General features: G+C 64.3%; 54 protein-coding genes, 2 tRNA genes and 1 riboswitch (1 of these 57 running past the window's edge). Of the genes, 33 read left to right on the top strand and 23 right to left on the bottom strand.

Annotated features, from left to right (window positions below; all coding sequences use genetic code 11):
• Positions 1-521, top strand: the 3' portion of a protein-coding gene (locus tag AC1DYO_RS06830) for an endonuclease/exonuclease/phosphatase family protein (protein WP_477261582.1). Its footprint begins 592 nt before the window's first position; only the last 521 of its 1,113 coding nucleotides appear in the window; its start codon lies off the left edge, out of view; the stop codon is at positions 519-521.
• A gap of 2 nt (positions 522-523) precedes the next feature.
• Positions 524-1,249 carry an NUDIX hydrolase gene (locus AC1DYO_RS06825; RefSeq protein WP_477261580.1) on the top strand — a complete coding sequence of 242 codons (726 nt, stop codon included), beginning with the start codon at positions 524-526 and terminating at the stop codon, positions 1,247-1,249.
• Between the two features lie 4 nt (positions 1,250-1,253).
• Here the strand turns inward: AC1DYO_RS06825 and AC1DYO_RS06820 are convergent, their stop codons facing one another.
• Positions 1,254-2,357: a 1-aminocyclopropane-1-carboxylate deaminase gene (locus AC1DYO_RS06820; protein WP_477261578.1), complete on the bottom strand. Its 1,104-nt coding sequence runs from the start codon at positions 2,355-2,357 to the stop codon at positions 1,254-1,256.
• A 145-nt stretch (positions 2,358-2,502) separates the two neighbouring features.
• Between AC1DYO_RS06820 and AC1DYO_RS06815 the strand changes: the two genes are divergently transcribed.
• Positions 2,503-2,979, top strand: coding sequence for an Lrp/AsnC family transcriptional regulator (locus AC1DYO_RS06815; protein ID WP_477261576.1), 477 nt, complete (start codon positions 2,503-2,505; stop codon positions 2,977-2,979).
• Positions 2,980-2,996: 17 nt separating this feature from the next.
• On the opposite strand, the gene AC1DYO_RS06810 is transcribed toward AC1DYO_RS06815, so the two are convergent.
• The 4 genes from AC1DYO_RS06810 to AC1DYO_RS06795 all read right to left on the bottom strand — a co-directional run bounded on the left by AC1DYO_RS06810 (position 2,997) and on the right by AC1DYO_RS06795 (position 6,583).
• A complete protein-coding gene (locus tag AC1DYO_RS06810; protein WP_477261574.1) occupies positions 2,997-3,239 on the bottom strand; it encodes a hypothetical protein in 243 nt (80 codons plus the stop codon).
• A gap of 125 nt (positions 3,240-3,364) precedes the next feature.
• A complete protein-coding gene (locus AC1DYO_RS06805; RefSeq protein WP_477261572.1) occupies positions 3,365-4,582 on the bottom strand; it encodes an ABC transporter permease in 1,218 nt (405 codons plus the stop codon).
• Positions 4,579-5,289 carry an ABC transporter ATP-binding protein gene (locus AC1DYO_RS06800; RefSeq protein WP_477261570.1) on the bottom strand — a complete coding sequence of 237 codons (711 nt, stop codon included), beginning with the start codon at positions 5,287-5,289 and terminating at the stop codon, positions 4,579-4,581. Before AC1DYO_RS06800 ends, AC1DYO_RS06805 begins: the two co-directional genes overlap by 4 nt.
• A gap of 4 nt (positions 5,290-5,293) precedes the next feature.
• On the bottom strand, positions 5,294-6,583 hold the full coding sequence (locus AC1DYO_RS06795; protein ID WP_477261568.1) for an efflux RND transporter periplasmic adaptor subunit: 1,290 nt from the start codon (positions 6,581-6,583) through the stop codon (positions 5,294-5,296).
• A 112-nt stretch (positions 6,584-6,695) separates the two neighbouring features.
• On the opposite strand from AC1DYO_RS06795, the gene AC1DYO_RS06790 reads away from it, so the two are divergent.
• Positions 6,696-7,604, top strand: a complete 909-nt coding sequence (locus AC1DYO_RS06790) for a PhzF family phenazine biosynthesis protein (protein ID WP_477261566.1) — start codon at positions 6,696-6,698, stop codon at positions 7,602-7,604.
• A 106-nt stretch (positions 7,605-7,710) separates the two neighbouring features.
• Positions 7,711-7,783: transfer RNA gene (locus tag AC1DYO_RS06785), tRNA-Lys, on the top strand.
• A gap of 85 nt (positions 7,784-7,868) precedes the next feature.
• On the opposite strand, the gene AC1DYO_RS06780 is transcribed toward AC1DYO_RS06785, so the two are convergent.
• The 8 genes from AC1DYO_RS06780 to cbiE form a co-directional block, all read right to left on the bottom strand.
• Positions 7,869-8,138, bottom strand: a complete 270-nt coding sequence (locus AC1DYO_RS06780; RefSeq protein WP_477261564.1) for a hypothetical protein — start codon at positions 8,136-8,138, stop codon at positions 7,869-7,871.
• Positions 8,139-8,212: 74 nt separating this feature from the next.
• Positions 8,213-9,223 carry a nicotinate-nucleotide--dimethylbenzimidazole phosphoribosyltransferase gene (gene cobT, locus AC1DYO_RS06775; RefSeq protein ID WP_477261562.1) on the bottom strand — a complete coding sequence of 337 codons (1,011 nt, stop codon included), beginning with the start codon at positions 9,221-9,223 and terminating at the stop codon, positions 8,213-8,215.
• 24 nt (positions 9,224-9,247) lie between these two features.
• The gene (cobS, locus tag AC1DYO_RS06770) at positions 9,248-10,015 is read right to left on the bottom strand and encodes an adenosylcobinamide-GDP ribazoletransferase (protein WP_477261561.1); all 768 of its coding nucleotides are present in this window, start codon (positions 10,013-10,015) and stop codon (positions 9,248-9,250) included.
• The gene (locus AC1DYO_RS06765) at positions 10,012-11,325 is read right to left on the bottom strand and encodes a cobyrinate a,c-diamide synthase (RefSeq protein WP_477261559.1); all 1,314 of its coding nucleotides are present in this window, start codon (positions 11,323-11,325) and stop codon (positions 10,012-10,014) included. Before AC1DYO_RS06765 ends, cobS begins: the two co-directional genes overlap by 4 nt.
• Positions 11,322-12,134, bottom strand: a complete 813-nt coding sequence (cobA, locus tag AC1DYO_RS06760; RefSeq protein WP_477261557.1) for a uroporphyrinogen-III C-methyltransferase — start codon at positions 12,132-12,134, stop codon at positions 11,322-11,324. The genes AC1DYO_RS06765 and cobA overlap by 4 nt, the downstream gene beginning before the upstream one ends.
• On the bottom strand, positions 12,131-12,895 hold the full coding sequence (gene cobM / locus AC1DYO_RS06755; RefSeq protein ID WP_477261555.1) for a precorrin-4 C(11)-methyltransferase: 765 nt from the start codon (positions 12,893-12,895) through the stop codon (positions 12,131-12,133). Before cobM ends, cobA begins: the two co-directional genes overlap by 4 nt.
• Positions 12,892-13,278 carry a cobalamin biosynthesis protein gene (locus AC1DYO_RS06750; RefSeq protein ID WP_477261553.1) on the bottom strand — a complete coding sequence of 129 codons (387 nt, stop codon included), beginning with the start codon at positions 13,276-13,278 and terminating at the stop codon, positions 12,892-12,894. The genes cobM and AC1DYO_RS06750 overlap by 4 nt, the downstream gene beginning before the upstream one ends.
• Entirely contained in the window at positions 13,275-14,504 is a 1,230-nt protein-coding gene (gene cbiE / locus AC1DYO_RS06745) for a precorrin-6y C5,15-methyltransferase (decarboxylating) subunit CbiE (RefSeq protein ID WP_477261551.1), read from the bottom strand. The genes AC1DYO_RS06750 and cbiE overlap by 4 nt, the downstream gene beginning before the upstream one ends.
• A gap of 1 nt (position 14,505) precedes the next feature.
• Here cbiE and AC1DYO_RS06740 point away from each other — a divergent pair, with 1 nt between their 5' ends.
• Positions 14,506-15,273 (top strand): cobalt-precorrin-6A reductase, encoded by a 768-nt coding sequence (locus AC1DYO_RS06740; protein WP_477261549.1) that lies wholly within the window; start codon positions 14,506-14,508, stop codon positions 15,271-15,273.
• On the opposite strand, the gene AC1DYO_RS06735 is transcribed toward AC1DYO_RS06740, so the two are convergent.
• The 8 genes from AC1DYO_RS06735 to AC1DYO_RS06700 form a co-directional block, all read right to left on the bottom strand.
• Positions 15,237-16,001 carry a precorrin-3B C(17)-methyltransferase gene (locus AC1DYO_RS06735; protein WP_477261547.1) on the bottom strand — a complete coding sequence of 255 codons (765 nt, stop codon included), beginning with the start codon at positions 15,999-16,001 and terminating at the stop codon, positions 15,237-15,239. The genes AC1DYO_RS06740 and AC1DYO_RS06735 overlap by 37 nt on opposite strands.
• A complete protein-coding gene (locus AC1DYO_RS06730; protein WP_477261545.1) occupies positions 15,998-16,762 on the bottom strand; it encodes a precorrin-2 C(20)-methyltransferase in 765 nt (254 codons plus the stop codon). Before AC1DYO_RS06730 ends, AC1DYO_RS06735 begins: the two co-directional genes overlap by 4 nt.
• Entirely contained in the window at positions 16,759-17,391 is a 633-nt protein-coding gene (locus AC1DYO_RS06725; protein ID WP_477261543.1) for a precorrin-8X methylmutase, read from the bottom strand. Before AC1DYO_RS06725 ends, AC1DYO_RS06730 begins: the two co-directional genes overlap by 4 nt.
• Positions 17,392-17,393: 2 nt before the next feature.
• Positions 17,394-18,857, bottom strand: a complete 1,464-nt coding sequence (cobG, locus tag AC1DYO_RS06720) for a precorrin-3B synthase (protein WP_477261541.1) — start codon at positions 18,855-18,857, stop codon at positions 17,394-17,396.
• Complete coding sequence (locus AC1DYO_RS06715) at positions 18,854-22,519, bottom strand: cobaltochelatase subunit CobN (protein WP_477261539.1); 3,666 nt, start codon at positions 22,517-22,519, stop codon at positions 18,854-18,856. Before AC1DYO_RS06715 ends, cobG begins: the two co-directional genes overlap by 4 nt.
• A gap of 114 nt (positions 22,520-22,633) precedes the next feature.
• On the bottom strand, positions 22,634-23,686 hold the full coding sequence (cobW, locus tag AC1DYO_RS06710; protein WP_477261537.1) for a cobalamin biosynthesis protein CobW: 1,053 nt from the start codon (positions 23,684-23,686) through the stop codon (positions 22,634-22,636).
• Between the two features lie 2 nt (positions 23,687-23,688).
• Positions 23,689-24,117 (bottom strand): DUF1636 family protein, encoded by a 429-nt coding sequence (locus tag AC1DYO_RS06705; protein ID WP_477261535.1) that lies wholly within the window; start codon positions 24,115-24,117, stop codon positions 23,689-23,691.
• 39 nt (positions 24,118-24,156) lie between these two features.
• Positions 24,157-24,361: riboswitch (cobalamin riboswitch) on the bottom strand.
• A 29-nt stretch (positions 24,362-24,390) separates the two neighbouring features.
• Positions 24,391-25,590: a winged helix-turn-helix domain-containing protein gene (locus AC1DYO_RS06700; RefSeq protein ID WP_477261533.1), complete on the bottom strand. Its 1,200-nt coding sequence runs from the start codon at positions 25,588-25,590 to the stop codon at positions 24,391-24,393.
• A gap of 333 nt (positions 25,591-25,923) precedes the next feature.
• Here AC1DYO_RS06700 and AC1DYO_RS06695 point away from each other — a divergent pair, with 333 nt between their 5' ends.
• The 19 genes from AC1DYO_RS06695 to AC1DYO_RS06605 all read left to right on the top strand — a co-directional run bounded on the left by AC1DYO_RS06695 (position 25,924) and on the right by AC1DYO_RS06605 (position 44,887).
• Positions 25,924-26,289, top strand: coding sequence for an NADH-quinone oxidoreductase subunit A (locus AC1DYO_RS06695; RefSeq protein WP_112394699.1), 366 nt, complete (start codon positions 25,924-25,926; stop codon positions 26,287-26,289).
• A complete protein-coding gene (locus AC1DYO_RS06690) occupies positions 26,280-26,861 on the top strand; it encodes a NuoB/complex I 20 kDa subunit family protein (protein WP_095087216.1) in 582 nt (193 codons plus the stop codon). Before AC1DYO_RS06695 ends, AC1DYO_RS06690 begins: the two co-directional genes overlap by 10 nt.
• A 4-nt stretch (positions 26,862-26,865) precedes the next feature.
• Positions 26,866-27,471 (top strand): NADH-quinone oxidoreductase subunit C, encoded by a 606-nt coding sequence (locus AC1DYO_RS06685; protein ID WP_477261531.1) that lies wholly within the window; start codon positions 26,866-26,868, stop codon positions 27,469-27,471.
• Positions 27,472-27,480: 9 nt separating this feature from the next.
• The gene (locus AC1DYO_RS06680) at positions 27,481-28,671 is read left to right on the top strand and encodes an NADH-quinone oxidoreductase subunit D (RefSeq protein ID WP_477261529.1); all 1,191 of its coding nucleotides are present in this window, start codon (positions 27,481-27,483) and stop codon (positions 28,669-28,671) included.
• 2 nt (positions 28,672-28,673) lie between these two features.
• Entirely contained in the window at positions 28,674-29,045 is a 372-nt protein-coding gene (locus tag AC1DYO_RS06675) for a hypothetical protein (RefSeq protein WP_477261527.1), read from the top strand.
• Between the two features lie 22 nt (positions 29,046-29,067).
• Positions 29,068-30,354, top strand: coding sequence for an NADH-quinone oxidoreductase subunit E (locus AC1DYO_RS06670; protein WP_477261525.1), 1,287 nt, complete (start codon positions 29,068-29,070; stop codon positions 30,352-30,354).
• Positions 30,355-30,365: 11 nt separating this feature from the next.
• Positions 30,366-31,670, top strand: a complete 1,305-nt coding sequence (nuoF, locus tag AC1DYO_RS06665; RefSeq protein WP_477261523.1) for an NADH-quinone oxidoreductase subunit NuoF — start codon at positions 30,366-30,368, stop codon at positions 31,668-31,670.
• 82 nt (positions 31,671-31,752) lie between these two features.
• Complete coding sequence (locus AC1DYO_RS06660; RefSeq protein WP_477261521.1) at positions 31,753-32,445, top strand: NADH-ubiquinone dehydrogenase; 693 nt, start codon at positions 31,753-31,755, stop codon at positions 32,443-32,445.
• A 9-nt stretch (positions 32,446-32,454) separates the two neighbouring features.
• A complete protein-coding gene (locus AC1DYO_RS06655) occupies positions 32,455-32,736 on the top strand; it encodes a pentapeptide repeat-containing protein (RefSeq protein ID WP_477261519.1) in 282 nt (93 codons plus the stop codon).
• Positions 32,736-34,817 (top strand): NADH-quinone oxidoreductase subunit NuoG, encoded by a 2,082-nt coding sequence (nuoG, locus tag AC1DYO_RS06650; RefSeq protein ID WP_477261517.1) that lies wholly within the window; start codon positions 32,736-32,738, stop codon positions 34,815-34,817. The genes AC1DYO_RS06655 and nuoG overlap by 1 nt, the downstream gene beginning before the upstream one ends.
• A 2-nt stretch (positions 34,818-34,819) precedes the next feature.
• Positions 34,820-35,863, top strand: a complete 1,044-nt coding sequence (gene nuoH / locus AC1DYO_RS06645; protein WP_477261515.1) for an NADH-quinone oxidoreductase subunit NuoH — start codon at positions 34,820-34,822, stop codon at positions 35,861-35,863.
• Entirely contained in the window at positions 35,863-36,354 is a 492-nt protein-coding gene (nuoI, locus tag AC1DYO_RS06640) for an NADH-quinone oxidoreductase subunit NuoI (RefSeq protein WP_181055889.1), read from the top strand. Before nuoH ends, nuoI begins: the two co-directional genes overlap by 1 nt.
• A gap of 128 nt (positions 36,355-36,482) precedes the next feature.
• Positions 36,483-37,103, top strand: coding sequence for an NADH-quinone oxidoreductase subunit J (locus tag AC1DYO_RS06635; protein ID WP_477261513.1), 621 nt, complete (start codon positions 36,483-36,485; stop codon positions 37,101-37,103).
• 1 nt (position 37,104) lies between these two features.
• Positions 37,105-37,413, top strand: coding sequence for an NADH-quinone oxidoreductase subunit NuoK (gene nuoK, locus AC1DYO_RS06630; RefSeq protein WP_023670810.1), 309 nt, complete (start codon positions 37,105-37,107; stop codon positions 37,411-37,413).
• 10 nt (positions 37,414-37,423) lie between these two features.
• On the top strand, positions 37,424-39,397 hold the full coding sequence (gene nuoL / locus AC1DYO_RS06625; protein WP_477261511.1) for an NADH-quinone oxidoreductase subunit L: 1,974 nt from the start codon (positions 37,424-37,426) through the stop codon (positions 39,395-39,397).
• Positions 39,397-40,902, top strand: coding sequence for an NADH-quinone oxidoreductase subunit M (locus AC1DYO_RS06620; protein ID WP_477261509.1), 1,506 nt, complete (start codon positions 39,397-39,399; stop codon positions 40,900-40,902). Before nuoL ends, AC1DYO_RS06620 begins: the two co-directional genes overlap by 1 nt.
• Before the next feature lie 18 nt (positions 40,903-40,920).
• Positions 40,921-42,357, top strand: coding sequence for an NADH-quinone oxidoreductase subunit NuoN (gene nuoN, locus AC1DYO_RS06615; RefSeq protein WP_477261507.1), 1,437 nt, complete (start codon positions 40,921-40,923; stop codon positions 42,355-42,357).
• 4 nt (positions 42,358-42,361) lie between these two features.
• Positions 42,362-43,183 carry a biotin--[acetyl-CoA-carboxylase] ligase gene (locus AC1DYO_RS06610; RefSeq protein WP_477261505.1) on the top strand — a complete coding sequence of 274 codons (822 nt, stop codon included), beginning with the start codon at positions 42,362-42,364 and terminating at the stop codon, positions 43,181-43,183.
• Positions 43,184-43,216: 33 nt separating this feature from the next.
• Positions 43,217-44,887 (top strand): ribonuclease J, encoded by a 1,671-nt coding sequence (locus AC1DYO_RS06605; RefSeq protein WP_477261503.1) that lies wholly within the window; start codon positions 43,217-43,219, stop codon positions 44,885-44,887.
• 21 nt (positions 44,888-44,908) lie between these two features.
• On the opposite strand, the gene AC1DYO_RS06600 is transcribed toward AC1DYO_RS06605, so the two are convergent.
• Positions 44,909-45,751 carry an MBL fold metallo-hydrolase gene (locus AC1DYO_RS06600; RefSeq protein WP_477261501.1) on the bottom strand — a complete coding sequence of 281 codons (843 nt, stop codon included), beginning with the start codon at positions 45,749-45,751 and terminating at the stop codon, positions 44,909-44,911.
• Positions 45,752-45,885: 134 nt separating this feature from the next.
• Between AC1DYO_RS06600 and mce the strand changes: the two genes are divergently transcribed.
• The 6 genes from mce (at position 45,886) to AC1DYO_RS06570 (ending at position 52,548) form a co-directional block, all read left to right on the top strand.
• Positions 45,886-46,290 (top strand): methylmalonyl-CoA epimerase, encoded by a 405-nt coding sequence (mce, locus tag AC1DYO_RS06595; RefSeq protein ID WP_477261499.1) that lies wholly within the window; start codon positions 45,886-45,888, stop codon positions 46,288-46,290.
• Complete coding sequence (locus tag AC1DYO_RS06590; protein ID WP_477261497.1) at positions 46,287-46,571, top strand: DUF1467 family protein; 285 nt, start codon at positions 46,287-46,289, stop codon at positions 46,569-46,571. The genes mce and AC1DYO_RS06590 overlap by 4 nt, the downstream gene beginning before the upstream one ends.
• Before the next feature lie 741 nt (positions 46,572-47,312).
• Positions 47,313-48,641, top strand: coding sequence for a proline--tRNA ligase (proS, locus tag AC1DYO_RS06585; protein WP_477261495.1), 1,329 nt, complete (start codon positions 47,313-47,315; stop codon positions 48,639-48,641).
• The gene (locus tag AC1DYO_RS06580) at positions 48,638-49,969 is read left to right on the top strand and encodes a lipoprotein-releasing ABC transporter permease subunit (RefSeq protein ID WP_477261493.1); all 1,332 of its coding nucleotides are present in this window, start codon (positions 48,638-48,640) and stop codon (positions 49,967-49,969) included. The genes proS and AC1DYO_RS06580 overlap by 4 nt, the downstream gene beginning before the upstream one ends.
• Positions 49,966-50,649, top strand: a complete 684-nt coding sequence (locus AC1DYO_RS06575; protein ID WP_112394723.1) for an ABC transporter ATP-binding protein — start codon at positions 49,966-49,968, stop codon at positions 50,647-50,649. Before AC1DYO_RS06580 ends, AC1DYO_RS06575 begins: the two co-directional genes overlap by 4 nt.
• A gap of 648 nt (positions 50,650-51,297) precedes the next feature.
• The gene (locus tag AC1DYO_RS06570; protein ID WP_477261491.1) at positions 51,298-52,548 is read left to right on the top strand and encodes a site-2 protease family protein; all 1,251 of its coding nucleotides are present in this window, start codon (positions 51,298-51,300) and stop codon (positions 52,546-52,548) included.
• A 21-nt stretch (positions 52,549-52,569) separates the two neighbouring features.
• Here AC1DYO_RS06570 and lipB read toward each other — a convergent pair whose 3' ends face one another.
• A complete protein-coding gene (lipB, locus tag AC1DYO_RS06565; protein ID WP_477261489.1) occupies positions 52,570-53,313 on the bottom strand; it encodes a lipoyl(octanoyl) transferase LipB in 744 nt (247 codons plus the stop codon).
• Between the two features lie 235 nt (positions 53,314-53,548).
• On the opposite strand from lipB, the gene AC1DYO_RS06560 reads away from it, so the two are divergent.
• Both AC1DYO_RS06560 and AC1DYO_RS06555 read left to right on the top strand, forming a co-directional pair.
• Positions 53,549-53,633 (top strand) — tRNA-Leu (locus tag AC1DYO_RS06560).
• Between the two features lie 210 nt (positions 53,634-53,843).
• Entirely contained in the window at positions 53,844-56,282 is a 2,439-nt protein-coding gene (locus AC1DYO_RS06555) for a GcvT family protein (RefSeq protein ID WP_477261487.1), read from the top strand.
• Positions 56,283-56,480 lie beyond the last annotated feature (198 nt).

Raw genomic sequence — 56,480 nt, 5'->3', positions numbered from 1 at the left:
GGCTCGACGGGCGCGAAGCGACGATGCCGATGCGCATCGCCGAGGCGCAGGCCGTACGACACATCATCGAGGAGCGCTTCGGCAAGGATCACGCCGCCGACAAGCGCTGGGCGATCTGCGGCGACATGAACGACTACCGGCAGCGGGTGAAGATCGAGGGCGACGCCGTCGACGGCTACCGTTTCCAGGTGATCGACGAGAGCCAGTCCTGTCTCAATGTGCTGACATCAGGCGGTTTTTGCGAGAATGTCGTCGAACGCCGGCCGGAGATGGACCGCTGGAGTTTCTACCACACGCGCGGGCCGAAGGAACGGCATCTGTGCCAGCTCGATTACATCCTGTTGTCGAAAGGGCTGGCGGCGAAGAATGCGACCGCCGTTCCCGACATCATCCGCAACGGCCAGCCCTGGCGCACCATCTTTCCGGCCGGCCAGGCGGTGGAACGCTTTCCACGCGCCGGCTGGGACCGGCCGAAGGCGTCGGACCATTGTCCGGTGGCGATCACCCTGGACATGGCCTGAGCGTGAGTTTCGACCTGCCGCGCAACGTCATCCTGCCGGTCGACGAGATCGACGTTCGGCTCGACCCAGGCCCGCATCCGTTCGAGCGCGACAATCGGGTGGCGATCGAGGAGAACTGGCACCGGGAAATCGCTGCCAAGCCGGCTTTGTTCGACGGTACCGTGGTTTTGCTTTCGGCACTCGCCTGGCGCGACAACCGTCTCGTCGGGCGCTGTCACGCTGTGAAGTATTCGACCTTCATGCTGTGGCGCAAGAACCGGCAGGGGACCGGCGCCGAGCATGCCTATGGCCACGCCATGCTGGTCGCCGGCGACAATGCGCTGGTGGCGATCCGCATGGGTCCGCACACGGTCATGGCTGGTCGCGTCTATTTCGCTGCCGGCTCGTTCGAGCCGATCGATTTTCGCGACGGCCGCGTCGATGTCGATTTCAACATGATCCGCGAAGTGCGCGAGGAGACCGGGCTTGACCTGACAGGCGCCGCGCGCGGCAGGCGCTACCATGCGCTGTCGACTTCGACCGGCACGGTTCTCTTCCGCCGCTACCACGTCGATGAGCCGACCAGTGAGATTGCGCGGCGCATCTCGGCCTTCGTCGCCACCGAGGCCGATCCCGAGATCGAAGGACCGGTGATCATCCGCCATGCCGAAGATCTGCCGGAAGGGCTGGCGCCGCATATGAAGCCGCTGATCGAGTGGCATTTTGCCAACGGTGGCGAGGACCCCTGACCTGTCACGGAAACAGCGGCGGCAGCGTCTCCTGTGGCTCGCTTTCCCGAGGTTCAGAGATCGCTGCCGGTTGCGGCCGGGTCGGGGCGCCATCGTCCTTGTAGTAATAGCTGTAGCCGTTGATCGCCGGCGCGCCGCCGAGATGCGCGTAGAGAATTTTTGACCCCACGGGGAAGAAGCCTTTGCGGGTCAGGTCGATCAGGCCCTGCATCGACTTTCCCTCATAGACCGGGTCGGTGATCATCGCCTCGGTGCGGGCCGCCAGCCGGATCGCGTCGTTGGTCTCGTCGGAGGGAACGCCGTAGGCCGGATAGGCATAGTCGGGATTGATGACGATCTCGTCGTCGCGCACAGTGCGGCCGAGCCCGACGAGGGCTGCGGTGTCGTCGACGATGCGGCGGACCTGGGCGCGGGTCTGGTCGAGTGTCCCCGAGGCGTCGATGCCGATCACGCGGTCGGCACGACCTTGAGCGGCGAAGCCGACGATCATGCCGGCCTGCGTCGACCCGGTCACCACGCACACGATGATGTAGTCGAAGGTGAAGCCGAGTTCGGCTTCCTGGCTCGCCACCTCTTCGGCAAAACCGATATAGCCGAGCCCGCCGAATTTGTGCACGGAGGCGCCGGCCGGGATCGGATAGGGTTTGCCGCCGGCGTCCTTCACCGACTGGATGGCGTCTTCCCAGCTCTTGCGGATGCCGATGTCGAAACCGTCATCGACAAGCCGGCTGTCGGCGCCCATTAGCCGCGTCAGCAGGATGTTTCCGACCCGGTCATAAACCGCGTCATAATGGGGCACCCATTTCTCCTGGATCACCACGCACTTCATGCCGATCTTGGCGGCTGTCGCGGCGACCATGCGCGTATGGTTCGACTGGACGCCGCCAATCGACACCAGCGTGTCGGCGCCGGATGCGATGGCATCCGGCACGATGTATTCGAGCTTTCGCAGTTTGTTTCCGCCCATCGCCAGGCCGGAATTGCAATCGTCGCGCTTGGCGTAGACCTCCACCTTTCCGCCCAGCGCCGCGCTCAGCCGCGGCAGATGCTCGATCGGCGTCGTGCCGAAGGTCAGGGGATAGCGTTCGAACTTTGCGAGAAGTGACACAATCTGCCTCCGCCATGGTCGTTTTCGATCGGCTGAAGATAGGCGCAGTTATGCGAAAGGTGCTCTCGAACTTGCGTCAAGGATTTTTACATGCTTCACAAATGAGCGATCTGATTGCCTGGATCATCCATGAAGGATCATTGAAATGGAAGAATCTTCCACACAGGCTCTTGACCGGATCGACATGAAAATCCTGCGCGCCCTTCAGGCCGAGGGACGGCTGACCAATGCGGAGCTGGCGGCGCGCGTCAATGTCAGTGCCGCCACCTGCCACCGGCGCACGCAACGTCTGTTCGAAGAGGGCTACATCACCGGGGTGAGGGCGGAGATCGCGCCGGTCGCGGTCGGCCTTGGCGCGCTGGTCATGGTCGGCGTCGTGCTCGATCGCTCGACACCGGAAAGCTTCGCCGCTTTCGAAAAGGCTGTGCTCGAGCTCAAGGAGGTGCTGGACTGCAATCTCGTGGCCGGCGACTTCGACTATCTCCTGAAGATCAGGGTCCGCGATATGGCGGACTTCAACAAGCTGCATGGGCAAAAGCTGATTGCGCTGCCGGGCGTTCGGCAAACAAGGACCTTCTTCGTCATGAAGGAGGTCAAGGAGAATGCGCGACTGCCGTTCTGACAGGCTTCAAGCGTAGCTCAGCGTTGCGCTTTTTGCTGCGCCGCCTTGCGGTCGCTGCGGGCTGCGGCGACAAACAGGATTAAGCCGAGACCCAGCAGCCCGCCCATCGCGGTCCCCATCGTCTGGCCGACGACCGTCTGGAAATCGCCGGTAACGCGGTCGGGGTTGGCCATGCCGTAGCGGGCGAGATACCACCAGAGGCCGGCAAGGGCGCCTTCGATGATCACCATCGCCAGGATCAACCGCACCTTCTTGCTCATTGCCATTCCTCGACCAGAGAATGCTTTGCCCTAGCATCGCAGACTGGACGACGACAGTGTTGTCGGCGTAGGCAAGCGCATGTGCTTGTGGATAGCGGTTGGTTGCGGTGGAGCTGATCTGACGCTTACTCGTGCCGCAGCGCGTCGATCGGATCGAGCCTGGCGCCGCGCAGCGCCGGGAAGAAGCCGAACACCATGCCGATCAGAGCGGAAAAGCCGACGGCAAGCAGGATGACGGCCGGGCTCGGCGCGAACGGTATGGTCAGCGTCGCCGCAGCGAGGCCGGCCAGCGCCAGACCGATCAGGATGCCGATGATGCCGCCGAGCAGCGACAGCACCGTCGCCTCGACCAGGAACTGGATGAGGATGTGCTTTTCATGCGCGCCGATGGCGAGCCTGATGCCGATCTCGCGGGTGCGCTCGGTGACCGACACCAGCATGATGTTCATGATGCCGATGCCGCCGACCAAAAGGCTGACGCCGGCGACCGCGCCCAGCATGCCGGTCATGGTCGTGGTGGCGCTGGCCATGGCGTCGGCGATCTGGGTCATGTCGCGGATCGAGAAATCGTCTTCGCGGTCGGGCGTGATGCGCCTTGTGTCGCGCAAGATGTCCTCGACGCGCGTCTGCAATTCGGTGGTCGGCGTGCGGTCGTCGGCGGCGACATAGATGTTGTCTATGTCGCGGTTGCCGGCGATGCGGCGCTGGTAGGCGGCGAGCGGGATCAGCACGACATTGTCCTGGTCCTGGCCAAAGCCGGTGTAGCCCTTGGGTTCGAGCAGGCCGATGATCTTGCATGAGGTGCGGTTGACGCGGATAATCTCGCCATCGGGCTCGCCGGCGCCGAAGAACTGCTGGCGCACCGTCTCGCCGATCAGGCATACGCCGGTGCCGGAGCGTGTTTCGGAATCGCTGAACGGGCGACCCGAGACCAGCTTCCAGTCGCGGGCGTCGAGATAGGCGCTGTCGGTGCCGGTGACGCCCGAGGTCAGGCTCTCGGTGCCGAAGATGACGCGGACTTGTTTCTGCGAAGCCGGTGCAATGGCGCGCGCTCCGGTCAGATGCGCGACGAGGGCTGCAACATCCTTGTCGGCCAGCGGCCGCACCGCCTGGTCGAGACCTCCCGGTCCGCCAGTGCTTGCAGGGCGGCCAGGGCGGACGACGAGCAGATTGCTGCCGAGCTTGGCGATGTCCGATTTGACCTTGGCCGTGGTGCCGGAGCCAATGGTCAGCATAGCGATGACGGCGGCGACGCCGATGACGATGCCGAGCAGCGTCAGGAACGAGCGCAGCACGTTGCGGCGGATGGAGCGCAGCGACAGGCGGACGGTTTCCCAGATCATGACGCCACCTCCAGCCTGGCCGTGTCGGAGGCGACGTGGCCGTCGAGGAAGCGGATGGTGCGCTGGGCATATCCGGCGACATCGGCCTCATGGGTGACCATGGCGATGGTCAGGCCAAGCTCGGTGTTCAGCCGCGTCAACAGCTCCATGATCTCATGCGTGCGGGCGGTGTCGAGATTGCCGGTCGGCTCGTCGGCGACAAGCAGCGTCGGCCTGGTGACGATGGCGCGTGCGATCGCCACGCGCTGCTGCTGGCCGCCGGAGAGTTCGGCCGGCGTATGGTGCTCGCGCCCGACAAGACCGACCTCGGCCAGCGCCTGCATGGCGAGATCGCGACGCTCGCGGGCAGGCGCGCCGCGATAGATCAGCGGCAGCTCGACATTTTCCGCCGCCGTGGTGCGCGGCAGCAGATTGTAGCCCTGGAAGACGAAGCCGATATAGAGATTGCGCAGAAGCGCGCGACGGTTGCGGTCGAGCCGGCCCGCATCGATGCCCATAAAGGAATAGGTTCCGGCGGTCGGCGTGTCGAGGCAGCCGATGATGTTCATGGCCGTCGACTTGCCCGAACCCGACGGACCCATGATGGCAACGAATTCGCCCCGCTGAATGGCGAGGTCGACGCCGGCCAGTGCATGCACCTTGGCTTCGCCCTGGCCATAGCTCTTCCAGACCGTGTCGAAACCAATGAGGGTCGCGCCCGCGGCCACGGCGTCAGCTCCGCAGCTGCGAGGCTGTGATCACCTCTGCGCCTTCGTCGAGGCCGGAGGTGATCTCGGTCAGTTCGCCGTCGGTGGAACCGATCTTGACGTTGACCGGATGCGGCCGGCCGTTTTCCAGCACGTAGAGCGTGCGTGAGCCGTCGGTGGGCGCCGCCACCTGCTGGCGGCGGTCGCCGCCGGGACGGCCCATGCGGCCGGTAAACAGGTCACTCAGGCTCCAGGCGCGGGCGGCCTGCTGCGCCGGCCGGTAGCGGAAAGCGGTGGACGGCACGGTGAGCACGCCCTTGGCCTGCCGGGTAACGACCGAAACGGTGGCGGTCATGCCGGGCCGCAGCAGCAGCTCGTTGTTGTTGACTTCCAACCGCGCATTGTAGGTGACGACGCCGTCGGTGGTGACGGAGGCGTAGGAGATGTCGCGAATCTCGGCGTCGAACGGCCGCTCCGGAAAGGCATCGACGGTGAAGCGCGCATGCTGGCCTGATTTGACAGCGCCGATATCGGCCTCGTCGACCGCCGCCACCAGTTCCATGTTTCTGAGATCGGCAGCGATGATGAACAGCACCGGCGCCTGCAGCGAGGAGGCGACAGTCTGGCCGGGGTCGACCGAACGGGTCAGCACGATGCCGTCGATCGGGGCGTAGATCGTGCTCTTGGCGAGATCGGTCTGCTGCGCCTTGAGGTCGGCCTGGGCGATAGCGAGATTGGCCTCTGCACTGTCGAGCGCTGCCTTGGAGCGGTCGCGCGTGGCGGTCGCCGCCTCAAGCGACTGGTCGGTGGCCATGCCGCGCTTGGTTAGTTCGGCGGCGCGCACCAGCGCCCTCTCGTTCTCGGACAGCGTGACCGTGGCGTCCTCGACATTGGCGGCCGCGGCCTTGGCCGAGGCCTCGGCGCGTTCGATCTGGACCTCGAGCTTCACCGTGTCGAGCGTCGCCAGCACGTCCCCCTTCTTGACCTGCTGGTTTTCCTCGGCCGAGACTGAGCGGATGATGCCGGAGAGCTCGCTTGAAATGTCGACCTGGGTGAGCGGCTGCAGCGTGCCGGTCGCCGACACCGCGACGGTGAGGTCGGCAATAGTGGCCGGCGTGGTGGTGTAGTCGATCTTGGCGGGGGAACCGGCATACCATTGGTAGCCGGCGAGGCCAGCGGCAACGGCAATCAGCGCCAGCAGCGCGTAAAGCCAGCCGCGACGGCGCTTCTTGCGCACGCCAGTCTGGTCTAGTCCAAGCGCCGCCTCGATGGCGGAATCCGATTCCGTCTTTGGCAGATTGACAAGCTGGTCCACGCTGGACCCCTATGAGAGCCTAATGTCCCTATATGTGCACAGATCAGGCTTAGTGGCCCGAATATCAAATTAAATTTCGGCCATGTTCGGATTGAGGCGGAAGGTTTCCAAGATGCAGACGCGCAATTACTTGCTTTATGATGTGTTTACGACGGAACTGCTGGCTGGCAATCCGCTGGCTGTCGTGCTGGACAGCAAGGGGCTGGGTACGCCAGCCATGCAGGCCATTGCGCGCGAGTTCAACCTGTCCGAATCCGTCTTCGTGCTGCCGCCGGACAATCCCAAGCATCGCAACCGCATCCGCATCTTCACGCCCGACTATGAAATGCCGTTTGCCGGCCACCCGACCGTCGGCGCCGCGATTGCGCTGGCCGAACTGGCAGGCGAGGGCGAAGCCGGCATCTTCGTGCTGGAGGAGAATATCGGCCCGGTGCGCTGCGCCGTCAGCCGGCACGATGGCGCCACCTTTGCCGAGTTCGACCTGGCGAAGCTGCCGGAACCGCTAGAGCTCGATGCCGATCCGCAAGCGATTGGCGCAGCCCTTGGCCTGGCGCCGCATGAAATCGGCTTCGAGAATCATCTGGTGTCGTTCTGGTCGGCAGGGGTGCCTTACGTAACCATCCCTGTGGCCAATCTAGAGGCCGCGGGCCGGATCAAGCTCGACAACCAGGCGTGGTCGGAACTGGCGCCGCGCAAGAGCGAATGGGCCTTCGCCAGCCCATATGTCTATTGCCGCCAGACGGTGAACCACGACAGCGCCTTCCACGTCCGCATGATCGTGCCGGGCACGCCGTCCTATGAAGACCCGGCGACCGGTTCGGCGGCGGCGGCCTTTGCCGGCGCCATCATGCATTTCGACCGCCCGACCGACGGCATTTCGCAGCTGTGGATCGAGCAGGGGCTGGAGATGGGCCGCCCCTCGCGCATCCGCCTCGAACTCACTGTCGAGGCCGGAAAACTGGCCTCCGCGCGCATCGGCGGCCATGCCATCAAGGTGGCGGAAGGCAAGCTGTTCGTCTGACCGCCTGCGGCAGTTCAGCTATTTGTCGGGAAATGATTCCGGCAGGGCTGGACAGGACCGGTATCGGCGGCTATATGCCCGCCGACGCCGGTTTTACCGGTCGAGTGGGTGCGTAGCTCAGTTGGTAGAGCAGCTGACTCTTAATCAGCGGGTCCACAGTTCAATCCTGTGCGCACCCACMAAATTTTCAAGAAAATTGGTGGAAAGACCCTGGAACGAGGGAAATGAAACGACTCACCTCAAGGTGAGCCGTTCGCGTCTGGTTCAAAGACCGCGATTGCCGCGCCGAAAAACGCGGCGCAGAAATCTGCCGAACCGAAAAGCAATCCCGCCATCCGCGCTCTGACGTCCGTCGGCTTCGACGCTGGCCTTTCTTCCGGAGAAATCGCTGACCAGCCACCAGAAAAATACCAGAAAGACAACAAGGATAGCGGTGTCGAGCGGTCCGTAGGTTGTGTATCCGCTACGCCGATACACACCAGCAAGAACGGCGGCGATAGCTATAGCAGCAGCAAGCGGACGGAGCTTCATCATCCTGCAACTCTACTGAAGAGTTTTCAGGAATAAAAGATACTTCCTACCAACGCGGTCCCACAAGCCGCTCTGGTCTACTTCTCCGACACACCAGCCTCAGCGAAACTCGCCATGCTGGTGTGGCATTCCAGCGCCGAACGAACGATGTTGACGGCGAGGCAGGCGCCGGAGCCTTCGCCGAGCCGCATGCCGAGGTCGAGCAGCGGCGGCAGGCCGAGTGCTTCTAACAGGCGGCGGTGGCCGGATTCGGCCGAGACATGGGCGGCGATGGTGTGGGCGAGGCCGCTCGGGTGCAGCCTTGCCAGGGGCGCCGCCGCAGCAGTGCAGACGAAACCGTCGAGCAGCACCGGGACGTTGTTGCGCCTTGCGGCAAGCGTGGCGCCAAAAATGGCGGCGAGTTCGCGCCCGCCAAGGGCGGCGGCGATCTTCAGCGGATCGGACAGCGCATCGGCATGGCGCTTGAGGCCGGCTTCGATGGCCGTGACCTTGCGCTTCAGGCCGGCATCGTCGACGCCGGTGCCGCGCCCGGTCCATTTTTCAGCACCGCCGCCGAACAGGGCAGTCGAAATGGCGGCCGCCGGCGTGGTGTTGCCGATGCCCATTTCGCCGAAGCAGACGAGGTCTAGGTCTTTCGTCACCGCGTCATAGCCGGCCGAGACAGCGGCGAGGAAGGCCTTTTCGTCCATTGCTGCTGTCTGCGTGAAGTCGCCAGTCGGATGGTCGAGATCGAGCGGGATGACGTCGAGTTCCGCGCCGGCGATGCGGGCAAGCTGGTTGATGGCGGCGCCGCCGCCGGCGAAATTCGCCACCATCTGCACGGTCACTTCCGAGGGGAAGGCCGATACGCCTTGTGCTGTCACGCCATGGTTGCCGGCGAAGACGAAGACTTTTACGCGATCGAGCTTCGGCATGTCGCGGCCCTGCCAGCGCGCCAGCCAGGCGGCAATGGTTTCGAGCCGGCCAAGGCTGCCTTGCGGCTTGGTCAGTGTGTCCTGGCGGCGGGCGACGGCATTGGCCGCGCTATCGCTGCCGGTGGGCAGGTCGAGACAGGCGGCGCGCAATTCATCAAGCGATTTGAAGGGCATGGGGGAACGATCTCCGGAAGTGATTCAGGTGAGGGAAACGGATGCGACGAGGAGGACGGTGATCTCGCCGAACTGCTGCAAGGCGCCGATGGTGTCACCGGTCTGGCCGCCAATCTGGTTGAGGCAGAGCGCGCGCAAGGCGCTGAACACCAGCGCCAGCAGGATCAGTGCGACAAACGCGCCGCCCACGCCCAGCGCCAGCAAGGCGACGGCGCCGAGCACGGCGCCGACAACACCGGTTTGCGCCGAGACGGTGCCTGCGCCGGCCGACAGGCCGTCGCTGCGCGCCGGCGGCGCCAGATGCATGAAGGCGCCGAGCAGGCCGCGCGAAGCGGCATGGGCGGCTATCAGCGCCAAGAGGACGCTTGTCGGATTGGCCAGCTGCGACAGCGCGCTCCAGCGGATGAGCAGTGACAGGCCGAGTGCCGAGGCGCCATAGGCGCCTATGCGGCTGTCGCGCATGATCTCCAGCTTTCGCTCGCGCGTCTTGCCGCCGCCAAAACCGTCGGCGACATCGGACAGCCCATCTTCATGCAGGCAGCCGGTGGCGAGCAGCATTGCGGCAAGCGTGAGCGCCGCCGCCGGACCGGCGGCAAGGCCGAGCTTTACCCCGATGGCGTAGACGACGGCGCCAACCACTGCCACCGCGAGGCCGGCGATGGGGGCCGCCCAGATCGCATCGGCAAGGCTGCGGCTGCGAAAGTCGAACACCGGCAGCGGCAACCTTGTGAAGAAGACGAGGCAGAGCGCGATGTCGTCGAGGGCCTGCCGGGGCGAGGGGACTGTGCTCATCCACCCCTCGCAATGGCGTGGAAGAAGGTGCCGCTGACATGGCCGCGCCGATAGCCGGACGCGCCCAGCGGATTGCCCTGGCCGTCGGCGAGGTCGGCCAGCGGCTCGTCATTGCCGGTCGCAATCATTTGCGCATAGTGGAATTCGTGGCCGCGGATCAGCGCGCCTTGCGCACCCAGGGGACAGGCGGCGCGCAGCCGCGCCTCGCGGTAGCCGAGGTTCATCTTGCGTTTGGCAAAGCTGGTGGAATGGCCGAGCATGCCGAGCATTACGTGTGTCTCCCCGGCCGCATCCTCCAGCGCTTCGCCCAGCACCATGAAGCCACCGCACTCGCCATGGACGGGCTTGCTCGCGGCAAAGCGCGCCATGCCGGCGTGGAAATTCGTTGCCGCCGCCAGGCGGCCGGCGTAAAGCTCGGGATAGCCGCCGGGCAGCCAGCAGACGTCGCAATCCTGCTCCGGCGCTTCGTCGGCGAGCGGCGAGAACGGCACGATTTCAGCACCCGCCTTGCGCCAGTGAGCGGCGACATGCGGATAGAGGAAGGTGAAGGCTGCGTCTTCCGCCAGCGCGATGCGCTGGCCGGGCGGCGGCAAGGCGTTTTCGAAACTGCCCGATGCCGGTGAGAATGGAGCGGCCAGCGCCATGATGGCATCGAGGTCGAGGGATTTCTCGACCATGTCGGCGAGACGATCGAGATGCGCCATCAGATCATCGTACTCGCCGGCCTGGACGAGGCCGAGATGGCGCTCCGGCAGGTTGAGCGAGGGATCGCGAAGGATGGCGCCGACGACCGGCAGGCCAAGCGCTTCGATCGCCTCGCCGCACAGCTTGCGGTGGCGTTCGCTGCCCAGGCGGTTGAGCACCACGCCGGCCATGCGCACATCCGGGTCGTAAGTGGCAAAACCCTTGGCGACGGCGGCCGCCGTCGTCGACTGGCCGGAGACGTCGAGCACCAAAAGCACCGGCAGATGGTAGAGCCGCGCCAGATCGGCGGCCGAGCCGGTTCGGCCTTCGGCAGCTGGGATTCCGTCGAACAGGCCCATGGCGCTTTCGAGGAAAATGAAATCGGCATCCTCGGTGGCGTTGCCGGCCAGCGCATTGAGCAGGTCGGGCGACATCGCCCAGCTGTCGAGATTGACGCCGGAGAGGCCGGTCGCCGCGGTGTGGAAGCCGGGATCGATATAGTCGGGGCCGGATTTGGCGCCGCGCACCTTGATGCCGCGCCGCGCGAGCGCGCGCAAAATGCCGATGGTGACGCTGGTCTTGCCGGAGCCCGAGCGCGGCGCGCCGATGATGATGGCGCGGGTCATTGATCGCCCGCCAGTGCCGCGCGCATGGCGACGATGCCGCCGACGACAATGAGCGCCGGCGAGGCGAGCCCCGCTGCGGCGGCCGCTTCGGAAATGGTGGCGAGCGTGGCGACGACGGTGCGCTCCTGCGGCGTCGTCGCCGAAACGATGACCGCCGCCGGCGTCGATGGCGCCAGCCCGCCTTCGAGCAGCGACGCGGCGATGGCAGGCAGATTGGCCATGCCCATGTAGATGACGACCGGCTGGCCGGTGCGGGCGATTGCTGCCCAGTCGAGATCGTCATCGGTGCCGGCGGCGTGTCCGGTCGCCAGGATCACCGCCTTGTTGATGCCGCGCATGGTGGCAGGGATGCTGGTGGCGGCGAGCGCGCTCAGCCCCGATGTCAGGCCGGGCAGGACGCGGAACGGGATGTTTTCGCGCGCCAGCGCCAGCGCCTCTTCGCCGCCACGGCCGAAAATATAGGGATCGCCGCCTTTCAGCCTGACGACACGGCGGCCGTCGCGCGCCAGCCGCACCAGCAGAGCGGTGATGTCATCCTGCTTCATCGACGGTTTGCCGCCGCGTTTTCCCGCAAAGAACAGTTCGGCATTTTGCGCAACAGCGACAACGTCGGGCGAGACCAGCGCGTCGTAGACCAGCGCATCGGCTTCGGCCAAAGCCGCCAGCACTTCCAGCGTCAGGCAGCCGGGATCGCCGGGACCGGCGCCGGCCAGCCAGACATGGCCAGGCTCCAGCGCACGCGGCTTGAAGTTCAGCCGCGCAAGCGCCTGTTCGAGCGTGGCGTTTTCGCTTTTGGTCTTGCCGCTCACAATCCGTCCCGTCCGCGAAAACGCCGCTGATAGTTGGCGTCGTACAATGAACTCTCGCCAAAACCTTCCGCCGCCAGCGACGAACCGACGAAGATGATCGCCGTGCGCTCCATCGGGTCGGCGGCGAGCAGCGCTTCGATGGTCGCCAGCGTGCCGGTCAGCACGCGCTCGTCGGGCCAGGAGGCGCGAAAGACAATCGCCACCGGGCAATCGCCGCCATAATGCGGCATCAATTCGGCGACGACGCGGTCGATGGCGTGGATGGCGAGATGAATGGCCAGCGTAGCGCCGGTGCGGCCGAAGCCGGCCAGCGTTTCGCCCGGCGGCATTTTGGAGGCGCGGCCGGAGACGCGAGTCAGCACCAGGCTTTGCGCGACTTCAGGAATGGTCAGTTCGCGGCGAAGAGCGGCGGCAGCGGCGGCGAAGGAGGGAACGCCGGGCGTCAGCGTGTAAGGGATACCGTGCTTTTCCAGCCGGCGGATCTGCTCGGCCACGGCGCTCCACACCGACAGGTCGCCGGAATGCAGGCGGGCGACATCGTGACCGGCCTGGTGAGCGGCGACATATTCAGCCTCGATCTCGTCGAGCGACATCGGTGCCGTGTCGATCAGTTTCGTTCCCGGCGCGCAGTGCTGCAGCAGTTCAGGGGCGACGATCGAGCCGGCATGCAGGCAAACCGGGCAGCTTGCCAGGAGTTTCGCGCCGCGCAGGGTGATGAGGTCGGCGGCCCCGGGACCGGCGCCGATGAAATGAACGGTCATGGCGCATCTCCGCTGATGGCGATGGCGCAGGTGACCGGGCCGAGCACGGTGCGCGGCCCGAGCAGTTTTGCACCGACGCCGGCGACGGCAAGGGCCGAGGCTTCGGAGACGGAGCGTGTGCCGGCGAGTTCCTGCGAGAGATCGGATTTGCTGAGCATCCCCGACGGGACGGCCTGAAGCGCTGCGTCATCGACGATGATGACCGGAAGGTTTAGCGCGCGGCCAGCGGCAGCGATCGCTTCTTCGTCCTTCTTCAGCGCCGCCGTGGCCAGCGCGGACAACGCCGTCATCGTCAGGCCGTGCGTTTCAACAGCGGTTTCGATCGCTGCCAGCACGTCTTCGACGCTCACGCCCTTCCGGCTGCCGATGCCCGCGACCATCATGGTTTCACCCAGCTCCATTGCGTGACCGGCATGGCCGGCCGCCAGGCCTGCATCGAGCCGACCGGGGAAGCGCGGGAAATGGCGATGCGGGTGAGATCGCCGCCGCGTTTTGTGTGCTGGGCGAGGAGCAAGGTTTCCATCTCCAGAGTGACGGCATTGGCGACGAGACGGCCGCCGGCGCGCAGGGCCTTGATGGCGGCGTTCAACACGCCTGAAACACTGCCGCCGCCGCCGATAAAGATCGCATCCGGCGTGGCCAGCCCGGCAAGCGCCTTGGGCGCAGGCCCTTCCACCACGACGAGGCCGGGAACGCCGCAATGCGCGGCGTTGCGGGCGATACGGGCTGCGCGATCGCTGTTGGCCTCGATGGCGATGGCGCGCATCGAGGGGTGAGCGAGCATCCATTCGATGCCGATGGAGCCGGAGCCGGCGCCGATGTCCCACAGCAACTCGCCACGCCTCGGCGCCAGCGCCGACAGGGTAATGGCGCGGATATCGTGCTTTGTGATTTGGCCGTCATGCTCAAACAGATGATCGGCGCGGCCAACGGTCAGCGGCAGGATGCGCGCTTCCGGTGTCGATTCAAGTTCGAGGGCCAAAATGTTGAGTGGATTGATATCTCTAAGATCGAAGGCGTCGGCGCGGGCCGAACGCTGCTTCTCGTTTGGCCCGCCCAGCGCCTCCAGAACGGTCAGCCGCGAGGCGCCGAAATCGAGCTCCGTGAGCAGGCGCGCGATTGCCGCTGGTGCTTCACCGTCCGATGTCAGCGCCAGGATGCGGGTCTTGGGCTGCAGCAGCGGCCGGATCAGGTCGAGCGGTCTTCCATGCAGCGAGATGGTCTCGATGTCCTGCAGTGCCCAGCCGAGGCGGGCGGCGGCCAGCGAAATCGCCGATGGTGCGGGGATGACATGCATCTCCTGAGACTTGAGCTTGCGGGCAAGGGTGACGCCGACACCGTGGAAGAACGGATCGCCGGAGGCGAGCACGCAGACGCGCCGGCCGGCAAGCGCCAGCACATCAGCCGTGCCGGCATCGAAGGGCACCGGCCAGGGGCGCGGCTCGCCCTTGGTCAGCGAAGCGACCAGCGCCAGATGCCGCTTGCCGCCGACGACGAATTCGGCCCCGGCGATCAGCCGCTTGGCGTCGTCGCCGAGACCCGCTAAACCGTCCTCGCCGATGCCGACGATGGAGAGCCATCTGGTGCCGCGCGGACCCTTAGCAGGCATGATGACCCACCGCATTCTGATCCTTGGCGGCACCAGCGAAGCCCGGCAACTGGCGGGAAAGCTGGCCGCGCGGAGCGATCTGTCTATTATCCTGTCGCTGGCTGGCCGCACCGAAAGCCCGGTCGCGCAAGGCGTGCCGGWGCGCAGCGGAGGATTTGGTGGCGCCGATGGGCTGGCCGCCTATCTCAGGGAGACGCGCACCGATCTCCTGATCGACGCCACGCATCCCTATGCCGCGCAAATCTCCGCCAATGCAGCGCGAGCCGCGCACCTGACCGGAGTACCGATCCTGGCGCTGCGCCGTTCCGGCTGGGAGCCTGTCGACGGCGACCACTGGATGATGGTGGATACGGTTGGCGATGCCGTGCAAGCGCTTGGACAGGCGCCGCGCCGCGTTTTCCTGGCGCTCGGTCGGCAAGAGGTTGCGGCTTTCGAGGCGGCGCCCCAGCACCACTATCTCATCCGTAGCGTCGATCCAGTCGAGCCGAAACTGGCGGTGCCGGATGCGACTTACCTGCTGGCGCGTGGGCCATTCCGCGAGGCGGATGAACGCGCGCTGCTCGAAAGCCATCGCATCGATGTTGTCGTCTCCAAGAACAGCGGCGGCGAGGCCACGTACGGCAAGATCGCGGCGGCGCGGGCGCTTGGCATCGAGGTGGTCATGGTGCGCAGGCCCGTCCTGCCGGGCGTGCCTTCGGCTGAAACCGTCGATGAGCTCGCCGCGCTGGTCAATCATTTGCTCGACCCCGTCGCGGAGCGCGGCGTGTAGACCAGCGCCGGCTTGTCGCCGCGCTTGATGATCCTTGTTTCCGGCGAGCCGATGATGATGCAGGTCGCCATATCGGCCTTTTCCGCCTCGACATCGGCCAGCAGAAAAACCTCGATGCGCTCGTCCGGGCGGCCGGCGGCGCGGCCGAAGATCACCGGCGTGGTGCCGGGCAGGATGGCGGTCAGGCACTCGAAGGCGCGGCCAAGCTGCCAGGGGCGTGCCTTGCTGATCGGGTTGTAGAGCGCGATGACGAAGCCGGCGCCGGCGGCCGCGAGCAGGCGCAGTTCGATCAGGTCCCACGGCTTCAGATTGTCGGACAGCGAGATGGCGCAGAAATCATGGCCGAGCGGCGCGCCGATGCGAGCGGCGACCGCCAGCATGGCGGTAATCCCCGGAACGACGGCGACGTCGACCGAGCGCCATTCGGCCGGGCCGGCCTCGATCGCTTCGCAGACGGCGGCGGCCATGGCGAAGACACCGGGATCGCCGCCGGAGACGACGGCGACGTCATGGCCCTCGGCGGCCTTAGTGAGCGCGTCCTTGGAGCGGGCGAGTTCCTCGCGATTGTCGGAGGCGACGCGGGTCTGATCCGCACGCAGTTCCAGCCGGTCGAGATAGGGCTTGTAGCCATAGAAGAATTTTGCTTCGGCCACGGCCCGGCTGGCTTCCGGCGTCACCTGATCGGTATTGCCGGGCCCGAGGCCGATAACGGTGAGCCGGCCGCTCATGGCTTGGCCCCCATTCCCACAACGCCAGGTCGGCCGGACCAGCCGGCGACCAGCACGATGGCGAAATACGGCGCCTTGTCGTCGGGCTTGTCGGCCAGTTTCATCGAGACGCTGCCGGCCATGGTGCCGCGCTCGACATAGACGGCGCGGGTGAGCTTGCCGGTTGCTTCCAGCGCCCGCCTGATCTTGGGCAGGTTGCGGCCGACCTTCATGATGACGGCAGCGTCGGTATCGGCCAGCCGGCGGGTCAGTTCGAACTCGCTCATCGTGCCGGGCAAAACCGTCAGCACATCGTCGCCCTGGACGATCGGCACGCCGGTCTGCGACCAGCAGCCGGACATGGCGGTGACGCCGGGGATGACTTCGGTCGGGAAGCGATGGGCGAGGCGCACATGCAAGTGCATGTAGGAGCCGTAAAACAGCGGATCGCCTTCCGACAGCACGGCAACCATGCGGCCGGCTTCGAGGTGTTCGGCGACCTTCTCGGCCGACTGTTCGTAGAAGTCCGTGATCTGCGCGCGGTAGTCGTCGTGATCCTTGTCGATTTCGGTGGTGACGGGATAGAGCAGCGACAGTTCCAGCATGTCCGGCCGGAAGCGCGCCTCGACAATGGCGCGCGCGTTGCTGTTGTTGCCGCGCTTGGCGAAATAGGCGACGACGTCGGCCTCGGCCAGGACGCGGGCGGCCTTCAGCGTCAGCAGTTCGGGATCGCCGGGACCGGTGCCGACGCCGACGAGACGGCCTTTTGGAAGCGCGTTCACAGGCCGGGCCTCGCCAGCGAGTTGAGCGCGGCGGCGGTCATGGCGCTGCCGCCGAGCCGACCCCGCACGATGGCGTAAGGCACGCCATAGGAATTCTCGGCCAGCGCATCCTTGGATTCGGCGGCACCGACGAAGCCGACCGGCATGCCGATGATCGCCGCCGGCTTCGGCGCGCCATCGCGCAGCTTTTCCAGCAGGTAGAAGAGCGCTGTCGGCGCATTGCCGATGGCGACGATCGAACCGGCTATGCGCTCGCCCCAAAGGTCTATTGCCGCGGCCGAGCGGGTGTTGCCGATCTCCCTGGCGATGTCGTGCGTGCGCGGGTCGCGCAACGTGCAGATCACTTCGTTGCCGGCCGGCAGGCGAGCGCGGGTGACGCCGTGCGAGACCATTTCGGCGTCGCAGAAGATCGGCGCACCGGCCGCCAAAGCGGTGCGGGCGGCGGCGACGAAATCGCTGGAGAAGACAAAATGGCTGGCGGCTTCGACCTGGCCGCAGGCATGGATCATGCGGATGGCGACATCGGCTTCCGCCTCGGAAAAGCGCGACAGGTCGGCCTCGGCGCGGATGATGGCGAAGGAGCGCTCGTAGATCGCGTTGCCGTCATGGATATAGTCGTAGGCGGCCATGCTCATTTCCGTTTTTTAGTTTGTCGGTAAGCCTCGGCGATAGCCGCCGGCCCAAGCCTTGTCAGGCAAGCGGTGGCGGTTTCGCCTTGATTTCGTGCGCTGCGGACCATCGCGGCGACGCGACTGACGCCGCGCGCGGCGTCATAGCCCGGCCTGTAACCCGCAGGAAGGGCCTTTGCCGTCGCGTTCACGACAAGTCCGGCTCCGTTTTCGCCGCCGACCAGAGTTAGCGCCGCCGAACCGGGATGCGCACAGCCCTTGGCGCAGCCGGAAATGTGCAGCGTGAAGTCGAGAATGTCGGCGTTTTGCGCGGCGATGGTCTCGGCGATGTCGCGGGTGGCGATGCGGCCGGAGGCGCAGGCCGGGGTGCCGGGGCACGCGGCGATGCGGGTGCGCGGATCGGAGGGGGAGGTGACGAAGCCGAGTGCGGCGGCGGTGGCTTGGAGGGGGTGGTTTGCGGTAGGTGGTTGGCCGAGGAAGAGCAAAGCGCGGCCTGGGGCGAGGCGGATTTCGGTGGTGCCGAGGGTGAGGGCACTTTGGATGAGGGCGATGAGTTTTTCGGCCGGCATGCTGCCGAAGGGGAGGGCGATGCCGAGGACGATGGTGGTTGCGTTCAACTCGAAAGTTCCGATAGGCCTGCGATCCTTCGCGCCCCCCTCTGTCCTGCCGGACATCTCCCCCGCAAGGGGGAAGATTGAGCTCTCATCTCGGATTTCGCCAATCATCAACGCTGCAGTTGGAGTGCCGGCAGAGGAGCTGCTGATCTCCCCCCTTGTGGGGGAGATGTCCGGCAGGACAGAGGGGGGCGCGACAGAGTGCCAACCTGCGAGAGAAGCCAATTGCCTCTCCGACAAATCCCTCGCGTGGGCCTCACGGCCTTTCTCGGCAACCATCCTGAGCACGGCAACGGCGATGTCACGGGCCGCATCTTGTTCGACCAGGACGAGTGGTTTCGCGCCGGCAACAGATACAGTCCACAGGGTGCCAGCGCCGGCCCGCATCGCATTCAACCTGACATCGGCCGTGACCGCATCCATGGCCAGTTGCCCGCCGCCGTCGACGACAACCGAAACCTTCGGGCCGAGGCGTTGTGACAGCCCTGCCTCCTCGGTGGCGGTCCGAATGCGTTCGGCCAGCGGGCGCGGGTCTGCGACCTCTTGCGGGTCGAGCCCGGCCAGCGGGCCGGTCTCCACCGGCACGCCGGTACGTACCGCAATGCCCAGCGCATCGACCTCCGCTGCTAGCAGCCGCGCGCTTGCTTCCGTCAGGCCGCGGATCTGCAAGCTGCCGCGCGCGGTGACTTCCATGATGCCGTTGCCGTGCTTTAAGGCGGATTCAGCGAGTCCGATCAGAAGCTTCGGCGACAATCCTCCAGCGACCGGGTTGAGCCGCACCAACAGCCCGTCGCCGGTCTGCATCGGCGCCGACAGGGCCGGGCATGCGCCGCGGCGCGAAAAGGCGTTCATGCCGCGACCCCGAGCGCCTCGGCTTCGGTGATCAAGGCCGCGAGATCGTCGTCGACGGAATTGCGCAGGGGATGCCAGAGCCCGCGCCGACGCGCCGACAGGAAGCGTTCGGCGATCACTTTGGCGGCGGCCGGGTTTTCGCGCAGGATGAAGGCACGGACATCGGGATCGCCGACATAGGCGTCGTGCACGGCCTCGATCAGCGCACCTGAAATAGCGTGGGTGGTCTCGGCGAAGCCGATGAGACGGTCGACCGTCTCGGCGAATTCGGAGGCGCCGCGCGGGCCGTGCCGCATCTGGCCAGATATGAAGCGAGGATTGACGGCGCGTGCCCGCACCACCCGCGATACTGCCTCGCTGACCGAGCGCGGTTTTGGCTTTTGCGCGTCCGTGGTGTCGAGGACGATGACGTCGGCGTTCCGGCCGAGTGCTGCAAGCGCCGCCGAAAAGCCACCGATGAAGGCGACGTCGGCGGAACCTTCGAGAATGTCGCGGCCGGGGTCGTCGCCGGTGTGGACCAGCAGATCGGCCTCGGCGATGCGGGTTTCGAACGCGCCGGGCGAGGCGATGCCTTCGCCCTCGGCGCCGCCATAGGCATGCGATGTCGCGTCGAGATAGGCGCGGCCGATCTCTTCGCGCGCGCCCCAGTCGCCGCTCGACAAAAGATCCTCGACGCCGGCACCATAGGTGCCGGGCGAGGTACCGAAGATGCGCGGGCTGATCTTGCCGTCGGCGCGGGTCTTTGCGGCGAGCGGGTTTTGCGAATCGTCCTCGTCGCGGGCGGCGACCGCGTTGGCGGCGGCGTCGATCAGCGCGATCTGGGTCGGGAACATGTCGCGGAACAGGCCTGAAATGCGCCAGGTGACATCGACGCGCGGCCGGCTGAGGGTGGCCGGCGGCAGCACCTCGATGCCGGTGATGCGGCCGGTGGCAGAATCCCATTGCGGCCGGCAGCCCATCAGCGCCAGGCCTTGCGCGATCTCCTCGCCGCCGGTGCGCAGCGAGGCCGAGCCCCAGAGATCGATAACCAGCGAGCGCGGCCAGTCGCCATGCGACTGCATGTAGCCGCGCACGACTTCTTCCGCCGCCGCCTTGCCCAGATCATAGGCGGTCGGCGTCGGCATGGTGCGCGGGTCTGAGGTGAAGAGGTTGCGGCCGGTGGGCAGCACGTCGGAACGGCCGCGCGCCGGTGCGCCGGCCGGACCTGCCTTGACATGGCGGCCGTCCAGCGCGGCAAGCAGCGCCGTCTTCTCGGCTTCGGCGCTTTGCCGGCGCATGGCGTCGGGCTCGTCGTTTGGTGTGCGGCCATAGATGTGCAGGCCGTCCTTGATGGCGAAATCCTTGAGGTCGCAGAGCCAGGCATCGATGCGGCGCAGCGCCTCGTCGGGCGCGTCGGTCCTGGCGACACCGGCTTCGGAGGCAAGCCCGGTTTTTTGCGCGGTGTCGACGATCAGTTTCGCCAGCCGATCACGGCGGCGGCGGTCGAGGCCGTCGGCCTGGGCGTATTCGTCGACCAGCCGTTCGAGCTTGTGCTGCTCCTCGTCAAGGCCAGCACCAGTCAGCGGCGGCGGCAGATGGCCGAGGGTGACGGCGGCGATGCGCCGCTTGGCTTGTGCCGCCTCGCCGGGGTTGGAGACGATGAAGGGGTAGATGACGGGCAGCGGGCCGGTGACGATCTCGGGAAAGCAGGCTTGCGACAGCGCGACCGTCTTGCCGGGCAGCCATTCCAGCGTGCCGTGGGCGCCGACATGGATGAGGGCGTGGATGCCTAGGGATTTGCGCAGCCACAGGCCGAAGGCGATCAGGTCGTGGCGCGGCGGGAGTGTCGGGTCGTGGTAGTCGGCGCGGCGATCGGCCGAGCGGCCACGGTCGGGGGCAAGGGCGACGGTGACGTTGCCGAAGATGGCGGCGCGGAAGGGGAAGTGTTTTTCGCGAGTGCTCCGCGAATGTCGGCGTTCTGTCGCGCCCCCCTCTGTCCTGCCGGACATCTCCCCCACTTGGGGGGAGATTGGCAGTTCCGTTGCCGGCTCTCTTCCTGCAACGGTTGAGATTAGCGAAAGCGGAGATGACGGCACAATCTCCCCCCTTGTGGGGGAGATGTCCGGCAGGACAGAGGGGGGCGCCTCGCGCAAACCCGTCTCGTCTTCAGCCTTTCCCCAAGCGGCCGCTACTTTGGCAATTGCCTCAACCGGCAACTCCTTCGATAAGTCGAGATACTCCTCCAACCACAACCCATCACCGCTGCGCTCCAACGCATCCAGCAACCCACGCGGGGTTTGCGGAATCCCTTCAACCACATAACCCTGCTCCTTCAGGTCATGCAGCATGGCCAGCACGCTCGACGGCACATCCAGGCCCACGGCATAGCCGGTGCGGCCGGGGGCGCTCGGATAGTCCGGGATCACGATCGCCAGCTTGCGCTTGGCGCGGGGCGCCTCCTGCAACCGGATGAAAGCCGCTACCCTATCCGCCACCTGCGCCACGCGATCCGGCTCCGGCCGGTTGGCGAAGGCGCGGTGGCCGAGTGCGGGGTCGGTCTCGCTTTCGCCCTTGAAGGAAATCGCGCCGGCGAGGATGCGGCCGTCCAGTTCGGGCAGCACGACATGCATGGCAAGGTCGGCCGGTGCCAGGCCGCGCTGGTTGTTGTCCCAGACGTCGCGGCGGGTGGTGGCGACGATGACTTGGAAGACCGGCACGCCGGCGCGGTCGAACAGGGTTTCGACGCCCGGTTCGGCGCCGGAGGCAAAGGCGGTCGCGGTGATGATGGCGGCGGGTTTTAGCGAGGCAAGTGCTGTTTCGACGAAGGCGAGCGAGGTTGGGTCTTTGAGGCTGGAGACGAAGATTGGAACAGGGGTGATGCCGCGCTGGCGGAGTGCTGCAAAAAGCGCGTCGATGGGCGCGACATCGGCGGCCAGCAGCATTGAGCGGTAGAAGAGGATGGGGATGATGGGAGCGGCGTCTCCCTCCCCCTCGAGGGGAGGGTGGCCCGCAGGGCCGGGTGGGGTCGGTACGACTGGATGTGGCGCTTCTTTAGGTCGGCGCGCTTCGGAGAGGACCCCACCCCCGGCCTGCGGCCGGACCCTCCCCTCGAGGGGGAGGGGAACGACGCCGCTGCCCGGCTCGTAGTAGCCAGCCTTCGGCACCGCCACCGGCTCAGCCGCCGCGACATCCGACCCGGCCAATCCAGCCAGCCGCTGCATCAGTGCCGTCATATTCTCTGGCCCGCCCTCGCGGAAATACCCCAGCAGCGCGTCCAGTTCCGCGCGCGGCAGGGTCGAGGCTTCGATCAGCCTGAGATCCTCGTCGTGGCTTTCGCCGGGCAGCAGCGCCAGCTTGATGCCCCGCGCGCGGGCAGTCGCGGCAAGCTGGTCGCAGCCGTAGCGCCACCAGTCATAGCCGCCGAGGATGCGCACCAAAATCACCTTGGCGTGGCGGGCGACGCTGTCGACCCAGAGGTCGACGGACATGGGATGGCGCAGGTCGCGCAGCGCCGCCAGCCGCATCGAGGGCAGGCGGCCGGCGTCGGCCTTCCACGCCGCCGCCAGGCCGGCGAGATCGCTGTCGGTGAAGGACAAGGCCACGATATCCGCCGGCGTCTGCCTGAGATCAACTGGCTCGGCGAGATCGTCGAGCGAGGCGGAGGTCGTGGTGAGTATATGCATTGCGGCCTAGCGCGTTTCACCGTTTCACGGAAACGGCGAACCGCTCTATCTCCTTGTTTTTACGCAATTCCTGTGGGAAAACCGTTCCACACTTTTCCTGGAATTGCTCCTGGGTCAGCCGGCGAGTATACGCTCGATCGCCGGACGGTTCAGCCCCTTCAGGCCAATGACGACGAGGCGCGAGCGGCGGTCGTCCTCGGCCGTCCAGGCGCGGTCATAGTAATGGTTGACGCGCGGGCCGACGGCCTGCAGCAGAAGCCGCATTGGCTTGCCGCCGACATCGACGAAGCCTTTTACGCGCAACACATTCTCTTCTTCGGCAATTGTGGCGACGCGTTTGGCCAGCTCGTCGGGATTGGCGATCGAGGGAATGTCGACGATGAAGGTGTCGAAGTCGTCATGCTCGTGGTCGAAAGCGCCGTCATGGTGCGACTTGCGGTTCTCGATGTCGTCCTCGACGGCGAGGCCGAGGCCGAGCAATACGGATGGATCGACCTTGCCGTGCGCCGTCGGCACGATCTTCACGGCGCGGGCGGAGTGTTCATTGATGATGGCGTTGGCGCGGGCCGAACCGGCTGAATCCATCAGATCGCTCTTCGACAGGATGATCAAGTCGGCGCAGGCGATCTGGTCCTCGAAGACTTCTTCGACCGGGTCGTCATGGTCGAGCGTCTCGTCCTGGACGCGCTGTGCCTGCAAGGCGTCCATGTCGTTGGCGACGCGGCCCTCGGCCAGTGCCGGGCCGTCTACCACGGCGATGACGCCATCGACCGTGACCCGGCTCTTCACGCTTGGCCACTGGAACGCCTGGACCAGCGGCTTGGGCAGAGCGAGGCCTGAGGTTTCGATCAGGATGTGGTCGACCTTCGGTGTCAGCGCCAGGATCTTGTCGAGGGCGGGCACGAAGTCGTCGGCGACGGTGCAGCAGATGCAGCCATTGGCCAGTTCGACGATGTTTTCCTCGGGGCAGGTGTCGATGCCGCAGCCTTTCAGGATTTCGCCGTCGATGCCGATGTCGCCGAACTCGTTGACGATGATGGCAATGCGCTTGCCGCCGGCGTTTTCCAGGAGATGGCGGACCAGCGTCGTCTTGCCGGCGCCGAGAAAGCCGGTGACGACGGTGCAGGGAACACGGGAGAGATTGCCGGCCGGATTTGGAGCGTTCATGGTCAGTCCTTCAGCATGTCGAGGGGTGGAAGGCGGGCAACGAGGCCGCGCTTGAGGCTATCGGGCCGTCCGCGCCAGGGGATGAGGCCGTCGGTCGAGGTGGCGAAGAGTTTTGCGCCGGTGACGAGATCGGCGCCGCTGGTCGGGGTCAAATCGCCGAAGACATAGCTCCAGCAGCCGTCGCGCAGGATCGCGGCGCTCAGCCTTCGCTTGCAATTGCCGAGGCATTCGACGGTGCGGACGCGGATGTTGTCTTCGGCTGCGACGCGACGCGTGTCGTCGGCCAGCAATTCGCCGGCGCGGGGGTGGGCGTCGGAGCCGCTCTCGTCGCGGCAGGAGGCGCAGACGATGACGGTCACGCCAGTCAATGCGTCGCTATCGGCGGACGAAACATCCGCTGTGCCAGCCGAAAAACTGCTGTTCTGGTCCAAAAACCGGGCTCCTTGCCCGGAAACCCGCCGGGCGATCGGATTCTATAGTCGCAGACGGCAGGTCTCCTGGCTCGCGAGTCGTCGCCTTGGTTAGCCGCCTTCCCGGTGTTATCCAGTGGCTTTCGGCCTTGGCTCTTCGCTTACAGTTGCGGGGACAGCCGCGGATTTGAGACCGAAGTCCCGCACCGCATTCCCTCTTGGCCCCAGCCGTTGCGGGCAGGGGACCGTCTGGACCGGATTTAGGCTTTTGCGGGCGGCGATGTCAACGCACGGCTACGACACCGCGATGTCGGCCAAAGGCTGTCCAAGGTCGCCGGCAGGCGTCACCTCGATCCGCTCAAGCCCAAGCCAGCCCTGCATCTGCTTCAATTCCTCGAAGAGTTGCGCGGCGGTCTCCGGCGGCGCGCCGGGCTCGGCATAGGCGGCATGGATGCGGAGCACACTGGCCGGGCGATCGGCCTTGAGGTCGACGCGCCCCACGATCCGGTCGCCGAGCAGGAAGGGCAGGACGTAGTAGCCATACTGGCGCTTGTCGGCAGGGGTGTAGATCTCGATACGGTAGTGGAAATCGAACAGACGCTCGCTGCGCGAGCGCTCGAAGACGACCGGGTCAAACGGCGCCAGCAGGGCGCGAGCCTCTATCCTGCGTGGCAGACGGGCATCCTTATAGAGGTAAGCCGGCTTGTCCCAGCCTTCGACGCGCACCGGCAGCAGCTCACCCATCTCGACCAGTTCCTCCAGCCGGCCCTTCATGTCGGCCGGCGACAGGCGGAAATAGTCGCGCAAATCGCCTGACGTCGCGATGCCATGGGCACGAGCGGAAATGCGTAGCAATTCGCGGTGCGCGTCCTCGGCCGCCGGCACCGGCAGATCGAGGATCGCCTGCGGCAGCACGCGCTCGGGCAGATCGTAGAAGCGCTCAAAGCCGCGGCGGTGCGCCGTGGTGATGCGTCCGGCCCAGAACAGCCATTCAAAGGCGTGCTTGGCGTGGCTCCAGCCCCACCAGCCGCCCGAACCCTTCTGGCCTTCCAGCGCGGAAGCCGCGATAGGACCGCGCTCGGCGACCGCTCGGTAGATCTCCTCGATATAGGCGGCGTGCTCGCGGCCCCATTTGGCGAGGCCCAGATACATTTCGTCGCCGCTCTCGGCGCGCTGCATGCGCCAGCGCATCAGCGGCCAGGTCTCGACGGGCAGGAAGGAGGCCTCATGCGCCCAGTATTCGAACACGGTGCGCTTGCGGGTGACGGCGGCATTGTCCAGCAGAGCGAGCGGGTAGGGACCAAGGCGGGAGTAGAGCGGCATATAGTGAGCGCGCACCACGGCGCTGACGGAATCGATCTGCAGCAGGCCGGTGCGCGAAAGCACCCGAGCAAAGTGGCGGCGGTCCGGTGTGCCGCCCGGCCGCGGGTCGATAAAACCCTGCGCGCCAAGCGCGATCCGCCTGGCCATGGCGAGCGATATTTTGTCCTTCATCAAGATGCCTTTGCCCTGGTCCTGTTGCCGTATTTTTAGCCGGTGATTCCGGCGATGCTAGCAGGCTTGTGGCGGGAGACATGTCAGGAGACAAAAGTGGAGTAAAAAGCGAAGGAAATCAAACAGGAGCGGATCGGACCAGTTTTTCCCGACCTGCCGTCCAGCACTGCGTTTTGAACAAGGTTTGACTTGCTTCGCCGAAAGCCCTGCGCTAACCCTCGCCGCGTTGCAGCATAGGCACCTAAAACGGTTCAGCGGTTAAACTGTCACGCTTCCGCATTAGGATTGGTTGCTGTAATCAAAGTGGATTGGCCGCCAACGGAAAGCCGCAGCATGAACGCATTGCTCAGTTCGTACCTGCCCATCGTCCTCTTCATCGCCGTGGCGGCGGTCGTCGGCCTGGCGCTTATCATCGCGCCGTTCCTGGTGGCCTACCGCAATCCCGACCCGGAAAAGCTTTCCGCCTATGAGTGCGGCTTTAACTCGTTCGACGATGCCCGCATGAAGTTCGACATCCGCTTCTACCTGGTGTCGATCCTGTTCATCATCTTCGATCTGGAAGTGGCCTTCTTGTTCCCGTGGGCGGTGTCGTTCTCGAAGATCGGCATGCTCGGTTTCTGGTCGATGATGGTGTTTTTGGCGGTGCTGACCATCGGCTTTGCCTATGAATGGAAAAAAGGAGCGCTGGAATGGGATTGAACGACAGTTCCGGTACGCTCGTCGCGCCCAAGCCCAAGGGCCTGATCGACCCCAATACCGGTCGCCCGGTCGGTTCTGACGATCCGTTCTTCCTCGAGATCAACAATGAACTCGCCGACAAGGGCTTTCTGGTCACCTCGACCGAGGCGCTGATCACTTGGGCACGCAGCGGCTCGCTGATGTTCATGACCTTCGGTCTCGCCTGCTGCGCCGTCGAAATGATCCACACCTCGATGCCGCGCTATGATTCGGAGCGGTTCGGTGTTGCGCCGCGCGCGTCTCCGCGCCAGTCCGACATCATGATCGTCGCCGGCACGCTGACCAACAAGATGGCGCCGGCGCTGCGCAAGGTCTACGACCAGATGCCGGAGCCGCGCTACGTCATCTCGATGGGCTCCTGCGCCAATGGCGGCGGCTATTATCACTATTCATACTCGGTGGTGCGCGGCTGCGACCGCGTCGTGCCGGTCGACATTTATGTGCCCGGCTGCCCGCCGAGCGCCGAAGCGCTCCTCTACGGCATTCTTCTCCTGCAGAAGAAAATCCGCCGCACCGGCACCATCGAACGGTAGACCCATGGCTGCATCCCTTAGCGAACTGTCGACCTATCTCGGCGAAAAGCTCCCAGGCCGCGTCCACGACGCGGTGCTGGCCTATGGCGAGCTCAGCATTTCCGTTGAAACCGGCGATCTGATCGACGTGGTGACCTTCCTGCGCGACGATCCGAGCTGTCAGTTCATCTCGATCATCGATGTCTGCGGCGCCGACTATCCGTCGCGGGCCAAGCGTTTCGACGTCGTCTATCATCTGCTGTCGCCGAAGCAGAATTTGCGCATCCGCATCAAGGTCCAGGCCGACGAAGAGACGCTGGTGCCGTCGCTGACATCAGTCTATCCCGGCGCCGACTGGTTTGAGCGCGAGACCTACGATCTCTATGGCGTCCTGTTCTCGGGCCATCCGGACCTGCGCCGCATCCTCACCGATTACGGCTTCGAGGGCCATCCGCTACGCAAGGATTTCCCGCTGACCGGTTTCGTCGAAGTGCGCTACGACGACGAAGCCAAGCGCGTCATCTACGAGCCGGTGGAATTGAAGCAGGAATTCAGGAACTTCGACTTTTTGAGCCCATGGGAAGGGACGGATTACGTTCTTCCCGGGGATGAAAAAGCCAAGACGAATTGAGGCGCCAGAATGGCCGAAACCTCCGTCCGCAATTTTAACATCAACTTTGGACCTCAACACCCTGCAGCGCATGGTGTTTTGAGGTTGGTGCTTGAGTTGGACGGCGAAGTGGTCGATCGCGTCGATCCGCATATCGGCTTGCTCCACCGCGGCACCGAAAAGTTGATCGAGCACAAGACCTATCTGCAGGCGATACCTTATCTCGACCGGCTCGACTATTGCGCGCCGATGAACCAGGAGCATGCCTTCGCGCTCGCTGCCGAGCGACTGCTCGGCATCGAAGTGCCGAAGCGCGGCCAGCTGATCCGCGTGCTCTATTGCGAGATCGGCCGCATCATGTCGCACATCCTCAATGTGACGACGCAGGCGCTCGACATCGGCGCGCTGACGCCGCCGCTGTGGGGCTTCGTCGAACGCGAAAAGCTGATGGTGTTTTATGAGCGGGCTTCCGGCTCGCGCATGCATGCCGCCTATTTCCGCCCCGGCGGCGTGCACCAGGACCTGCCGGCGAAGCTGGTCGAGGACATCGGCAAGTGGATCGACCCGTTCCTGAAGTCGCTCGACGATCTCGACAGACTGCTCACGGGAAACCGCATCTTCAAGCAGCGCAATGTCGATATCGGCACGGTGTCGCTGGCCGACGCCTGGGCTTGGGGGTTTTCCGGCGTCATGGTGCGTGGCTCGGGTGCGGCCTGGGATCTGCGCAAGTCGCAGCCCTATGAATGCTATTCCGAGATGGATTTCGACATCCCGATCGGCAAGAACGGCGACTGCTACGACCGTTATCTCGTACGCATGGAAGAGATGCGCCAGTCGGCCAAGATCATGCGCCAGTGCGTCGACCTTCTGCTCGGCAAGGAAAGCACCGGCCCGGTATCGAACCTCGACGGCAAGGTGGTGCCGCCGAAGCGCCAGGCGATGAAGCGCTCGATGGAAGCGCTGATCCATCACTTCAAGCTCTACACCGAAGGCTATCGCGTGCCGGCCGGCGAGGTCTATGCCGCCGTCGAGGCGCCGAAGGGCGAGTTCGGCGTCTATCTCGTCTCCGACGGCTCCAATAAGCCCTACCGCTGCAAGCTGCGCGCGCCCGGCTTCGCGCATCTGCAGGCCATGGACTTCCTCTGCCGCGGCCACATGCTGGCCGACGTCACCGCCGTGTTGGGTTCCCTCGATATCGTCTTCGGGGAGGTCGATCGGTAGCAATGAATGCTCTTGTCACCGCAGCGGTTCTGGCAATGGCGGCCCAGGTTCCCGCATGGGGTCCGGATGGTCGACTGCTGTCGAGAGACTTGGTCAAGATCGGGTTTGAGCTGGTCGCTGAAGGTGACTTGTTGATGGGGCGCACCTACGAGAGGCACGCGCCGATGGATCAGGATTTTGTTATTCATTCCCGTCCGGCGTGCCCGATCGAGACGTTCGTAGCCCAAGTGCCTGGTCGGCCGAGGCCTTACTGTGTCTCTTGGGTTGATGACCGGTATGATGAATATGTCCGCCTGAAACGCGGTAAAGAAGAGTTTGTGTGCGTGTTAGGGCAATCTGAGAACTGCTATCGCGTCTCCAGTTCGGTTCAATAAGAAAACATAAAAGCGAAAATCCATGTCAGTCCGCCGTCTCGCAGAAGCCAGCGTCCAGCCAGCCTCCTTCGCCTTCAACCGGGCGAATGCGGCGGTGGCCAAGCAATGGATCAAGAAATATCCGAAGGGCCGCGAGCAATCGGCGATCATTCCTCTGCTGATGATCGCGCAGGAGCAGGAAGGCTGGGTCACCAAGGCGGCGATCGAGACCATCTCGGACATGCTCGGCATGCCTCGCATTCGCGGGCTCGAAGTCGCGACCTTCTACACGCAGTACCAGCTCAATCCGGTCGGCACCCGTGCCCACATCCAGGTTTGCGGCACCACGCCCTGCATGCTGCGCGGCTCGGAAGCGCTGATGGATGTGTGCCGTTCCAAAATCCATCACGACCAGTTCCACACCAACGACAAGGGCACGCTGTCGTGGGAAGAGGTCGAATGCCTCGGCGCTTGCGTCAACGCGCCAATGGTCATGGTGTTCAAGGACACGTTCGAGGATCTGACACCGGAACGGCTGGCCGAAATCATCGATCTCTACGATGCGGGCAAGGGTGCCACGGTTCCGACGGGGCCGCAGAACGGTAGGACCGGCTCGGAGCCGGCCCCCGGCCTGACGACGCTGAAGAGCGAAAAGGCGATTCTGAAGTCGACCCGCGACAAGGAAGCCAAAGCGGCGACCAAGGCTGCCAAAGCGGCGCCAGCCGCAGTTGCGCCGGCCGCTACGGTTTCGCAGGCGCCGGCCGAAGCGCCGGTTGCGCCGTCCAAGGCCGGCAAGCCAAAGACCGATGCTCCAGAGACCAGTCCGGCTCTGAAGTCGCCATCGCCGGTCAAGGTCGCGCCCGAGGTGGAAAAAGCAGCGAGCGTTGCCGCACCGCTGCATTCGGCTGCCAATGCCAATCTGGCTGCGCCGGAAGTCGAGGAGGTCTCGAAACAGCGTAGCGGCCCCAGGAACAAAGCCGAGCCGGCGGCTGCCTTCAAGGCGCCGGAAGTCAAGATTCCAGCAGCCAAGCCGGCAAAGCCGTCGCTTGAGGACAAGAACCGTCCAGCCGGCATCGACAGGCCGGCTGCGGTCGACGATCTCAAGCTGATCTCCGGCGTCGGTCCGAAGATCGAGGGCATCCTGCATACGCTGGGCATCTTCACCTTCGCGCAGGTCGCTTCGTGGAAGAAGGCAGAGCGCGACTGGGTGGACGGCTATCTCGCCTTCCACGACCGCATCGACCGCGACGACTGGGTCGGCCAAGCCAAGGCGCTCGCCAAGGGCGGCGTCGCCGAATACATCCGCGTCTTCGGCAAGAAGCCGGTCTGAGGGTAAGAAAAATGCTTCAGGACAAAGACCGCATCTTCAACAACATCTACGGCCTCTTCGACAAGTCGCTGGCCGGCGCCATGGCGCGCGGCGCCTGGGACAACACGCCTGGCATCATCGCCAAGGGGCGCGAGTGGATCGTCAACGAGATGAAGGCCTCGGGCCTGCGCGGCCGCGGCGGCGCCGGCTTCCCGACCGGGCTGAAATGGTCGTTCATGCCCAAGCAGAGCGACGGCCGGCCGAGCTATCTCGTTGTCAACGCTGACGAATCCGAGCCCGGCACGTGCAAGGATCGCGACATATTGCGCAACGATCCGCACACGCTGGTCGAGGGCTCGTTCATCGCCGGCTTCGCCATGGGCGCGGTCGCCGCCTACATCTATGTGCGCGGCGAGTTCATCCGCGAGCGCGAAGCGCTGCAGCGCGCCATCGACGAGGCCTATGAGGCCAAGCTGATCGGCAAGAACAACACGTCCGGCTATGATTTCGACATCTACATGCATCACGGCGCCGGCGCCTATATTTGCGGCGAGGAGACGGCGCTTCTCGAAAGCCTCGAAGGCAAGAAGGGCCAGCCCAGGCTGAAGCCGCCATTCCCGGCCAATGTCGGCTTGTATGGTTGTCCGACAACGGTGAACAACGTCGAGTCGATCGCGGTGGCGCCGACCATCTTGCGCCGAGGTGCTGCCTGGTTCTCGTCCTTCGGCCGGCCCAACAATGTCGGCACCAAGCTGTTTTGCATCTCCGGCCACGTCAACAATCCGTGCACCGTCGAAGAGGCGATGTCGATCCCGTTCCGCGAGCTGATCGAGACGCATTGCGGCGGCATTCGCGGCGGCTGGGACAATCTGCTTGCGGTCATTCCGGGCGGCGCTTCGGTGCCATTGGTGCCGGCCGAGCAGATCATCGATGCGCCGATGGATTTCGACGCACTGCGCGATCTCAAATCCGGTCTCGGCACGGCGGCTGTCATCGTCATGGACAAGTCGACCGATATTGTGAAGGCGATTGCCAGGCTTTCCTACTTCTACAAGCACGAAAGCTGCGGCCAGTGCACGCCATGCCGCGAAGGCACCGGCTGGATGTGGCGGGTGATGGAGCGGCTGGTGCGCGGCGAGGCGCAGAAGCGCGAGATCGACATGCTGCTCGACGTCACCAAGCAGGTGGAAGGCCATACGATCTGCGCGCTGGGCGATGCCGCGGCGTGGCCGATCCAGGGGCTGATGCGGCATTTCCGCGGCGAGGTGGAGCGGCGCATCGACGAGTTTTCGCGCAACGCGCACCGGGCCGAGCCGGTGATGGTGGCGGCGGAATAGACGACGAGTTTTGAAATACGGGCGCAAGCCCGGGACTGACATATCGGGGCGGGGCAGACGAAGAAACGACCAGGAGATATCTATGGCGCCGTATTCGAACCCTTTGATGCCCAAATTGGATGAACTTGAGAAGATGAACCGGGACCTGACCAGGATGATGCCGAAGGAGATGGCCAGCGCCGTCAACCTTTTCGCGCATCCAGTCGCCGGTGCCGCCGCCATGTCAGCGCTTGGCCTCGGCCTTGCCAACCATGCCTTTGGCGTGTGGCTCGGCGCATGGTCCGGTGCTGCCGAGGCATCGCAGCGGATTTTCCAGCCGATCATCGACGATTTCGACCAGCGCACCTTGGGGTTCTCCGAGACAGCCCCCGCCACCAAGGCGCGCGCGGCGACCAAAACCCTGATCGCCGAGGCGCAGACCTTTGCGCAGGACGTGACCGATATTGCCGCCCGCACCGTCGATGCCGAGCCAGAGAAGGCGGATCCGGTCGCCGAAGACGCGACGACCGGGTTGATGCCGGAGGATTTCAGGCAGCCCAAGACCATTGCGCGTCCGTCCAAGCCGTCGGATCTCAAGGCGATAACGGGCATCGGGCCGAAGCTTGAAAAAGTGCTGAACGGCCTCGGCATCTGGACCTTTGCCCAGATCGCCGCATGGACGCCGGAGGAGATCGCCTGGGTCGAGGATTACCTGTCGCTCAAGGGCCGCATCGGCCGCGACGAGTGGACCCGCAAGGCGGCGGCGCTGACGCTGGCCGCCAAGGCGAAGAGGTAGGGGGCAGGCATGGATGTCCACGACAGGAGCGAAGTTCTCGATGTGCGCAATGCCATCGTCAGCAACTCCAGATTTGACGATGTGAACCTGTCGAACACGCAGTTTCACAACGTCAACCTGTCGGCGGCCCTGGTGGACGACGCGAACCTCTCGAACGCGTTTTTCAGCAATGTGAATATGAGCAATTTGAAGATAGAAAACGCTGAAGTCGCCGGCATGATGATCAATGGCATCAGGTTGAGCGATCTGTTTCAGGCATATGAGACGGCGAAGACCGCCGGGGGCAATTGATGGCAAAGCTCAAGGTCGACGGGAAAGAGATCACTGTACCCGACCACTACACGCTGCTGCAGGCGGCCGAGGACGCTGGCGCGGAAGTGCCGCGCTTCTGCTTCCATGAGCGGCTGTCGATCGCCGGCAATTGCCGCATGTGCCTGATCGAGGTGAAGGGCGGACCGCCCAAGCCGCAGGCCTCCTGCGCCATGGGTGTGCGCGACCTGCGCCCGGGGCCGAATGGCGAGACGCCGGAAATCTTCACCAACACACCGATGGTCAAGAAGGCCCGGGAAGGCGTGATGGAGTTCCTGCTGATCAACCATCCGCTGGATTGCCCGATCTGCGACCAGGGCGGCGAATGCGATCTGCAAGACCAGGCGATGGCCTTCGGCGTCGATTCCTCGCGCTATCACGAGAACAAGCGCGCCGTCGAAGACAAGTATATCGGCCCGCTGGTGAAGACGGTGATGAACCGCTGCATCCACTGCACGCGCTGCGTCCGCTTCACCACGGAAGTTGCCGGCATTTCCGAGCTCGGCCTGATCGGCCGTGGCGAGGATGCCGAGATCACCACATATCTCGAAAGCGCCATGACCTCGGAACTGCAGGGCAATGTCATTGACCTCTGCCCGGTCGGTGCGCTGACCTCGAAACCTTTCGCCTTCCAGGCGCGGCCGTGGGAACTGACCAAGACCGAATCCATCGACGTGATGGACGCCGTCGGCTCGGCGATCCGCGTCGACAGCCGTGGCCGCGAGGTGATGCGTATCCTGCCGCGCGTCAACGAGGCGGTGAACGAGGAGTGGATTTCCGACAAGACCCGCTTCATCTGGGACGGCCTGCGCACGCAGCGCCTTGACCGCCCCTATGTGCGCAAGGACGGCAAGCTGGCTCCGGCCAGCTGGGCCGAAGCGTTCGCGGCGATCAAGGATGCCGTGTCGAAAGCTTCGCCCGAGAAGATCGGCGCCATTGCCGGCGATCTTGCCGCCGTCGAGGAAATCTACGCGCTGAAGCAGTTGATGGCTGCGCTAGGCTCGAAGAACACCGATTGCCGCCAGGATGGCGCCGCACTCGATCCGGCGCTCGGCCGCGCCAGCTACATCTTCAACCCGACCATCGAAGGCATCGAACAGGCCGACGCGGTGCTGATTATCGGCGCCAATCCGCGCTTCGAGGCATCGGTGCTCAACGCCCGCATCCGCAAGCGCTGGCGCATCGGCAATCTGCCGGTCGGCGTTATCGGCGAGGTCGGCGACACGCGCTATGAATACGAGCAGCTCGGCGCCGGTCCGGAATCGCTGAAGGATCTGGCCGACGGCAACGGCAAGTTCTTCCAGGTGCTGAAGAAGGCGACGCATCCGCTGATCATCGTCGGCCAGGGCGCGCTGGCGCGCGCCGACGGCGCGGCGGTCCTCGGCCAGGCGGCGAAACTCGCCACGGCCGTCAACGCTGCCCGCATCGACTGGAACGGCTTTGCCGTGCTGCACAACGCGGCTGCCCGTGTCGGCGGTCTCGATGTGGGCTTCGTGCCGGGCGAGGGCGGCAAGAATGTCGCCGGCATGCTGGGCGAGAGCGACGTGCTGTTCCTGCTCGGCGCCGACGAGATCGACATGTCGAAGACCGGCGGCGCCTTCGTCGTCTATGTCGGCACCCATGGCGACGCCGGCGCGCACCGCGCCAATGTCATCCTGCCGGGTGCTGCCTACACCGAGAAGTCGGGCACCTATGTCAACACCGAGGGCCGCGTGCAGCAGACCAACCGCGCCGGTTTCGCGCCGGGCGATGCGCGCGAGGACTGGGCGATCCTGAGGGCGCTGTCGGATGTGCTCGGCAAGAAGCTGCCCTTCGATTCGCTGCAGCAGCTGCGCGCCAAACTCTATGGCGAATACCCGCATCTCGCCCGCATCGATCATGTCGAGGCCGGCAATGCCGACGACATCGCCAAGGTGGCGAAGCTCGGCGGGCGGCTGAACAAGGGCACCTTCACCTCGCCGGTCACGGATTTCTATCTGACCAACCCGATCGCGCGGGCGTCGGCCGTGATGGCTGAGTGCTCGGCGCTGGCGAAGAGCGGCTTCAAGCAGGCGGCGGAATAAGCATGGACACTTTCTTCTCCTTCTATGTGGTGCCGGCGCTCTGGATTGTGGCCGAGTCGCTGTTCCTCATCGTTGTCCTGCTGATCGGCGTCGCCTATCTGCTTTATGCCGACCGCAAGATCTGGGCGGCGGTGCAGCTGCGCCGCGGCCCGAACGTCGTCGGCCCCTGGGGCACGCTGCAGGCCTTCGCCGACCTGTTGAAGTTCGTCTTCAAGGAGCCGGTCATTCCGTCCGGCGCCAACAAAGGCGTTTTCCTGCTGGCGCCGCTGGTGTCGGCGGTGCTCGCGATCTCGGCCTGGGCGGTCATTCCGGTCAATGCCGGCTGGGCGATCGCCAACGTCAATGTCGGCATCCTCTACGTCTTCGCCATCTCCTCGCTCGAGGTCTATGGCGTGATCATGGGCGGCTGGGCGTCCAACTCGAAATACCCGTTCCTCGGCGCGCTGCGCTCGGCGGCTCAAATGGTGTCCTACGAAGTTTCCATCGGCTTTGTCATCGTCACCGTGCTGCTTTGCGTCGGCTCGCTCAACCTGTCGGACATCGTCATGTCGCAGCAGGACGGGCTGGGCACCAAGCTTGGCCTGCCCAACAGCTTCCTCGACTGGCACTGGCTGGCGCTGTTCCCGATGTTCGTCATCTTTTTCATCTCGGCGCTGGCCGAGACCAATCGCCCGCCCTTCGACCTGGTGGAAGCCGAGTCCGAACTCGTCGCCGGCCACATGGTCGAATATTCGTCGACGCCGTTCCTGCTGTTCTTCCTCGGCGAATATGTCGCCGTGGTGCTGATGTGCGCGCTGGCCACCATCCTGTTCCTCGGCGGATGGCTGCCGCCCTTCGACTTCGCGCCCTTCACCTGGGTGCCCGGCGTGATCTGGTTCGTGCTCAAGATCTGCCTGATGTTCTTCATGTTCTCCATGGTGAAGGCTTTCGTGCCGCGCTATCGCTACGACCAGCTGATGCGCCTTGGCTGGAAAGTCTTCCTGCCGATCTCGCTGGCGATGGTGGTAATCGTCGCTGCCTTCCTCAAGATCACGGGGTTTGCGTGATGTCCGCTCTCGGCCAAGCCGCCAAATCGCTGCTGCTGCAGGATTTCGTCAGCGCCTTCTTCCTGTCGATGCGCCAATTCTTCGCGCCGAAGGAGACGATCAACTATCCGCACGAGAAGGGGCCGGTGAGCCCGCGCTTCCGTGGCGAGCATGCGTTGCGCCGTTATCCCAATGGCGAGGAACGCTGCATTGCCTGCAAGCTGTGCGAAGCGATCTGCCCGGCGCAGGCGATCACCATCGAGGCCGGTCCGCGCCGCAATGACGGCACGCGCCGCACGGTGCGCTACGACATCGACATGGTGAAGTGCATCTATTGCGGCTTCTGCCAGGAAGCCTGCCCGGTCGACGCCATCGTCGAGGGGCCGAATTTCGAATTCGCGACGGAGACGCGCGAGGAACTTTACTACGACAAGGACAGGCTGCTGGCGAATGGCGACCGGTGGGAGCGCGAATTGGCGCGCAACATCTCGTTGGACTCGCCCTACCGCTGATATTGACGCATGGACGGGGCGAGGGGCCTCGTCTAAGGACAACGCGGCTTTGGCACCGGAGGCGGACCGAAGCAACACAAACGAACAGGACGAGCGTCCTGTTTCGGACAGGAACCCCGGGGGAACCCATGCTGAGTGGACTAGAGGCGGCCTTTTTCTACCTCTTCGCCTTTGTCGCGGTGGCGTCGGCGTTCATGGTCATTTCGGCGCGCAACCCCGTGCATTCGGTGCTGTTCCTGATCCTGACCTTCTTCAACGCCGCCGGCCTGTTCATGCTGACCGGCGCCGAGTTCCTGGCGATGATCCTGCTCGTCGTCTATGTCGGCGCGGTCATGGTGCTGTTCCTGTTTGTCGTCATGATGCTCGACGTCGACTTTGCCGAGATGAAGGAGGGCGCGCTGCAATACGCGCCGATCGGCGCGCTGGTCGGGCTGATCCTGGCGGCGGAGCTGATCATCGTGCTCGGCGGCTACACATTCGCGCCGCGGCTGGCTTCGACGGTCTCAAAGCCCATCCCGGATCTCGCCGCGCGGACCAACACCGCCGCACTCGGCGACATCCTCTATACCGACTACCTCTACTACTTCCAGATTTCGGGCCTCATCCTGCTGGTCGCCATGATCGGCGCCATCGTGCTGACGCTGCGCCACAAGGAAGGCGTCAAGCGGCAGTCGATCGCGGCCCAGGTTGGCCGCACGCCGGCTACGGGCATGGAAATCCGCAAGGTCAAGTCGGGCGAGGGGCTCTGAGATGGTCGTCGGCATCGCACATTACCTCACCGTATCGGCAATCCTGTTCACGCTTGGCGTGTTCGGCATCTTCCTGAACCGCCGCAACATCATCGTCATCCTGATGTCGATCGAGCTCATCCTTTTGGCGGTCAATATCAATTTCGTCGCCTTCTCGGCCGCGCTTGGCGATCTCGTCGGACAGGTGTTTGCCCTGTTCGTGCTTACCGTCGCTGCCGCCGAGGCGGCCATCGGTCTTGCCATTCTCGTCGTCTTCTTCCGCAACCGCGGCTCGATCGCGGTCGAAGACGTGAACCAGATGAAGGGTTGACGGGGCTAACATGTATCAAGCGATCGTCTTCCTTCCGCTGCTCGGCTTCCTGATTGTCGGCCTGTTCGGCAATGCACTCGGCGCCAAGGCCTCGGAATACATCACCTCCGGTTTCCTGGTGATTTCGGCCGTGCTGTCCTGGGTTGCCTTCTTCTCCGTCGGTTTCGGCGAAGGCGAAGTGTTCACTGTGCCGGTGCTGCGCTGGATCCAGTCAGGCGGGCTCGACGCCAATTGGGCGCTCAGGATCGATACGCTGACCGTGGTGATGCTGGTGGTTGTCAACACCGTGTCGGCGCTGGTTCACATCTATTCAATCGGCTACATGCACCACGACCCGAACCGGCCGCGCTTCTTTGCCTATCTGTCGCTGTTCACCTTCGCCATGCTGATGCTGGTGACGGCCGACAATCTGGTGCAGATGTTCTTCGGCTGGGAAGGGGTGGGTCTCGCCTCCTACCTGCTGATCGGCTTCTGGTACAAGAAGCCGTCGGCCAATGCCGCGGCCATCAAGGCCTTCGTCGTCAACCGCGTCGGCGATTTCGGCTTTGCGCTCGGCATCTTTGGCGTTTTCGTGCTGTTCGGCTCGGTCAATCTCGGCACCATCTTCGCCAATGCGGCGACGTTCATTCCGGCTGAAGGCGCCCCGCAAGGCGCTGCCGTGCTTACTTTCCTCGGCTACGCGCTGGACAAGCAGGCGGCCATGACCATCGTCTGCCTGCTGCTATTCATGGGCGCCATGGGCAAGTCGGCGCAGGTGCCGCTGCACACCTGGCTGCCGGACGCCATGGAAGGCCCGACGCCGGTTTCCGCGCTCATCCACGCCGCCACCATGGTGACCGCCGGCGTGTTCATGCTGGCGCGGCTGTCGCCGCTGTTCGAGCTGTCGCATTCGGCGCTGACGGTGGTCACCTTCATCGGCGCCTTCACCGCCTTCTTCGCGGCGACAGTCGGCCTGGTCCAGAACGACATCAAGCGCGTCATCGCCTATTCGACCTGTTCGCAGCTCGGCTACATGTTCGTTGCGCTCGGCCTTGGCGCGTACGGTGCGGCTATCTTCCACCTGTTCACGCATGCCTTCTTCAAGGCGCTGCTGTTCCTCGGCTCCGGCTCGGTCATCCATGCCGTCTCCGACGAACAGGACATGCGCAAGATGGGCGGCCTGCGGAAGCTCATTCCGAAGACCTACTGGATGATGGTGATCGGCACGCTGGCGCTGACCGGCGTCGGCATTCCGGTGACCGTCATCGGCACCGCCGGCTTCTTCTCCAAGGATGCCATCATCGAGGCTGCCTTTGCCGGGCACAATTCGGTCGCCGGCCTCGCTTTCATCCTGCTGGTCATCGCCGCCTGCTTCACCTCGTTCTACTCCTGGCGGCTGATCTTCATGACCTTCCACGGCGAGCCACGGGCAAGCCACGACGTCATGCACCATGTCCATGAATCGCCGCCGGTGATGCTGGTGCCGCTGTTCATCCTGGCGGCCGGTGCGCTGTTTGCCGGCATCATCTTCCACGGCGCCTTCATCGGCGAAGGCTATGCCGAGTTCTGGAAGGCGTCGCTGTTCACGCTGCCGGACAACCACATCCTGCACGAGATCCACGAACTGCCGTTGTGGGTCGAGCTGGCGCCGTTCATCGCCATGCTGATCGGTTTTGCGATCGCTTGGAAGTTCTACATCCGCTCGCCGGAATTGCCCCGGAGCGTCGCCGCCAACCATCGCTTGCTCTACGCCTTCCTGCTCAACAAATGGTACTTCGACGAGCTCTACGACGTCCTGTTCGTGCGGCCGGCAAAGGCTCTTGGTCACTTCCTGTGGAAGACCGGCGACGGCACCATCATCGATGGCCTTGGCCCCGATGGCGTTTCAGCGCGCGTCGTCGACGTCACCAACCGCGTCGTCAAGTTGCAGACCGGCTACCTCTATCACTATGCCTTCGCCATGCTGATCGGCGTGGCCGCACTCGTCACCTGGATGATGCTCTGATGACCGCCTGGCCAATCCTCTCGCTGGTCACCTTCCTGCCGCTGGTTGGTGTGTTGCTGATTCTGTTCATCAGGGACGACAGCGAAAACGCACGCCGCAATATCCGCGCCATCGCGTTCATCACCACCGCGGCCACCTTCATCATCTCGCTGTTCATCTGGACCGGCTTCGACAATTCGCAGGCCGGCTTCCAGTTCGTCGAGAAGTTTGCCTGGCTGGATTCCGGCATCTCCTACCATATGGGCGTCGACGGCATTTCGATGCTGTTCGTCATCCTGACGACGTTCCTGATGCCGCTCTGCATCCTGGCGTCGTGGGAAGCGATCGACAAGCGCGTCAAGGCCTACATGATCGCCTTCCTGCTGCTGGAAACGCTGATGATCGGCGTGTTCTGCGCGCTCGACATCGTGCTGTTCTACGTCTTCTTCGAAGCCGGCCTGATCCCGATGTTCATCATCATCGGCGTCTGGGGCGGCAAGCGCCGCGTCTATGCCTCGTTCAAGTTCTTCCTCTACACGCTGGCCGGCTCGGTGCTGATGCTCTTGGCCATCATGGCGATGTTCTACCAGTCCGGCACCACCGACATGCCGACGCTGTTGACGCACAATTTCCCGGCCAGCATGCAGACATGGCTATGGCTGGCCTTCTTCGCCTCCTTCGCGGTGAAGATGCCGATGTGGCCGGTGCACACCTGGCTGCCCGACGCGCACGTCGAAGCGCCAACGGCGGGCTCGGTGATCCTGGCCGCCATCCTTCTGAAGATGGGCGGATACGGCTTCCTGCGCTTCTCCTTGCCGATGTTCCCGCTGGCGTCGGAAATGTTCGCGCCGCTGGTGTTTACGCTCTCCGTCGTTGCCATCATCTACACCTCGCTGGTGGCGCTGATGCAGGAGGACATGAAGAAGCTGATCGCCTATTCCTCGGTCGCCCATATGGGCTTCGTCACCATGGGCATCTTCGCCATGAACCAGGAAGGCGTGCAGGGCGCGATCTTCCAGATGCTCAGCCACGGCCTGGTCTCGGGCGCGCTGTTCCTGTGCGTCGGCGTCATCTACGACCGCATGCACACGCGCGAGATCGACGCCTATGGCGGCCTGGTCAACAACATGCCGAAATACGCTACCGTGTTCATGGTCTTCACCATGGCCAATGTCGGCCTGCCCGGCACCAGCGGCTTCGTCGGCGAATTCCTGACCATGCTCGGCGTGTTCAAGGTCAACACCTGGGTGGCGTTCTTCGCCGCCACCGGCGTCATTCTGTCGGCCGCTTACGCGCTCTGGCTATACCGCCGGGTGATCTTCGGCGCGCTGACCAAGGAAAGCCTGAAGGGCCTGCTCGATCTCTCGACGCGCGAGAAGGCGATCATCTACCCGCTGGTCGTTCTGGTCATCTTCTTCGGCGTCTATCCCGCCCCCGTCTTCGAAGCCACGGCCCAGTCGGTCAAGGCGCTCGTCACCAATGTCACCGCATCCATCGGCGCCGCGCAGACCGCGGCGGCGAACTGACCAGAGGTTTTGCGAACCATGACGCCGGACCTTTACGCCAGCCTTTCGCTCTCGACGCCGGAACTGATCCTTGCCATCGGCGCGCTCGCGCTCTTGATGGTCGGCGCCTATTCGCGCGCCAACGCCGTCAACCTTGTGACCGGTCTTGCCGTCGCCGTGCTGGTGATCGCAGGCCTATGGCTGATCCTTTCCACGGGGCTGGGCAGCGCTTACGGCAACGCCTTCATCCAGGATCCGTTCTCCCGCTTCATGAAGGTGCTGTCGCTGGTCGGTTCGGCGGTGACGCTGGTCATGTCGATGCGCTTTGCCAAGCAGGAGCATTTCGACAAGTTCGAATACCCCGTGCTGATCCTTTTGTGCACGCTCGGCATGATGCTGATGATCTCGGCCAACGGCATGATCGGGCTTTATCTCGGCCTCGAACTGCAGTCGCTGGCGATCTATGTGCTGGCGGCGATCAACCGTGACAATCTGCGCTCGACCGAGGCCGGCCTGAAGTACTTCGTGCTGGGCGCGCTGTCGTCCGGCATGCTGCTCTATGGCATCAGCCTCGTCTACGGCTACACCGGCAATGTCGGCTTCCAGGAAATCGCCTCCGCTCTCGGCAGCGGCGAGCGCCAGCTTGGCCTCGTCGTCGGCCTCGTCTTCGTGCTGGCCGGCCTTGCCTTCAAGATTTCGGCGGTGCCGTTCCATATGTGGACGCCCGACGTTTACGAGGGTGCGCCGACACCGGTCACCGCTTTCCTGGCGGCGGCACCCAAGATGGCGGCGATGGCGCTGATCGTGCGCGTCACCATGGGCGCCTTCAAGCCGATCGCGTCCGACTGGCAGCAGATCATCGTCTTTATCTCGATCGCCTCGATGGCGCTCGGCGCCTTTGCCGCCATCGGCCAGACCAACATCAAGCGACTGATGGCGTACTCCTCGATCGGCCATATGGGCTACGCGTTGGTCGGCCTCGCCGCCAACAGCCAGGCCGGCGTACGCGGCGTCGCCATCTATATGCTGATATATCTGGTGATGACGCTCGGCACCTTCGCCTTCATCCTCGCCATGCGGCGCAAGGAAGGCAATGTCGAGCAGATCAGCGATCTGGCCGGTCTCTCCTCGACCAACCCGATCATGGCGACGATCCTCACCATCTTGATGTTCTCGCTGGCCGGCATCCCGCCGCTCGCCGGCTTCTGGGGGAAGTGGTACGTCTTCCTCGCCGCCATCAACGCCAACCTCTATGCGCTGGCGATCATCGGCGTGCTGGCCTCGGTCGTGGGCGCTTATTACTATCTGCGCATCATCAAGATCATGTGGTTCGACGAACCGGCCGGCGGCTTCGTGCCGATGGCGAGCGAGTTGCGCCTCGTTCTCGGCGTCTCCGGCGCCTTCGTGCTGTTCTATGTGCTGATCGGCGGTCCGATCGCGACCTACGCCGAAGCCGCCGCCAAGACATTTTTCTGACCGGATGGCATTTCGGCTGGCTCCAACCTCTGAGACGGAAGGGTTCCGGCTCGAGGCCCATGACAGTATCGGCTCCACCAACACGGTGGCGCTGGACCATGCAAGGGCAGGTGACCCCGGCAAATTGTGGGTCGTTTCCAAAAAGCAGGAAAGCGGGCGCGGCCGGCGTGGCCGTGCCTGGGTGTCGCCCGAAGGCAATCTGGCGGCGACCTTGCTCGTCATAACCGGCGGTGAGCTTCGCCTTGCCGCGACACTCGGTTTCGTCGCCGGCCTGTCGCTGGCCGACGCGCTCGATGCCGTGGTGCCGAAAGGCCGGATCGCCATCGGTCTCGACGGCGCCAGCCAGGGGCAGAACCGCTTCGAGCTGAAATGGCCGAACGATGTGCTGGCCTCCGGCGCCAAGCTTGCCGGCATCCTGCTGGAATCGGCTATTCTCGACGGCGGCCGTTTCGCGGTGGCGGTCGGCATCGGCGTCAATGTGGTGGCATATCCCACTGATATGCCGTATCCGGCGACATCGCTGCAGGCGCTTGGCGCGACATGTGATGCCGAAACGCTGTTCTTGGCGCTGTCCGATGCGTGGACCGACAATGCGCGGCTGTGGGATGAAGGACGCGGGCTCGACGCCATCAGGCGGCGCTGGCTGGCGCGCGCAGCGGGGCTCGGCGGCGAGGTTGCTGTCAGGATTGACGGGAATGTGGTGCGCGGTACCTTCGAGACCATTGACGCGGACTGCCGTTTCGTGATCCGCGATGATGAGGGGTCGGTCGTGACGGTCGCCGCCGGCGACGTGCATTTCGGCGCGGTCGCGTCGGCAAAAGTTTAGGGGCTGGCCGCAAAGGCCGGGAAGGGAAAATTGATGGCGAAAGCGCAAAACGCCGAACTCGTCTTCGTGCCGCTCGGCGGCGTCGGCGAGATCGGCATGAACTTCGCCCTTTACGGCTACGGGCCGCCCAGTGCGCGCGAATGGATCGTCGTCGATGTCGGCGTGACCTTTCCCGACGCGGCGCATCCGGGAGTCGACCTGATCCTGCCCGATACGCGCTTCATCGAGGAGAACCTTGCCGGTCTGCGCGGTATCATCATCACACATGCGCATGAAGACCATTACGGCGCGCTGCTCGACACCTGGCCGAAGCTGAAGGCGCCGGTGTGGATGACGCCGTTCAGCGCCGGCCTGCTGGACGCCAAGCGCCAGGGCGAGCAGGGCGCGCCGAAAATCCCGGTGACGATCTACCGGGCAGGCGAAAAGTTCACCGTCGGTCCGTTCGAGATCGAGGCCATTCCGGTGGCGCACTCGATCCCCGAGCCGATGTCGCTGGCGATTACCTCGCCGGCCGGCACCGTCATCCATACCGGCGACTGGAAGATCGATCCGGAACCGACGATCGGCCCGAAGACCGACGAGGCGCGTTTCCGCGCCTATGGCGACAAGGGCGTGCTGGCGCTGATCTGCGATTCGACCAATGCGCTGCGCGAAGGCGAATCGCCGTCGGAAGTGGCGGTTGGCGAGGGGCTGAGGGGTGTCATCCAAAGCGCCGTCGGCCGCGTCGCCGTCACCACCTTCTCGTCCAATGTCGGGCGCATCGTCTCGATCGCCAAGGCGGCGCGCGATGCCGGCCGCCAGTGCCTGGTGCTCGGCCGCTCACTGAAGCGCGTCATCGATGTGGCCGGTGAACTCGGCTACATGGACGGCCTGCCGGAGTTCATCGCCGAAGAAGAGTTCGGCTTCATCCCGCGCGAGAACCTGGTCATTATCTGCACGGGCAGCCAGGGCGAACCGCTGGCGGCACTGGCAAAACTGTCGCGCGAAGAGATGAAATCGGTGTCTCTGACGGCCGGCGACACGGTGGTGTTTTCCTCGCGCACCATTCCTGGTAACGAAAAGGCGATCCTCGAGATCAAGAACCGCCTCATCGATCTCGGCATCAAGATCATCGAGGATGGCGATGCGCTGGTGCATGTCTCCGGCCATCCCCGCCGCAGCGAATTGCGCAGGATGTATGAGTGGGTGCGTCCGCAAATCGGCGTTCCCGTGCATGGCGAGGCCGCGCATCTGGTGGCGCAGGGGTCGCTGATGTCGACCTCCGGCATCGGCCAGGTTGCGCAGGTGCGCGACGGTGACATGCTGCGGCTGGCGCCCGGTCCGGCCACCATCATCGACCAGGTGCCGTTCGGCCGCATCTACAAGGATGGCAGGCTGATCGGCACTGACCAGGCAATGGGCATACGCGACCGGCGCAAGCTGTCCTTTGCCGGCCATGTCGCGGTCAATGTCGTGCTCGACGACAAATATGAGCTCGCCGGCGATCCCGATCTGGTCGCCATCGGCGTCGCCGAGGCGGACGCCCGTGGCGAGAACATGGAAGACCTGATGCTCGACGCGGCCGTCGGTGCGGTGGACTCGATCCCCCGCCAGCGTCGCAAGGATCTCGATCTGGTGCAGGAAGCGGTTCGACGCGCGGTGCGCGGCGCCGCCAACGAAGCCTGGGGCAAGAAGCCTCTGGTGACGGTGTTCGTCACGAGATAGGGCGAAACCAAGCGCTGGAATTCAGCTGCTGACGGGAAGCCAGCGAAACGCCCCGTCCACCTGCTCGATGTGCCCGAGACCCGGAAACGGCATGTGATAGCCGGCGACAAGCAGCCGGTGTTCCGCGGCCATTTTCAGCAGGCGCTTGCGGGTCTCGACGGCCTGCTCCTTCTCGTCGTCGAGATCGGCATGCCATTCGGGGCGCTGGATCGACACGACAGAGTGCAGGAAGGCGTCCGACCAGATGAGCAATTGCTGCCCATCGCTTTCGATGTGGAACGCCAGCAGCCCTGGAGAATGGCCGGCGGCGTCGATGGCGGTGATGCCCGGCACGATTTCGTCGCCCGGCGCTACGAATGTCGCCCGGTCGGCAAGGCTGGCACAGACGCGCCGGAACAGGTCGCGGTTGCTCAGCCTGGCTTCGCGCACCGTATCCGCCTCGGTCCAGAAGACGAATTCTGCCGCACCGAACACATAGCGCGCCCGGCTGAAGACGGCTTCGCCGTTGTTCATGAGGCCACCGATGTGGTCGGGGTGGCCATGCGTGATGATCACCAAATCGATGTCGGCGGGTTCGAGCCCGAGGTCTTGCAGGCATTGCAAGAGTGCACTGTCCTCGTCGCCGAATCCGGTGTCGAACAGGATTTTTTCCGCGCCGGTGTCGATCAGCGTCGGGATGAAGCAATGCTCGTATCGATGGGGATCGATGACGTTCGAGACGGCGAGTTCGCGCACCGCGCCCGGCGATTGTCCAGGGGCGAAAGCCGCGGCGAGATTGTCGCGGAGATCGACGGCGTCGAGGAGGGCGGCGACCTTGAATGAGCCAAGATCGAAGCTGAAAACGCGTGGGCGGACATCGGACATTGCCGTTTGTACTTCGCTGATATCGATTGGAACAGGGCGGCGGTTCACCCAAGTGCGACCTTGCGCGCCTTGGCAAAGGCTATTGATGTCGGCCGATTTGACGTAAGACGCCAGACATCGAAGCTGGAGGTTTCATGCTGGGACGCCTGAACCATGTCGCGCTTGCCGTGCCGGATCTGGCCGCGGCGATCACCGCTTATCGCGATACGCTTGGCGCGAAGGTCACCGCGCCACAGGCGCTGCCGGAGCATGGCGTGACGGTTGTGTTCGTCGATGTCGGCAACACCAAGATCGAACTGCTGGAGCCGCTGGGCGAGGCTTCGCCGATCGCGGCTTTCCTCGAGAAGAACCCCTCGGGCGGCATGCATCATGTCTGCTATGAGGTCGACGACATTCTTGCCGCGCGCGATCATCTCAAGGCGAGCGGCGCCCGTGTGCTGGGCGACGGCAATCCCAAAACCGGCGCCCACGGCAAGCCGGTGCTGTTCCTGCACCCCAAGGATTTCTTCGGTACGCTGGTAGAACTGGAGCAGGCATGAGCTGGATTTCGTTTGCCGCGCTGTTCTTCATCACCTGGTGGCTGATGCTGTTTATGGTGCTGCCGTTCAGCGTGCGCACGCAGGATGACGATCACGACGTGACGCTGGGCACGGTTGCCAGCGCGCCGCGCGGGCCGCATATGCTGCGCGCCGTGATCCGCACCACCATCGTCACGGCTGTCGTCATGGGCATTTTCTACGGCCTGACGCACGGGCTGGGTTACAGCCTCGACGAAGTCCCGCACGTCATTCCCGAAGCCAGCCAGGCACCGGCTAATTAAAGCACTTTCCTGCCGAAAAAATCGGGCGGGCAGCATGCGGCTTTTTGTGCCTATTTTCGGAGCATCGGACTCCAGTTTCGGTGCCTCGGGCCAAGGTTAGCAACTCCGCGCGCAAGCATAGCCAATCCTGATAGAATCGCGACCAGATCACGCCGGCGCAAGCTCATGTGATTTGGGAACAGTTTGATCTAACCAGATGATTGGGCAAAAAAAATGCAAGGCACAAGGCCTTGCAATTTAAACGCGTTCCGATCTGTTTTCCGGTTTCCGGCGGCAGCGGGTAACCGCGCCTAGATCGCATCCTCCCAAGACTTTGACCGCGTAGGAGAGCAGATTTTTCTCTACCCTCTCGGTTATCGGGGCACACTAGCCTAACCCCGATGAAATTGTCACGCAGAATTTTGCCCGCAAACGGGCAATCCTGTGCTGCACTGCACAATAGTACGGCAGGCTTTGCTTGCGAAACGAACAACAGCGGGGCTGCCGCATTAATTTGGCCAGGTGTGCTGCGTCGCCCGGACGCGCAAAGCGTGTGTCAGCACTTTGCAGCGAGGCGGAGCACTTTGCGCCCAAGGATTATCGTTTTCGGTTCGAAGGTCTTTGGAAGAAGAATCGATTTTTGCGATTTCGGGCCGATGCGGCCGGTCGGGTTTCCATTCCGTCACGAAATAGCTATGAAGCCGGGGCAAGCAAGCCAGCCGCGCCGATTCCGGCGCAGCCTCCTCTCTCACGGACCTGTCCATGCGTTTGTCGCAGTTTTTCCTGCCCATCCTGAAAGAAAATCCGCGCGAGGCCGAGATCGTCTCGCACCGGCTGATGCTGCGTGCCGGCATGATCCGCCAGCAGGGGCAGGGCAGCTTTTCCTGGTTGCCGCTGGGCAAGCTGGTGCTGGACAAGGTTTGCCGGATTATCCGCGAGGAGCAGAACCGCGCCGGCGCGCTGGAAATCCTGATGCCGACCATCCAATCGGCCGATCTGTGGCGCGAAAGCGGCCGCTATGACGATTACGGTAAGGAGATGCTGCGCATCAAGGATCGGCAGGACCGCGACATGCTCTACGGACCGACCAATGAGGAAGTGGTCACCGAGATCGTGCGCGCCTACGTCAAGTCCTACAAGGACCTGCCGCTCAACCTCTACCACATCCAGTGGAAGTTCCGCGACGAGGTGCGGCCGCGCTTCGGCGTCATGCGCTCACGCGAATTCCTGATGAAGGACGCCTATTCCTTCGACCTCGATTTCGAGGGCGCCAAGGCGGCCTATAACCGGATGTTCGTCTCTTATCTCAGGACGTTCACGCGCATGGGCCTGCAGGCCATTCCGATGCGGGCCGACACCGGGCCGATCGGCGGCGATCTCAGCCACGAATTCATCATCCTGGCCGACACCGGCGAAAGCCAGGTCTATTGCGACCGCGAGTATCTGTCGCTTCAGGTGCCCGGTGAAAACACCGACTTTGCCAATGACGGCGAGATCGCCGACATCGTCAAGACGTGGACGACACCCTACGCCGCCACCGACGAGATGCATGACGAGGCAGCCTGGGACAAGCTCGGCGAAGCCGACCGGGTCTCGGCGCGCGGCATCGAGGTCGGCCACATCTTCCATTTCGGCGACAAGTATTCCAAGCCGATGGGCGCCAAGGTGACCGGGCCCGACGGCAAGGATCATTTCGTCTCCGGCGGCTCCTACGGCATCGGCCCGTCGCGGCTGGTGGCGGCGATCATCGAGGCCAGCCATGACGATAACGGCATCATCTGGCCGGAAGCGGTGGCGCCGTTCGACATCGGCCTGATCAACATGAAGGTGGGCGACGCCGACTGCGACCGCGTCTGCAACGAGTTCTATGCCGCCTTCGCCGGCGCCGGCAAGGATGTGCTTTACGACGACACCGACCAGCGGCCGGGCGGCAAGTTCGCCACCGCCGACCTGATCGGCCTGCCCTGGCAGGTGATCGTCGGTCCGCGCGGCGTGGCTGCCGGCGAGATCGAGATCAAGAACCGCCGGACCGGCGAGCGCGAGACACTGCCGGTGGCGGAGGCCAGGAAACGCTTCGGTGCAACCGCATGAGCCAAGCCGCGGCAGCGAAGCCTTCGGTCGCCAACTCGCCGGTGGGCAAGTCTCCGGTCGGCAAGTCTCCGGTTGCTGGGCCGTTTTCCATGTTCGAACGCATGGTCGCCTGGCGTTATCTGCGCTCGCGCCGCAAGGAGACGGTGATCTCGGTCATCGCCTCGATCTCCTTCCTCGGCATTATGCTGGGCGTCGCGACGCTGATCGTCGTCATGGCGGTTATGAACGGGTTCCGGGCTGAGCTGTTGACCCGCATTCTCGGCGTCAACGGTCATCTGATCGTGCAGCCGCTGGATTCGCCGCTTGAGGACTATGCTCAGGTTGCCGCCCGCATCAACGGCGTGGCCGGCGTCAAATACGCCATACCGCTGATCGACGGCCAGGTGCTGGCGCAAGGCAATGTCGGCGGCGGCATGGGCGCGCTGGTGCGCGGCATACGGGCCGAGGATCTCGGCAAGATCGACATCGTCGCCAAAAACGTCAAGCAGGGCACGCTTGACGGCTTCGACTCCGGCGAAGGCGTCGCCATCGGCAAGCGCATGGCCGAGAATCTGGGCCTCGTGCTCGGCGACACCATCACGCTGATCTCGCCGGATGGCGATGTGACGCCGATGGGCACGACGCCGCGGCTGAAGGGCTACAAGGTGGCGGCGATCTTCGAAGTCGGCATGTCGGAATATGACAGCTCCATCGTCTACATGCCGTTTTCGGAAGCGCAGCTCTATTTCAACATGGACGGCAGGGCGCAGACGATCGAGATCTATGTCGACAATCCCGATAATGTCGATGCGCTGAAACCACTGGTCGACGCGGCGGCGCAACGGCCGATCGACATGGTCGATTGGCGCCAGCGCAACGAGACGTTCTTTTCAGCACTGCAGGTCGAGCGCAACGTCATGTTCATGATCCTGACGCTGATCGTGCTGGTGGCGGCGCTCAACATCATCTCCGGCCTGATCATGCTGGTGAAGGACAAGGGCCACGATATCGCCATCCTGCGCACGATGGGCGCCTCGCGGGGCGCCATCCTGCGCATCTTCCTGATGACGGGGGCGGCGATCGGCGTCACCGGAACGCTCGCCGGCGTGCTGCTTGGGGTGCTTATCTGCACCAACATCGAATCCATCCGCCAGTTCTTCTCCTGGATGACCGGCAAGGTGCTGTTCAACCCGGAGCTCTACTTCCTCAGCCAGCTGCCGGCCAAGATGGACCCGCGCGAGACCACCTATGTCATCCTGATGGCGCTTGGCCTGTCCTTCCTGGCGACGGTGTTTCCGGCATGGCGGGCAGCACGGCTCGATCCGGTCGAGGCCTTGAGATACGAATGAAGTCCGAGATCATTATCGAGCTGAAGAGCGTCGAGCGGCACTATGTCCAGGGGCCGCGCAAGCTCACCATTCTGAACGGCGCGGATTTTTCACTGAAGCGCGGCGAGATGGTGGCGCTGGTGGCGCCATCGGGCACCGGCAAGTCGACGCTGCTGCACACGGCGGGCCTGCTCGAGCGTCCCGACGCCGGCGACGTCATTTTGGCCGGCCGGGCCTGCGGACGGCTCTCCGATGACGAGCGCACGGCGATCCGCCGCAACGATGTCGGCTTCGTCTATCAGTTCCATCATTTGCTGCCGGAGTTTTCGGCGCTCGAAAACATCATGATGCCGCAGCTGATCAAGGGGCTGTCGCGCAAGGAAGCGGCGGAGCGCGCCGCGCAGTTGCTCGACTACATGCAGATCGGCAAGCGCGCTTCGCACCGTCCGTCGGAGCTTTCCGGCGGCGAGCAGCAGCGCGTCGCCATTGCTCGTGCCGTCGCCAACGCGCCATTGCTGCTGCTCGCTGACGAGCCAACCGGCAATCTCGACCCCGTCACCGCGTCCTATGTCTTCGAGGCGCTCGGCGCGTTGGTCAAGCAGTCGGGCCTTGCCGCGCTGATCGCCACCCACAATCACGAACTGGCCTCGCGCATGGACCGGCGGGTGACGTTGCACGAGGGCAAGGTGGTGCCACTTTAGGGCATGGCGATACTCAGGTGAGGCCGGCCTGCGGATCTTAGCCCTTTTGGGGAGCAAAGATCGCTGAAGTCAGCTCCGCCCCTCATTGCCCTGCCGGGCATTTCTCCCCGTATAGTGACGGGGAGAAAGGGCAGGCCGCTGCCTCGGCGCTATTCCTGCAACGCTAGCGATTAGCGAAATCACCGATGACAGCGCCCCTCTCCCCGTCACTATACGGGGAGAGGATGCCGGCAGTCAGGTGAGGGGCAGCGCCGACGTTCGCGAGCAACTCGCCATCTGAAGCAGTGGATATCTTCTACCGCGCGATCCCGCCCCTTATCATATCAACGCTTTCTTAACCCTGCCCAAACCGGCTGTCAGGATTCGTCGGCATGCCCGCCTTCCGGTCGTTGACATTCGAACAAAATTAGAACAAAATACGAACATAGCAACAACAGGAGAGAGTTATGAGCGATCTTGTTCAGGACGTCGTTTCGTTGGTGTGCATGAGTGCGTTTCTGGTTTCCATGGCCGTCTGGATCGGCGCCATGTGATGAAACTGCGGTTCGCCGCAGTGTTTTAGGGCGGGCAGGAGGGCGTTGTGCCGTTAAGCCTTTCTTGCCGCCATGACGCTAGGGTGCCCTGCCAAGACAGGGAGCAAACACCCAAGTGTCGCCGATCGTGACGGTCCTTCTCGTGGCCGGTAATCTCGGACTGATTTTCCTTTTGATGACCGCGCCGCTCGGTTTGCGCACGGTGCGGCTCATCCGCGTGGTTGCCCTGGACCGGCAGCGCCTCTGGCAGGCGCTGTGGCCGCTCGGCAGCGATGCCGGCTGGTCAGGCGAGATACTCTCGGCCGAGGCATTGGACGGGCAGGGTACGGCACGCATCATGCTGTCGTGGGAAGGTCGCGATGGCCAGCCGATCGAGCGCAGGTCGCGGTTCGAAGACATCGTCGAAGGCAGTCGTTTTTCGATGCGCGTCATCGAGGATACCGCGCTCGATGCTTCGTTCTGGAAGGATTTTTACGAGACCACCGAACTTGTTTCGGAAGGCGCTGCGACGCGGGTCACGCTCAGCCAGACCGACCACTATCGCGGCGTCGCCTTCCTGGTGTTCCGCTACTTCGCCATGCGCCGCGAACTCGGCAAGCTACAGCACTGGGCGAGGACCGGAGAGTATCGCAAGGGCGGCTGGTTCGAGCATCCGCTGAGCCAGGTCGGCTTTGCCGTTTTGTCGGCCTTCATCCTGTGGCCGTTCTTCGGGCTCAATCTCGGTGGCTTTGCGCTGGCCGCGATCCTGACCTCGGTGGTGGCCCTGCATGAGCTCGGTCATATGGCGGCCTTCCGGCTGACCGGGCATCGCAAGGCGCGGATGATCTTCATTCCGTTGCTCGGCGGCATCGCCATTGGCGGGCGGCCCTATGACAGCCGCTTCGAGGTTGCTTTCGTGGCGCTGATGGGGGCGGGCTTCTCCGCCTTCCTGGTGCCGTTGCTGATCGCCGCCAGTGGGTTCGCCTCCAGCGACGGGCATCGGCTCGCTGCCGCGCTGCTGGCGACGCTTGCCGGCTTTGCCGCGCTGTTCAATATCGCCAATCTGGTGCCGGTGTGGAAGTTCGACGGCGGCCAGGTGTTGCGCCAGATCTGTCCGGGCCCGATCGCGCTGGCGCTGGCCTCGTTTTCTCTGCTGTCGGCCTTGCTGGCGATCGGCTGGCTGGCCGGTTTTTCCCAAAGCTTTCTGCTGGTGGCGGGCGCTGTCTTTGCCATCCTCAGCCTGCTGACCATGGGCAGCGGGGTAAAACCGCGCCATGAGCTGAAGCCGATCCGCACCTTCGACCGTTTCGCCATGGCCGGCGCGCTGCTGGCGGTCTTCGCCATACACGGCTACGGCTTGTTGTGGGCCTCGGCGCGGTTACTTTGAGCGTTTGATCGAGGCGAGACTTCAGCCGGCCTTGCGCGCCGGTTCGGCAGCTGTGCCGTCGGCTGCGCCAAACACATCCTCGAAGGCGGATTTCAGCGCCAGGTCGAAATCGGCCATGGTCACCGGCAGGCCGAGGTCGACGAGGCTGGTGACGCCGTGATCCGGCACGCCGCAGGGCACGATGCCGCTGAAATGGCTGAGATCCGGCTCGACATTGACGGCTATGCCGTGAAAGCTCACCCAGCGCCGCAGCCGGATGCCGATGGCCGCGATCTTGTCCTCGGCTGGCGAGCCGTCGGGCAGGGAAGGGCGATCGGGCCGCACCACCCAGACACCGACACGGTCCTCGCGGCGTTCGCCGCGCACGTTGAAGGCGGCGAGTGTTCCGATAATCCACTGCTCGAGCGCGGCGACGAAAGCGCGCACATCCTCGCGCCGGCGCTTCAGGTCAAGCATGACATAGGCGACGCGCTGGCCCGGCCCATGATAAGTGTATTCGCCGCCGCGTCCTGCGGCAAAGACCGGGAAACGGTCGGGATCGATCAGATCCTCGATGCGGGCGCTGGTACCGGCGGTGTAAAGCGGCGGATGCTCGACCAGCCAGACCATCTCGGCGGCCGCACCCGTGCGGATTGCCTCGGCGCGCGCTTCCATCACGGCCAGCGCATCGGTGTAGCCGGTCAGGCCGGGCTCGATGCGCCATTCGACCGGCGCTGAACCGGGCAAGGGCAGGAACGACGTGGCGATCTGGCTGCGTTCTGTCATGGCTTTTCGTTTTTAGCTTAATGCACGCCGGCTTTCAAAACCGCCTTGCGCCTTGGGGCGGAATGCATTTGCCCCTTCATATGGCGGCAATTGGCTGAAACGTCCAGTTCGCCACGCATTTCGGCCTTCCCGGCCGTTATGCCAATTCCCGGCGATTATTGCGCGCCGCGCCCTTGTTTCACCGGAAACGATTTGCTACACGCCGCGAGCCGGTTCGTTCCGGCTCCTACCACGGGCGGTCGTGGCGGAATTGGTAGACGCGCAGCGTTGAGGTCGCTGTGGGGCAACCCGTGGAAGTTCGAGTCTTCTCGACCGCACCAACATCTCTCCGATCTGATCTCGGCTTGCCTCGGCGACAGTGCGCGCCAGCGCAACGGAGAGATCGACCTTCAAATCCAAGATTCAACTGATCCATAACGCCGTCACCCGGGCGGGCGTACCAACCGCCATGTCGGCGTCGCAAATGGCGTGACCGACAGTGTCGCGCTTACCTATAGTGCCCAGGGCAATTTCATCCAGAGGCATTGCGTATGTTGGACAACGTTCGTGCGGTGGTCGTCGGTGGCGGCTGTGTCGGCGCAGGTATTCTTTACGGCTTGGCGAAGCGCGGCTGGAGCGATGTCGCGCTGCTCGAGCGGACGCAGCTCACCGCCGGCTCGACATGGCATGCGGCGGGGCTGATACCGTCCTACGCCCGCAGTCTCAACGTCGGCCGAATGATCGCCAAATCCATTGAGATCTATGAGGGCCTCGAAGCTGAAACCGGCCAGAAGGTGGGCTGGCACAAATGCGGCCAGCTGCGCATCGCCAACACGCGCGACAGGCTCGACGAATACCGCAGCTATATCGACGTCGCCGAGGTTCAGGGCATACGGGCGCGGATCGTATCGCCCGCCGAGGCGCGCGAAATCTGGCCGCTGCTCAACAACAGCGGCATGCTGGGCGCGCTCTATCATCCCGATGACGGTCACATCGCGCCCGCTGACGTGACCCAGGCCATGGCCAAGGGCGCCCGCGACCTCGGAGCAAGGATCCATCTTGGCACCGAAGTGACGGGGTTCGAGCGGATGCCGGGCGGCGAGTGGAAGGTCAGAACCTCCCGCGGCGACATGGTCTGCGAACACGTAATCCTCGCCACCGGCAATTATGCACGCCAGACCGGCGCCATGCTGGGCCTCGACATTCCGGCCATTCCGATCGTGCATCAGTACTGGATCACCGACGCGGTGCCCGAAGTCATGGAGCGCAAGCGGCAGGGCCTTTCGGAAATGCCGATCCTGAGGGACGAGGGTTACGAGGGCTATTTGCGTGAAGAAGGGGACGGGCTGCTGTTCGGCCCCTACGAGCGCACCGAACAGCTCAAGCTGTTCGCCGAAAACGGCGTGCCGGAATGGTTCGGCGCCGACCTGCTCGATGAGGATTTCGACGCCGTCTCCTGGAACTGGGAACGGGCTACGGAACTCGTGCCCGCGCTCGGGCGCGCCGGCATCAAGAGAAATGTGCGCGGACCGTTCCAGATGACCGCCGATGAGCTGCCGTTGATGGGGCCGGCCTGGGGGCTTCAGAATGTCTGGCTCGCGGAAGGCGTGCCGGGCGGCATCCTGTGGGGCGGAGCGATCGGCCATTATCTTTCGGAGCGGATTGTCGAAGGCGGCAACAGCATCGACACGGCGGAGCTGGATCCGCGGCGCTTCGGCGACCATGCCAACAAGAACTGGACGCGGGAGAAGGTGCGGGAAGCCTGGGGCACCCATGCGACGCAGCATTATCCGGGCCAGGACATGCCGGCGGCACGTCCGCAGAAAACAGCTCCGTCCTACGACCGCCTCAGTCAGCTCGGTGCTGTGTGGGATGTGCTGAACGGCTGGGAAATGCCAAGCTGGTTCGCACCTTCGGGCGTCGAGGCCCGCAATTCGTACAGCTGGCGCTGGACCGCCAAGGGCATCTATGTCGGCGAGGAGGTCCAGGCTGTCCGGCAAGCCGTCGGCTTGGTCGAAATGACGCCGATGACCAAGTTCGAGGTCAGCGGTCCGGGCGCCGAACGCTGGCTCGACGGGATTCTTGCCAATCGCTTGCCGCGCCTCGGTCGCATCGCGCTCGCCCATCATCTCGCGCCGGCCGGCGGTGTGCAGGCGGAGTATGTGGTGGCGCGGCTACGGAGCGACCTGTTCTACCTCGTCTCGACGCCGCGCGCCGAACGCTGGAACTATGACGACCTGAACAAGCTGCTGCCGCAGGACGGCAGTGTGCAACTGCGCAATGTCACCAATGATCGCGGCAGCTTCACCGTGGTCGGGCCCAAAGCGCGCGACGTTCTGCAGCTGTTGACCGAGATCGATCTGTCGAACGATGCTTTCCCCTGGTTCAGCGTGCAGTCGGCGACCGTCGCCCTCGCCAGCGACGTGCGGCTGATGCGCGTCAACTATTCGGGCGAGCTCGGCTGGGAGCTCTATCATCCGCTCTGCTATCAGCGGCATTTGCTGGATGCGCTTCTGGCATCAGGTGAGGCGCACGGGCTCAGGCTGGTCGGGCTGCAGGCGCTAGAATCGCTGCGTCTCGACAAGTCTTTCCGCGCCATGTACCGCGACATGAACCTCGAACTGTCGGCCTGGGAGAGCGGTCTCGACCGCTTCGTGAGGCTCGACAAGGGAGATTTCATCGGCAGAGCCTCCCTGACCGCGAAGCAAAAGCAGGGAACGGCGCGCCGGATCGTGACGCTGTCCATCGATACGGATGGAGCGAGCGCCTTTGCCTATGAGGGCGTCTATCGCGACGGCAGCCTTGTCGGCCGCGTCACGTCGGCGGGTTACTCCTACACGTTTGGCCATGACTTAGCGTTGGCGCTGCTGCCGCTGGAGCTTGGCACGCCCGGGACAGTGCTGGAGGTTTCAATTCTCGGCGAGCGGCGCCCGGCACGGGTGATCGCCGACTCTCCCTATGACCCGGAGGGCACGCGCGGGCGTCTGTGAGGGACCTGGAGCGTGAAGAAGCGCGGGGCTCACGCCGCCTTTTCATTCCCGCTAGGAGCCTGACTCTGTAATGGGACCCGCCGAGGCGATCTGGGTCGGCAGGGATTCTGGCGTGGATGACAGAGTGCGTCCGATCGAGCCGCGGTTGTGTCACAATGATCAGGCCGGTGTCATCGATCTTTGTGCTCCTGCCAGCTT

The organism is Mesorhizobium sp. P2_F5 (assembly GCF_056403715.1).
The sequence above is the reverse complement of the archived record's forward strand: the minus strand, read 5'-3'. Positions and strand labels throughout refer to the sequence as shown.

Coding starts and splice junctions, on each gene's coding strand:
- AC1DYO_RS06685 (WP_477261531.1), top strand. CDS start 26,866: ATGGCTGCATCCCTTAGCGAACTGTCGACCTATCTCGGCGAAAAGCTC.
- AC1DYO_RS06715 (WP_477261539.1), bottom strand. CDS start 22,519: ATGCATATACTCACCACGACCTCCGCCTCGCTCGACGATCTCGCCGAG.
- AC1DYO_RS06590 (WP_477261497.1), top strand. CDS start 46,287: ATGAGCTGGATTTCGTTTGCCGCGCTGTTCTTCATCACCTGGTGGCTG.
- AC1DYO_RS06580 (WP_477261493.1), top strand. CDS start 48,638: ATGAGCCAAGCCGCGGCAGCGAAGCCTTCGGTCGCCAACTCGCCGGTG.
- AC1DYO_RS06725 (WP_477261543.1), bottom strand. CDS start 17,391: ATGGCCGCCTACGACTATATCCATGACGGCAACGCGATCTACGAGCGC.
- cobM (WP_477261555.1), bottom strand. CDS start 12,895: ATGACCGTTCATTTCATCGGCGCCGGTCCCGGGGCCGCCGACCTCATC.
- AC1DYO_RS06675 (WP_477261527.1), top strand. CDS start 28,674: ATGAATGCTCTTGTCACCGCAGCGGTTCTGGCAATGGCGGCCCAGGTT.
- nuoH (WP_477261515.1), top strand. CDS start 34,820: ATGGACACTTTCTTCTCCTTCTATGTGGTGCCGGCGCTCTGGATTGTG.
- cobW (WP_477261537.1), bottom strand. CDS start 23,686: ATGAACGCTCCAAATCCGGCCGGCAATCTCTCCCGTGTTCCCTGCACC.
- AC1DYO_RS06815 (WP_477261576.1), top strand. CDS start 2,503: ATGGAAGAATCTTCCACACAGGCTCTTGACCGGATCGACATGAAAATC.
- AC1DYO_RS06810 (WP_477261574.1), bottom strand. CDS start 3,239: ATGAGCAAGAAGGTGCGGTTGATCCTGGCGATGGTGATCATCGAAGGC.
- nuoI (WP_181055889.1), top strand. CDS start 35,863: ATGTCCGCTCTCGGCCAAGCCGCCAAATCGCTGCTGCTGCAGGATTTC.
- AC1DYO_RS06790 (WP_477261566.1), top strand. CDS start 6,696: ATGCAGACGCGCAATTACTTGCTTTATGATGTGTTTACGACGGAACTG.
- AC1DYO_RS06600 (WP_477261501.1), bottom strand. CDS start 45,751: ATGTCCGATGTCCGCCCACGCGTTTTCAGCTTCGATCTTGGCTCATTC.
- proS (WP_477261495.1), top strand. CDS start 47,313: ATGCGTTTGTCGCAGTTTTTCCTGCCCATCCTGAAAGAAAATCCGCGC.
- AC1DYO_RS06680 (WP_477261529.1), top strand. CDS start 27,481: ATGGCCGAAACCTCCGTCCGCAATTTTAACATCAACTTTGGACCTCAA.
- nuoL (WP_477261511.1), top strand. CDS start 37,424: ATGTATCAAGCGATCGTCTTCCTTCCGCTGCTCGGCTTCCTGATTGTC.
- lipB (WP_477261489.1), bottom strand. CDS start 53,313: ATGACAGAACGCAGCCAGATCGCCACGTCGTTCCTGCCCTTGCCCGGT.
- AC1DYO_RS06700 (WP_477261533.1), bottom strand. CDS start 25,590: ATGAAGGACAAAATATCGCTCGCCATGGCCAGGCGGATCGCGCTTGGC.
- nuoN (WP_477261507.1), top strand. CDS start 40,921: ATGACGCCGGACCTTTACGCCAGCCTTTCGCTCTCGACGCCGGAACTG.
- cobT (WP_477261562.1), bottom strand. CDS start 9,223: ATGCCCTTCAAATCGCTTGATGAATTGCGCGCCGCCTGTCTCGACCTG.
- nuoK (WP_023670810.1), top strand. CDS start 37,105: ATGGTCGTCGGCATCGCACATTACCTCACCGTATCGGCAATCCTGTTC.
- AC1DYO_RS06620 (WP_477261509.1), top strand. CDS start 39,397: ATGACCGCCTGGCCAATCCTCTCGCTGGTCACCTTCCTGCCGCTGGTT.
- nuoG (WP_477261517.1), top strand. CDS start 32,736: ATGGCAAAGCTCAAGGTCGACGGGAAAGAGATCACTGTACCCGACCAC.
- mce (WP_477261499.1), top strand. CDS start 45,886: ATGCTGGGACGCCTGAACCATGTCGCGCTTGCCGTGCCGGATCTGGCC.
- AC1DYO_RS06605 (WP_477261503.1), top strand. CDS start 43,217: ATGGCGAAAGCGCAAAACGCCGAACTCGTCTTCGTGCCGCTCGGCGGC.
- AC1DYO_RS06735 (WP_477261547.1), bottom strand. CDS start 16,001: ATGAGCGGCCGGCTCACCGTTATCGGCCTCGGGCCCGGCAATACCGAT.
- cbiE (WP_477261551.1), bottom strand. CDS start 14,504: ATGCCTGCTAAGGGTCCGCGCGGCACCAGATGGCTCTCCATCGTCGGC.
- AC1DYO_RS06690 (WP_095087216.1), top strand. CDS start 26,280: ATGGGATTGAACGACAGTTCCGGTACGCTCGTCGCGCCCAAGCCCAAG.
- AC1DYO_RS06780 (WP_477261564.1), bottom strand. CDS start 8,138: ATGATGAAGCTCCGTCCGCTTGCTGCTGCTATAGCTATCGCCGCCGTT.
- AC1DYO_RS06575 (WP_112394723.1), top strand. CDS start 49,966: ATGAAGTCCGAGATCATTATCGAGCTGAAGAGCGTCGAGCGGCACTAT.
- nuoF (WP_477261523.1), top strand. CDS start 30,366: ATGCTTCAGGACAAAGACCGCATCTTCAACAACATCTACGGCCTCTTC.
- AC1DYO_RS06660 (WP_477261521.1), top strand. CDS start 31,753: ATGGCGCCGTATTCGAACCCTTTGATGCCCAAATTGGATGAACTTGAG.
- AC1DYO_RS06750 (WP_477261553.1), bottom strand. CDS start 13,278: ATGATGGTCGCGGGCATCGGCAGCCGGAAGGGCGTGAGCGTCGAAGAC.
- AC1DYO_RS06695 (WP_112394699.1), top strand. CDS start 25,924: ATGAACGCATTGCTCAGTTCGTACCTGCCCATCGTCCTCTTCATCGCC.
- AC1DYO_RS06805 (WP_477261572.1), bottom strand. CDS start 4,582: ATGATCTGGGAAACCGTCCGCCTGTCGCTGCGCTCCATCCGCCGCAAC.
- AC1DYO_RS06655 (WP_477261519.1), top strand. CDS start 32,455: ATGGATGTCCACGACAGGAGCGAAGTTCTCGATGTGCGCAATGCCATC.
- cobS (WP_477261561.1), bottom strand. CDS start 10,015: ATGAGCACAGTCCCCTCGCCCCGGCAGGCCCTCGACGACATCGCGCTC.
- AC1DYO_RS06670 (WP_477261525.1), top strand. CDS start 29,068: ATGTCAGTCCGCCGTCTCGCAGAAGCCAGCGTCCAGCCAGCCTCCTTC.
- AC1DYO_RS06765 (WP_477261559.1), bottom strand. CDS start 11,325: ATGACCCGCGCCATCATCATCGGCGCGCCGCGCTCGGGCTCCGGCAAG.
- AC1DYO_RS06635 (WP_477261513.1), top strand. CDS start 36,483: ATGCTGAGTGGACTAGAGGCGGCCTTTTTCTACCTCTTCGCCTTTGTC.
- AC1DYO_RS06610 (WP_477261505.1), top strand. CDS start 42,362: ATGGCATTTCGGCTGGCTCCAACCTCTGAGACGGAAGGGTTCCGGCTC.
- cobG (WP_477261541.1), bottom strand. CDS start 18,857: ATGAACGCCTTTTCGCGCCGCGGCGCATGCCCGGCCCTGTCGGCGCCG.
- AC1DYO_RS06555 (WP_477261487.1), top strand. CDS start 53,844: ATGTTGGACAACGTTCGTGCGGTGGTCGTCGGTGGCGGCTGTGTCGGC.